The sequence below is a fragment of the Citrobacter sp. SX206 genome, assembly GCF_024181025.1.
GTDB lineage: Bacteria > Pseudomonadota > Gammaproteobacteria > Enterobacterales > Enterobacteriaceae > Citrobacter > Citrobacter youngae.
Genome location: NZ_CP049738.1, coordinates 2875733 through 2933403 on the forward strand (window position 1 = coordinate 2875733; position 57671 = coordinate 2933403).

Here is a 57671-nt window from a genome sequence, read left to right on the forward strand (position 1 = left end):
CACGCTGTCGGTTGCCATCGGCATTTCACTGCTGGTATCGCTGACGTTGACGCCGATGATGTGCGGCTGGATGCTCAAATCCAGCACGCCACGCGAACAATCGCGTAAGCGGGGATTTGGCCGTGTATTGGTGGCATTACAACAAAGCTACGCCACCTCGCTGAAGTGGGTGCTACGCCACACGCGCATGGTGGGCGTGGTGCTACTCGCAACCATTGCCCTGAACGTCTGGCTCTATATTTCAATCCCCAAAACCTTCTTCCCGGAGCAGGATACCGGCGTACTCATGGGCGGGATCCAGGCCGACCAGAGCATCTCTTTCCAGGCGATGCGCGGCAAACTGCAGGACTTTATGAAGATCATCCGCGACGATCCTGCGGTGAATAACGTTACCGGGTTTACCGGCGGATCACGCGTCAACAGCGGAATGATGTTTATCACCCTGAAGCCACGTGGCGAACGTCACGAAACGGCGCAACAGGTGATCGACCGCCTGCGTGTCGCGCTTGCCAAAGAACCCGGCGCAAACCTGTTTCTGATGGCGGTGCAGGATATTCGCGTCGGTGGTCGTCAGGCTAATGCCAGCTACCAATACACTCTGTTATCAGATGACCTCGCAGCACTACGCGAGTGGGAACCGAAAATCCGTAAGGCGCTTGCCGCCCTGCCCCAACTGGCTGACGTCAACTCCGATCAGCAGGACAATGGCGCGGAGATGAATCTTATCTACGATCGCGACACCATGTCTCGTCTGGGGATCGACGTCGCAGCCGCCAACAGCCTGCTGAATAACGCCTTTGGTCAGCGAGAAATTTCAACCATCTATCAGCCGATGAACCAGTACAAAGTGGTGATGGAGGTCGACAGGCGTTACACCCAGGACATTAGCGCGCTGGACAAAATGTTCGTCATCAACAATGACGGTAAGGCGATCCCGTTATCGTACTTTGCCAAATGGCAACCGGCGAATGCGCCGCTATCGGTAAACCATCAGGGATTATCTGCCGCCTCAACCGTGTCGTTTAACCTGCCGACGGGTTCTTCTTTATCTGAGGCGACAGAGGCCATCAACCGAACCATGACCCAGCTCGGCGTTCCCTCCACGGTTCGCGGCAGCTTTGCCGGTACGGCGCAGGTATTTCAGGACACCATGAACTCACAGGTGATCCTGATCATCGCCGCTATTGCCACGGTCTACATCGTGCTGGGCATGCTGTATGAAAGCTATGTTCACCCGCTGACCATTCTCTCCACGCTACCTTCAGCGGGCGTTGGGGCTTTGCTGGCGCTGGAGCTGTTCAATGCCCCGTTCAGCCTAATCGCCCTGATAGGGATCATGCTATTAATTGGCATTGTGAAGAAAAACGCCATCATGATGGTCGATTTTGCGCTGGAAGCGCAGAGAAATGGCAATTTGCAGCCGGAAGAAGCGATTTTCCAGGCCTGCCTGCTGCGTTTTCGCCCAATAATGATGACCACGCTGGCGGCCCTGTTTGGTGCGCTGCCGCTGGTGTTATCCGCAGGGGATGGCTCCGAACTGCGCCAGCCACTGGGGATAACCATTGTTGGCGGCCTGGTCGTGAGCCAACTCCTGACGCTGTACACCACGCCCGTGGTCTATCTCTTTTTCGACCGTCTGCGTCTGCGTTTTTCGCGTAAAAACAGCAAACCGGTAGCAGAGTTATGACAGAACTTCCCGACAGCACCCGCTGGCAACTTTGGATTGTGGCATTTGGCTTTTTTATGCAGTCGCTGGATACCACCATCGTCAACACCGCGCTTCCCTCGATGGCCAAAAGCCTCGGGGAAAGCCCACTGCATATGCACATGGTCATTGTGTCGTATGTGCTTACCGTTGCCGTAATGCTCCCCGCCAGCGGCTGGCTGGCTGATAAAATCGGTGTGCGCAATATATTCTTCACCGCTATCATTCTGTTTACGCTGGGATCGCTTTTTTGCGCCTGGTCCGGAACGCTGAATGAACTGGTGATGGCTCGCGTGTTACAAGGTGTAGGCGGCGCGATGATGGTGCCGGTCGGCAGGTTGACGGTGATGAAAATCGTCCCACGCGAGCAATACATGGCGGCAATGACATTCGTCACCTTGCCCGGTCAGATTGGTCCACTTCTGGGCCCGGCATTAGGCGGTATTCTGGTTGAGTACGCCTCCTGGCACTGGATCTTTTTGATTAACATTCCGGTAGGCATTGTCGGGGCAATAGCGACGTTAATGCTGATGCCCAACTACACCATGCAAACCCGACGCTTCGATCTCTCCGGATTCGCGATGCTGGCGGTCGGTATGGCGGTGCTGACGCTGGCGCTCGATGGCAGCAAAGGAACCGGCCTCTCCAGTCTCACGCTGGCGGCGCTGGTTACCTGCGGGGTGTTGGCTATTGCGCTGTATCTGAAACACGCCCATCGAAATCCCCGCGCGCTGTTCAGTCTGAATTTGTTTCGCACACCGACCTTCTCACTAGGTCTTTTTGGTAGTTTTGCCGGTCGCATCGGCAGCGGTATGCTGCCGTTTATGACGCCGGTGTTTTTACAGATTGGCCTCGGTTTTTCACCGTTTCATGCCGGGCTGATGATGATCCCGATGGTACTGGGCAGTATGGGCATGAAGCGTATTGTGGTGCAGGTCGTTAACCGCTTTGGCTACCGTCGCGTACTGGTCGCGACGACGCTTGGCCTGTCGCTGGTCAGTTTGCTGTTGATGACCACCGCGCTGCTCGGCTGGTATTACGCCCTGCCCTTCGTGCTGTTCTTACAGGGTATGGTCAACTCAACGCGCTTTTCATCCATGAATACCCTGACGTTAAAAGATCTGCCTGACGATCTCGCCAGCAGCGGCAACAGCCTGCTGTCGATGATCATGCAACTGTCGATGAGTATCGGGGTAACCATCGCCGGTCTGTTGTTAGGCATGTTCGGGCAGCAACATATCGCCATCGACAGCGCGTCTACGCATACCGTCTTTATGTATACCTGGCTGTGCATTGCGTTCCTTATCGCACTGCCCGCCATCATTTTTGCCCGCGTGCCGGACGACACGCAGACCAACGCGGTGATTTCACGGCGCAAAAGGAGTACCTGATGAAGTTCTGGCGGCCCGGTATCACCGGCAAACTGTTTCTGGCGATTTTCGCCACCTGCATTGTGTTGCTGATCAGCATGCACTGGGCCGTACGCATAAGCTTCGAACGCGGTTTTATCGACTATATTAAGCACGGTAACGAACAGCGGCTGCAAATGTTGAGTGATGCGCTCGGCGAACAGTATGAACAACATGGCAACTGGCGATTTTTGCGCAATAACGATCGGTTTGTTTTTCAGATCCTACGTTCTTTTGAACACGACAACGACGATGATAAACCGGGTCCAGGTATGCCGCCGCACGGCTGGCGTACACAGTTTTGGGTTGTCGATCAAAATGCCCACGTACTGGTCGGCCCGCGGGCTCCGATCCCCCGCGACGGTATGCGCCATCCCATCCGCGTCAACGGTAGCGAAGTGGGTGCTGTGATTGCCTCTCCGGTGGAGCGCTTAACGCGTAATACCGATATCAATTTCGACATGCAGCAAAGACGTTCCAGCTGGCTTATCGTTGCGCTCTCCACGATCCTGGCGGCGCTGGCAACGTTTACGCTGGCGCGTAGCCTGCTGGCCCCGGTCAAACGGCTGGTGGAAGGCACGCACAAACTTGCGGCTGGTGATTTCACCACTCGCGTTGCGCCGACCAGTACGGATGAGCTGGGTAAACTGGCGCTGGACTTTAACCAGCTCGCCAGTACGCTGGAAAAAAACCAGCAGATGCGCCGTGACTTTATGGCCGATATTTCTCATGAACTGCGCACGCCGCTGGCAGTTTTGCGCGGCGAACTCGAAGCCATCCAGGATGGTGTACGTCAGTTCACGCCGGATTCGGTAGCCTCACTGCAGGCCGAAGTCGGTACGCTCACCAAACTGGTAGACGATCTCCATCAGCTTTCTATGTCTGATGAAGGTGCGCTGGCCTATCAGAAAACCTCGCTGGACCTGATCCCTCTGCTGGAAGTGGCCAGCGGCGCGTTTCGTGAACGTTTTGCCAGCCGTGGACTGACGATCCAACTTTCACTCCCGGACAGCATGACAGTCTTTGGCGACAGGGATCGCCTGCTGCAACTGTTTAACAACCTACTGGAAAACAGCCTGCGCTACACCGACAGCGGTGGCGGTCTGCATATCAGCGCCGAACAGCGCGAGCGGATGGTGTTATTAACCTTCGCCGATTCCGCCCCCGGCGTTAGCGACGAACAGCTACAGAAACTGTTTGAACGTTTTTACCGCACCGAAGGGTCCCGTAACCGGGCCAGCGGAGGGTCCGGGCTGGGGCTGGCAATTTGCGTCAACATCGTCCAGGCGCATAATGGTCTGATCCGCGCCGCCCATTCGCCTTTTGGCGGGGTTAGCATTACAGTAGAATTACCGCTGGAACGCGATTTACAGAGAGATGTATGACTGAGTTACCCATTGATGAAAACACGCCGCGTATTCTGATCGTGGAAGACGAACCCAAGCTGGGGCAACTGCTAATCGACTACCTGCGTGCGGCAAGCTATGCCCCTACGCTCATCAATCACGGTGATCTGGTGTTGCCTTACGTACGCCAGACGCCGCCCGATCTGATCTTGTTAGATCTGATGTTGCCAGGTACCGACGGTCTGACTCTGTGTCGGGAGATTCGTCGTTTCTCGGAAGTCCCCATCATGATGGTGACCGCCAAAATCGAAGAGATTGACCGCCTGCTGGGGCTGGAGATCGGCGCCGATGACTACATTTGTAAACCGTACAGCCCGCGGGAAGTCGTCGCGCGAGTGAAAACGATCCTGCGCCGTTGCAAGCCACAGCGCGAACTGCAACAAATGGATGCAGACAGCCCGCTGATTGTCGATGAAGGTCGTTTTCAGGCGTCCTGGCGTGGGAAAATGCTCGACTTAACACCCGCCGAATTCCGCTTACTCAAAACGCTGTCGCATGAACCGGGAAAAGTATTCTCTCGCGAACAGTTGCTTAATCATCTCTACGACGATTACCGCGTGGTTACTGACCGCACTATCGACAGCCATATCAAGAACCTGCGCCGTAAACTGGAATCGCTGGATACAGAGCAGTCGTTTATCCGCGCGGTCTATGGCGTAGGATATCGCTGGGAAGCCGATGCCTGCCGGATTGCTTAATCTGCCAGAAGTCAAAAAGGCCGGGTAAGGCGAAACGCCCACCCGGCACAATAACTTTACCTACCCGTCACGCAGCGATACAATGCCCGCCCTTAATATGGGGGCACTCCCCCAACCGCTTCATTCAGTGAAGCGAGTCTGACCTGTCATCAGAACGAGAAAACTATGTTTAAACCGGAACTCCTTTCCCCGGCGGGAACGCTGAAAAATATGCGTTACGCTTTCGCCTATGGCGCAGATGCTGTGTATGCGGGCCAACCGCGTTACTCTCTGCGTGTACGCAACAACGAATTCAACCACGAAAACCTGCAGCTCGGCATTAATGAAGCCCATGAACTGGGTAAAAAATTCTATGTGGTGGTGAACATTGCCCCGCACAACACCAAGCTGAAAACCTTCATTCGTGACCTGAAACCCGTTGTGGAAATGGGGCCGGATGCGCTGATCATGTCCGATCCAGGGCTTATCATGCTGGTGCGCGAAAACTTCCCGGAGATGGACATTCACCTTTCAGTACAGGCTAACGCCGTAAACTGGGCAACGGTGAAATTCTGGAAACAAATGGGGCTGACCCGCGTGATCCTGTCTCGCGAACTGTCGCTGGAAGAAATTGAAGAGATCCGCACCCAGGTGCCGGATATGGAGCTTGAGATCTTCGTTCACGGCGCGCTGTGCATGGCCTACTCCGGCCGTTGCCTGCTCTCTGGCTACATCAACAAGCGTGACCCAAACCAGGGAACCTGTACTAATGCCTGCCGCTGGGAATACAACGTGCAGGAAGGGAAAGAAGATGTAGTGGGTAATATCGTACACAAATATGAACCCATACCGGTACAAAACGTGGAACCGACGCTTGGGATCGGCGCGCCTACGGACAAAGTGTTTATGATTGAAGAAGCCCAGCGTCCGGGTGAATACATGACCGCGTTCGAAGACGAACACGGTACTTACATCATGAACTCAAAAGATTTACGCGCAATTGCCCACGTTGAACGCCTGACCCAGATGGGCGTGCATTCGCTGAAAATCGAAGGCCGTACCAAGTCTTACTATTACTGCGCCCGTACCGCACAGGTCTATCGTAAAGCCATTGACGATGCTGCAGCCGGTAAACCGTTCGATCCGCAACTGCTGGAAACACTGGAAGGCCTGGCGCACCGTGGTTATACCGAAGGATTCCTGCGCCGCCATACGCATGACGACTATCAGAACTACGAATACGGTTTTTCTGTTTCCGAACGTCAGCAGTTTGTCGGCGAATTCACCGGCGAACGCAAAGGCGATCTGGCCGCTGTACTGGTGAAAAACAAATTCACCGTCGGTGACAGTCTGGAGCTGATGACGCCTCAGGGTAACGTCAATTTCACCCTTGAGCAGATGGAAAACGCGAAAGGCGAAGCTATGCCAGTTGCGCCTGGTGATGGTTATACCGTATGGATGCCCGTACCGCAGGATATCGATCTGAATTATGCATTGTTGATGCGTAATTTTGCCGGTGAGTCCACGCGCAACCCGCATGCTAAGTAGTTAATTACGGTTATTTTTCAGCGTTCGGAAGATTCTTAGAAATCGATCACATACCGTTTCGTTCATTAAGGGTATTATCCCACCCGCTGAAAAACATAACCCATAAATGCTAGCTGTACCAGGAACCACCTCCTTAGCCTGCGTAATCTCCCTTACGCAGGCTTATTTTTTGCCTGCCGTTTATACTCTCCGAGTCCCCCCAATTCAAATCACTACTTTCAGGCGAAAAAAAACCGGGCATTACACCCGGTTTATCATGTAATTAGAAATTAATGGGCAGCTTCTGGCTTGTGCTTTTGCGCACTCTGGAAACCATAGGTCAGCTCATTTTTTTCTTTGTCCAGTGCGACGGTAACCTGACCGCCATCCACCAGCGAACCAAACAGCAATTCGTTGGCCAATGGTTTTTTCAGGTTGTCCTGAACCACTCGCGTCATCGGACGTGCGCCCATTGCGCGGTCGTAGCCTTTTTCCGCCAGCCAGTTACGTGCTTCCTGACTCACTTCCAGAGAGACACCTTTCTGATCCAGTTGAACCTGCAGCTCGACAATAAATTTATCCACCACCTGATGAATCACCTCAGTAGAGAGATGATCGAACCAGATAATGTTGTCGAGGCGGTTACGGAATTCCGGCGTAAACACTTTTTTGATTTCGCCCATCGCATCAGTACTGTTGTCCTGATGAATAAGCCCAATCGATTTACGCTCAGTTTCACGTACCCCGGCGTTGGTCGTCATCACCAGCACCACGTTGCGGAAATCCGCTTTACGCCCGTTATTGTCGGTCAGCGTACCGTTATCCATCACCTGCAGCAGCAGGTTGAAGACGTCCGGGTGCGCTTTTTCGATTTCATCCAGCAACAGTACCGCATGAGGATGTTTAATCACCGCATCGGTCAGTAAACCACCCTGGTCAAAACCGACATAACCCGGAGGCGCACCAATCAGGCGGCTGACGGTGTGGCGCTCCATATATTCGGACATATCGAAACGCAGCAGCTCAATGCCGAGCGCTTTGGACAGTTGTACCGTGACCTCGGTCTTACCAACGCCAGTCGGCCCGGCAAACAGGAACGACCCGACCGGTTTATGCTCGTGTCCCAGACCAGCACGGCTCATTTTGATCGCTTCGGTCAGTGCTTCAATGGCTTTATCCTGCCCGAATACCAGCATTTTCAGACGGTTGCCCAGATTTTTCAGCGTATCACGATCGCTCTGCGAAACGCTCTTCTCCGGGATCCGCGCAATGCGGGCCACGACGGACTCGATATCTGCCACGTTGACGGTTTTCTTGCGCTTGCTGACCGGCATCAGACGCGCACGTGCGCCCGCTTCATCAATCACGTCAATCGCTTTATCCGGCAGATGACGATCGTTAATGTATTTCACCGCCAGTTCGACCGCTGCACGTACCGCTTTGGCAGTGTAGCGAACATCATGGTGCGCTTCGTACTTCGGTTTCAGACCGTTGATGATCTGCACGGTCTCTTCCACTGACGGCTCAGTGATATCGATTTTCTGGAAGCGACGCGCTAACGCACGGTCTTTCTCAAAGATATTGCTGAACTCCTGATAAGTGGTTGAACCTATCACACGGATTTTCCCGCTGGAGAGCAGCGGCTTGATCAGATTAGCCGCATCCACCTGGCCGCCCGATGCCGCACCCGCACCGATAATGGTGTGGATCTCATCGATAAACAGAATGCTGTTGGTATCCTGTTCCAGTTGTTTCAGCAGCGCCTTAAAGCGTTTTTCAAAATCGCCGCGGTACTTGGTACCAGCCAGCAGCGAACCGATATCCAGAGAGTAAAGGGTGCAATCAGCCATCACTTCCGGCACGTCGCCCTGGACGATACGCCAGGCGAGACCTTCGGCAATGGCGGTTTTACCGACACCAGACTCTCCCACCAGCAGCGGGTTGTTTTTTCTGCGACGGCACAGGACCTGAATGGCGCGCTCCAGCTCTTTGTCCCGGCCAATGAGCGGATCAATTCCGCCCACACGGGCAAGCTGGTTAAGGTTAGTCGTGAAGTTCTCCATACGGTCCTCCCCGCCAGCTTGCTCTTCGTTATTTGGCTGATTCCCGGAGTCAGAAGATTGACTCGGTTCGTCTTTACGCGTGCCATGAGAAATGAAATTCACCACGTCCAGGCGACTGACTTCATGCTTACGCAGCAGATAGGCCGCCTGTGACTCCTGCTCGCTGAAAATAGCGACCAGCACATTCGCGCCGGTCACTTCATTGCGCCCGGAAGACTGAACATGAAAGACAGCGCGTTGCAAAACACGCTGAAAACTCAACGTCGGCTGCGTGTCGCGCTCTTCTTCGCTGGCAGGCAATACGGGTGTGGTTTGTTCAATGAAGGCTTCGAGTTCCTGACGGAGCGCCACCAGATCCACAGAACACGCTTCCAGCGCTTCGCGGGCCGATGGGTTACTGAGCAACGCCAGTAACAAGTGCTCGACGGTCATAAACTCATGTCGGTGCTCGCGCGCTCTGGCGAAAGCCATGTTTAAACTGAGTTCCAGTTCTTGATTGAGCATAGGCACCTCCCCCAATATTTATGCCTGCATTCAGGCTTTTTCCAGCGTACACAGCAACGGATGCTCGTTTTCCCTCGCATATTTGTTCACCATCGCCACTTTGGTTTCAGCAACCTCGGCGGTAAATACGCCGCAGATGGCTTTACCTTGATAGTGAACAGCAAGCATCAGTTGCGTTGCACGTTCTACATCATAAGAAAAGAATTTTTGTAACACGTCAATAACAAACTCCATCGGAGTGTAATCATCATTGACTAATATCACTTTATACATAGATGGCGGTTTTAGCGCGTCGCGCAATTTGTCTTCCGCCAGCTGTTCGAAATCCAGCCAGTCGTTCGTCTTACCCATTGTCAGTCGTCATCTTCAGTTACGGTTACCGGCAGAATAACTTGCCGCTGACAAGAGCCTATGCGCACAATCAATCTACCTCAAGTATTAGATAACTATCATCTATCAGTGCCATCCGCGACATCTGTCACATATCCGACAATAGCGTTAACTGCTTCAAATTTTGATGTATTTTTACCCTATTCCACCTGCCTGGCGCTTGACGCCTCGCCTGATTTCTCTAAATTGTAGTTTCGAGAGTTGGCGAGGTTTTGAACAGCCCCCACTCCGCCACCGGTTCATTCCATCTTACTTATATAAGATTTACGAAGGATGTCGAAGTATGGAAACGGGTACTGTTAAGTGGTTCAACAATGCCAAAGGGTTTGGTTTCATCTGCCCCGAAGGCGGTGGTGAAGATATCTTCGCCCATTACTCCACCATTCAGATGGATGGTTACAGAACGCTAAAAGCCGGACAGTCTGTCCAGTTTGATGTCCACCAGGGGCCAAAAGGCAATCATGCCAGTCTTATCGTGCCCGTCATTGAAGCAGAAGCTGTCGCATAGCTCTTCTGTCTCATTGTGTACATCCCGCAGACAAAATGCCAGCCCCTAAGGCTGGCATTTTTATTTCTTATGCAATACAACGCGTTATTCTCGTGCCAGAGCATCAACGGGATCCAGACGCGCTGCATTACGGGCCGGAAGCCAGCCAAACAAAATTCCGGTGGCGGTTGAACACAGGAAAGCCGTTAGCAGCGCGACAGGAGAGAAACCAATTTCCCACCCGGGCAGGAACAGCTGTAACGTAAAGGCAATTAACATCGACAAACTGATGCCGAGCGCGCCGCCCACCAGACACACCAGCACAGCCTCAATTAAGAACTGTTGTAACACATCGCTGGCCCGCGCACCCACGGCCATCCGAATACCGATTTCACGCGTACGCTCTGTCACCGATACCAGCATAATGTTCATCACACCGATCCCGCCCACCACCAGCGAAATCACCGCCACCAGCGTCAGAAAGAGCTGTAATGTACGTGTGGTTTTTTCGGCGGTTTTCAAGATGCCATCCATGTTCCAGGTGAAGAAATCTTTTTTGCCATGACGCAGCGATAACAGACGGGTGAGTTGCTGCTCGGCCTGGGCGCTATCAAAACCCTCTTTTACCCGCACGGTAATAGAGTTTAACCACGATTGCCCCATGATCCGCCCTGACATGGTGCTGTATGGCAGCCAGACGCGCAGGATCTTGCTGCTGCCAAACATCGATTGTTTTTCTTCCGCGACGCCAATAACGGTGGCTGGCATATTTCCCACCAGAATAACCTCACCCACCACTTTTGCTTTGCTGGGGAACAACTGACGTCGGGTATTGCTGTCAAGCACCACCACCTGCGCCCTCCCCGCCAGCTGTTCTGCATTAAAGGTAGCGCCTTCACTGAACGTCATGCCATAGACGTTGAAGTAATCACCGCTAACGCCGTTTGCGCTGGCGGCGACATCAATATTGCCATAGCGCAGGCGTAGGTTCTTCGATACCGCAGGCGTAACGGAACTGACCCAGGGTTGCTTCTGAATCGCGACTAAATCGTCATACTTCAGCGCCTGCTGATATTGTGGGTCGTCATCACCGAAATCTTTGCCCGGATAGATATCGATAGTATTCGTACCAATCGCCCGGATGTCTGCCAGCACCAGCTGTTTTGCCGCATCGCCCACCACCACAATCGACACCACCGAAGCGATACCGATGATAATACCCAGCATTGTGAGCAGTGTACGCATCTTGTTGGCGGCCATGGCCAGCCATGCCATGGTCAATGCTTCACGAAAACCGCTGACAAACTGGCTCCAGCCAGAAGCCGTCGTCACCGTTGGTTCATCAATATCACGTCCGGCAGTGGGCTTTTGTGGTGGTGGATTACGCACAATCTCGCCATCACGAATTTCAATGACACGTTCTGCCTGGGCGGCAACCTGGCTGTCGTGCGTGACGATAATTACCGTATGCCCGCGATCGCGTAGCTGATGCAGAATAGCCATCACCTCCTCGCCGGAGTGGCTGTCCAACGCGCCAGTGGGTTCATCGGCCAGAATAACCTGACCACCGTTCATCAACGCACGCGCAATACTGACACGTTGCTGCTGACCACCGGAAAGCTGGGAAGGCTGATAATCAACCCGGTCGCCCAATCCCAGGCGCTGAAGTAATTCCTGAGCACGCGCCAGACGCTGCTTACGTTCAGTCCCGGCATACACCGCCGGGACCTCTACGTTTTGTGCCGCCGTTAAATGTGACAGCAAATGATAACGCTGGAAGATAAAGCCGAAATGCTCACGCCGCAGTTGCGCTAACGCATCGCTATCCAGTGTAGAAACATCCCGCCCCGCAACCCGATAGGTTCCACTGGTCGCCTTGTCCAGGCATCCCAGAATGTTCATCAGCGTCGATTTACCCGAGCCTGACGCCCCGACAATCGCCACCATTTCACCGGCCTGGATGCGTAAGGAAACGTCCTTTAATACCTCAACCTGTCCCTCGCCTGACGGGTAACTACGGCGGATATTGCTCAACTCAAGCAATGCCGTCATTGTGCTACTCCCGCTTTACCCTCACCGGTGATAACTTCATCACCCTCTTCCAACCCTTTCACAATCTCTACGTCGGTATCATTACGGGCACCGATGACCACCTCGCGCTCGCGGGTTTCACCATTGCGCAGCAGCCTGACGTTATAGCGGTTGTTGCCAATAGGATCGCCCAACGCCGACAGCGGGATCGTCAGTACATTTTTAACGTCTGTAAGCTGGATGTGCACCTGCGCGGTCATATCAAGGCGCAGGATCCCTTTCGGGTTAGGCACTTCGAAGCGGGCGTAGTAGAAAATGGCGTCATTCACCTTCTCAGGCGTCGGAAGGACATCTTTGAGCACGCCTTCATACCGTGTCTGCGGATCGCCCAGCACAGTGAACCAGGCTTTTTGGCCTGGCTGCAGGTGAATAACATCTGCCTCGGAGACCTGCGCTTTTACCAGCATGGTGCCCATATCTGCCAACGTCAAAATGTTGGGTGCCTGCTGGGCGGCAATCACGGTTTGCCCCTGGAGGGTGGTGATTTGCGTCACTTCACCCGCCATTGGCGCGACGATTCGCGTGTAATCGAGGTTCGTTTTTGCCGTATCAAGGGAAGCCTGATTACGCTTAATTTGTGCATCAATAGTGCCAATCTGTGCCTGCTTGACCGCCATTTCGGTCGCTGCCGTATCGAGATCCTGCTGCGAAACCGCCTGCGTTTTCGCCAGTTGTTGCTGACGAGAAAGCGTTACGCGCGCCAGTTTCCACTCAGCTTCGGCCTGTAAACGCTGAGCCCGCAGCTCCATGAGCGTCGCTTCTACTTCTTTGATTTGGTTTTGCGCCTGCTCAGGATCGATAACGCCGAGCAACTGATCTTTTTTAACTTTATCGCCGATGGCTACTGACAGCGTTTTTAACTGCCCACTCACTTGTGCACCGACATCAACTTTGCGTAACGCATCCAGTTTCCCGGTAGCCAGCACACTTTGCTGGAGATCGCCTGGACGTACAATTAACGTTTGATACTGTGGTAGTGGCGCATTAAGCGTTCGCCAAAGTGAAATCATCGCCACAATAATGATGATGGCGAGCAGAAAATAACGTTTTTTAATTTTTCCCTTGAGCTTCATAAATGTCCCAGTGTCCCCCAATACGCCTACCAGAGTGGAGTGATAACCATCAACGATAAATTAACAGACGTTGAAAAGTGCAAAGAATAACAGAGTTATTGATGAACCGTTAAGGTCCACTGTGCTGAAATTGGTATCAGAGTATCTATTGGATTGTTATTATGAGCCAGCTAACAGAAAGCACTTTTCATTCTTCCAGACCCGCCACAAGTTTTAGTCTTTTTTGTCGTCTGACAACCGGACAATGGCGGCCAGGTAAATTTTGGCATCAACGAAGCTTTCGCCGTAAGTTTGTATGGCGCTCATTGCTGATGCCACGATTAACACGTGAATGGATGGCTGAGCTGGCGCAATGGCCGGATCTCGAAAAAATTCTCGCGATCCAACCCCGTATACCGGTTCGCCTGCATCGCGCGTATCTCGCAGTAAACCTTGACCGTAAAACAAAACTCGATGCTGTGCGTTTTCATTACAATGTTATTCGCAACGCTTTTTCATCGACAGAATTTAATGATTATTTAAGTGCCGATGGGTTACAACTGGCACAAATTGAAGGCAAAGACAGCGCAATATACACCATTATAATGTCATCATTTATTGCCCTGGATAAAGAAGGTGAAAGTACCATTCTTGTCCGTAATAGTGAGGGCGAGACATTAGCAGAAATGACCTTCACCCTGTGCAACTATGAAGGGCGCAGCGCGCTTTTTATTGGTGGCTTGCAGGGGGGTAACCGATTAATGCCGCACGAAGAAATTCAAAAAGCGACAAAATCATGCCATGGTTTGTTTCCTAAACGTATTGTAATGGAAGCTATTTGTCGTTTTGCAGAACAATTGAATATTGAACAAGTACTGGCCGTCAGCAATGACCAGCATATTTTTCGCAGCCAGCGTTACCATGATAAAAACAAGGTTATTCTTTCTGACTACAATTCATTTTGGGAGTCAGTTGGCGGCGAATGTGACAGCAATGGCTACTATCATATTCCGCGTACGCTGGCGCGTAAAAGCGAAACAGATATTGCCAGTAAGAAGCGCGCGGAATATCGCCGCCGCTATCAGTTACTCGACAGTATCCACTCGCAGTTATCAGTCATGTTCCGCCGCTAATCCGCTCGCCCGCGTGCTAACCACAGCACGCGGGAGAACATTTTCCGCAGCAACGTTGGCACCGCTTCAACACCGCGTCGCCCCGCTTCCATCGCCACTTCAATCGCCAGATCCGGTTTTGACGAGCGATGGATCGCCTTCGCTATAATTTTCCGCATATTCATCGGCACATTTTCCGGTATTTGCGCCACCCGATGAAAAACGTCCGAGAACCCCTGGCGGTACATAAAGTGTTCCATATCCAGCGCAGGTAACATGGTCAAATGCTCGCGCTCTTCCTCTTTGTCATCGTTCAGCAGGCTGCGTACCGTGGCCGCATACTTTTTCCCCGCCTCATCGCCATCGACCAACACATGCCACTCAATTCCCATCCGGCGGGCAAACTTCACCAGGGGTTTAAGCCCTGACTGGGCAAATTCAATGACTTTAATCCCTTCGGCATCAAAGTGATGCCCACACTGACGAGCCAGTTCGTTAATGACCCATGTTTCTGTTTCTCCCTCCACCAACAGCCAGCAACGGGCAAACAGTGAAGACGCCCGATTAAAACGGATATGGAAGGCAATGCGCCGCCCATCTTCCGCATTGAGTCCTCCCGGTCCCAGTCGCCAGGCCGCGACGCGGGAAGATTCTCGAACCAAACGGACCACATGTTCAACGGGCGTAAGCGATAACAGTTCACCAGAGTTGGTCGTCGTCACCCGCTGTAGGGGAAGCAGATTCAACAGTTGCCAGGCAACAGACAACATAATGGGGTGTAAGCGCGTTTCAGGATCTTCTACCAGTAGCAACGGACGAGCATCTTTATCCAGTCTTAGCGACCCTTTGGCCTGTAACAGCGTAGAAAACAGTCCCAGCAGAATCACACGGTGCGTGCGCCCTCCGGGTTTATCAATCATACGGTTGATAATATCCAGATAACGCCAGCTGCGTTGCTCGTTGTTGGAGCGTCGGCGCATCAGACGATAGCGGGATTGACCGGAACCTTGTTCTGAAAAGTAGTGCTCCAGCAGTTGAACCATCGCCGAAAGCCCCTGGCGAATCTGCCCATCTGTCAGATTCTGCGGTCGGGTGGCCAACTCACGTGCCATAAAATCCAGTTGGCGTGCAGTCACTTCAACATCCGCGGAATCCGGCACCGTTCCATTACGGATGCGCCGCATAAAACGCGCATCACGTAAACGTAATACTGGCATCAAACGCACCAGATGACGCGCCTGATCGTTAATATTGTCGATGGGTAATGGGTGGCCTTCGCCATCAAGAAAACTGCGTAATGTCAGGACGCTGCCGTCATCAGCGCACTCGCCTTCCAGCCGATAAAATATACGGTGATAGTTATCATGGCACGGCGACCAGCACGCTTCTAACGGGCGATATCGACGCACACGATGGCGACCCGGTTGAGATTCACGAAATGTCAGGACAATATGCAGATGATGTTCCCGGCCCTGGATGTCACCCGGCGGGAACCAGAAATCTTCGCGGTTAAAGTGGTACAAATCCGACTCTGGCGACAACAGCAGGGTTAACGCATCCAGCAGGCTGGACTTACCCCACGCGTTTTCCCCAATCAGCACGTTGTTTTGCTCCAGCATCAACGACAGCCGATTAATACCACGAAACCCAACAATCTCAACGCGTTCGAGAATCATATAGCCTCCGGAAATGCTCACTTTTTCCTTCAAGTTATCAGGAGTATAACGGTAAGCGGGCGCTCAGAACACCCGATATCATCCGCAGATAAATCGAAAGAGTTAAGAATATTCTCTTTAAAAATTACTTTTGAATATAATTTCAGACGTCAATCATCAGACTTCTGATAACTGAACTATGCTTTATTCACCTGAACTCCAAAAAGGATTCGCATCACATTGCCTTAAATCAAATTTTTTTATTAATTTAAGTGGCGAAGGGATGAGATTTTTTTCTAGAATAAGCGCGTTTTAATCATCGTCCCTTTTAGCGATGAAATACCGGGATAGAAAAACTAACCCGGAACTTTTAATTGAGGTGGTTATGTTCAGGAAATTAGCAGCCGAATTCTTCGGCACGTTTTGGCTTGTTTTTGGCGGGTGTGGTAGTGCCGTTCTGGCCGCGGCTTTCCCGGAGTTAGGTATTGGGTTTGCCGGTGTCGCCCTGGCCTTTGGTCTGACAGTATTAACCATGGCATTCGCTGTGGGTCATATTTCAGGTGGCCATTTTAACCCTGCAGTGACATTCGGTTTATGGGCTGGTGGTCGCTTCCCGGCGAAAGACGTTATTGGTTATGTTATTGCTCAGGTTGTGGGCGGCATTGTAGCAGCAGCAGTACTTTATCTTATTGCCAGCGGCAAAGCCGGTTTTGATGCAGCAGCCAGTGGCTTCGCCTCAAACGGTTACGGTGAGCATTCACCTGGCGGGTATTCCATGCTTTCTGCCATCGTAATTGAAATCGTCCTGACCGCAGGTTTCTTATTAGTGATCCACGGTGCGACCGATAAACATGCTCCGGCAGGTTTTGCGCCAATTGCCATCGGTCTTGCATTAACGTTGATTCACCTGATCAGTATCCCGGTCACCAATACATCCGTAAACCCCGCTCGTAGTACTGCGGTTGCTATCTTCCAGGGTGGCTGGGCATTACAACAGCTTTGGTTATTCTGGGTTATGCCGATTATCGGCGGGATCGTCGGCGGTCTTATTTACCGCACCCTGCTGGAAAAACGCGATTAATCGCTAACAACAAGGCCTGATGAATTGTCAGGCCTTTTTTTCCTCGCTATATTTCCTTTTATTTGCAACTTTACTCCCCTCTTTGCTTTCAGTAGTGTGTATATCCGTCATACTTCAAGTTGCAGATGTGTTGACTGCGCTCGCTCCCCCCAGTTACGTACTTATGTACGCTCCCGGGGATTCACTCCCTTGCCGCCTTCCTGCAACTTGAATTATTTAGGTTATAGTTGTGCATTTCGTCTTACTTCTCAGCAAGGATCGGGGTTTCATGTTCTCAGGGCTGTTAATCATTCTGGTACCCCTTATTGTGGGTTATCTCATTCCGCTTCGACACAGAGCCGCATTAAAACTTATCAATCGGCTGTTGAGTTGGATCGTCTACCTTATTCTCTTTTTTATGGGGATCAGTCTGGCGTTTCTGGATAATCTCGCCAGTAATCTGTTATCCATTCTTTATTATTCTGCCGTTAGTGTGACGGTCATTCTGCTGTGTAATATCGCAGCGCTGCTGTGGCTGGAGCGCTCACTCCCCTGGCGACACAGCCACCAGCAAGAGAAGCTCCCCTCCCGAATCGCGATGGCGCTTGAGTCGCTACAGCTTTGCGGCGTCGTGGTGCTGGGTTTTCTGTTGGGTCTTAGCGGATTGTCGATGTTGCAGCACGCGACCGAAGCCAGCGAATATACGCTGATCTTTTTATTATTCCTGGTCGGGATCCAACTGCGAAACAGCGGTATGACATTAAAGCAGATTGTACTGAACCGTCGGGGCATGATTGTTGCCGTGGTCGTGGTGGCCAGTTCTCTGCTGGGCGGCGTCATCAATGCGCTGATCCTCGGCCTGCCGTTGAAAACAGCACTGGCGATGGCATCGGGTTTTGGCTGGTATTCCCTGTCAGGCATTCTGTTGACCGAATCATTCGGTCCAGTCATTGGCAGCGCCGCCTTCTTTAACGACCTGGCGCGTGAGTTGATTGCCATTATGCTGATCCCTGGACTGGCGGTCCGCAGCCGTTCAACCGCATTGGGTCTTTGCGGGGCGACGTCAATGGATTTCACGCTGCCCGTGTTACAACGCAGTGGCGGTCTGGAGATGGTTCCCGCAGCCATTGTGCACGGCTTTATTCTGAGTCTGTTAGTGCCACTGTTAATGGCCTTTTTCTCCGCCTGATACACAGACAAATACCTCTCTGGCGGTAGTCAGCTACCGCCAAAATTGCGCTAAATCAATCTCCCTGCAAGTTGTAGCAGAAATCCCTTTAATCCCTTCGCGCGCAGGCATAACCTTAAACATGTATATCAAATATAACTTTAAAAGGTGTGACCATGTTTTGTGTGCAATGTGAACAAACCATCCGTACTCCGGCAGGAAACGGCTGCTCTTACGCGCAGGGTATGTGCGGTAAAACGGCTGAAACCTCCGATCTGCAGGATCTGCTGATTGCTGCCCTACAAGGTCTGTCTGCATGGGCTGTTAAAGCACGTGAATACGGCATCATCGACCATGAGGTTGATAACTTTGCGCCGCGTGCATTCTTCTCCACGCTGACCAACGTGAACTTCGATTCCCCGCGTATTGTTGGCTATGCTCGTGAAGCTATCGCCATGCGCGATGCACTGAAAGCGCAATGCCTGAACATTGATGCTAACGCAACTGTTGAAAACCCGATGGCCGACCTGCAACTGGTCAGCGACGATCTGGGCGACCTGCAACGTCAGGCCGCTGAATTCACCCCGAACAAAGACAAAGCGACCATCGGCGAGAATATCCTCGGCCTGCGTCTGCTGTGTCTGTACGGTCTGAAAGGTGCGGCAGCTTACATGGAGCACGCACACGTTCTCGGCCAGTACGACAACGATATCTACGCTCAGTACCACAAAATCATGGCGTGGCTGGGTACCTGGCCTTCCGATATGAATGCTCTGCTGGAGTGTTCAATGGAAATCGGCCAGATGAACTTTAAAGTGATGAGCATTCTGGATGCCGGTGAAACCACGAAATACGGTCACCCGACCCCAACCCAGGTCAACGTGAAAGCAACCGAAGGTAAGTGCATTCTGATCTCCGGTCACGACCTGAAAGATTTGTACAACCTGCTTGAGCAGACTGAAGGCACCGGTGTTAACGTTTATACCCACGGTGAAATGCTGCCGGCGCACGGCTACCCGGAGCTGCGTAAGTTCAAACACCTGATCGGTAACTACGGCAGCGGCTGGCAGAACCAGCAGGTTGAATTTGCTCGCTTCCCTGGCCCAATCGTCATGACCTCTAACTGCATCATCGACCCAACCGTTGGCGCATATGATGACCGCATCTGGACCCGTAGCATCGTCGGTTGGCCGGGTGTGAGCCACCTCGAAGGTGATGACTTTGGTCCGGTTATTGCTCAGGCGCAGCAGATGGCTGGCTTCCCGTACAGCGAAATTCCGCATCTGATCACCGTTGGTTTCGGTCGTCAGACGCTGCTGGGTGCAGCTGATACCCTGATTGACCTGGTGAGCCGTGAAAAACTGCGTCACATCTTCCTGGTTGGCGGCTGCGACGGCGCACGTGGTGAACGTAACTACTTCACCGATTTCGCCACCAGCGTACCAGACGACTGCCTGATCCTGACTCTGGCCTGTGGTAAATACCGTTTCAACAAACTGGAATTCGGCGATATCGAAGGTCTGCCGCGTCTGGTCGATGCCGGTCAGTGTAACGATGCCTACTCTGCCATTATCCTGGCGGTCACGCTGGCGGAGAAACTGGGTTGTGGCGTGAACGATCTGCCGCTGTCTCTGGTGCTCTCATGGTTCGAACAGAAAGCGATTGTTATTCTGCTGACCCTGCTGTCGCTGGGCGTGAAAAACATCGTGACAGGCCCGACTGCGCCTGGCTTCTTCACGCCAGATCTGCTGGCAGTTCTCAACGAGAAATTTGGTCTGCGTTCCGTGACCACCGTTGAAGAAGACATGAAGCAACTGCTGAGCGCGTAAGGAGTAAAGAATGACAATGCCAACTCATCAGTGCCCATGGCGGATGCAGGTTCATCACATCCATCAGGAAACGCCGGATGTATGGACAATTTCGTTGCTGTGCCACGACTATTATCCGTACCGCGCCGGGCAGTATGCACTGGTCAGCGTACGTAATTCAGCGGACACGCTGCGTGCTTACACCATTTCTTCAACGCCGGGCGTTAGCGAATACATTACGCTGACCATCCGCCGCATTGACGAGGGTGCAGGTTCGCAGTGGCTGACCCGTGACGTGAAGCGCGGCGACTACATCTGGCTGTCCGATGCCATGGGTGAATTTACCTGTGAAGATAAAGCAGAAGACAAGTTCCTGATGCTGGCTGCCGGCTGTGGCGTAACGCCAATCATGTCGATGCGTCGCTGGTTGGCGAAGTACCGTCCACAAGCCGACGTGCAGGTGATTTTCAACGTTCGCTCGCCAGAAGATGTCATCTTTGCCGATGAATGGCGTGAATATCCGGTGACATTAGTCGCTGAAAACAATGCCACTCAGGGTTTTGTTTCCGGCCGACTGACCACCGAACTGCTGAAGAACGTCCCGGATCTGACCTCGCGTACCGTGATGACCTGTGGCCCGGCACCGTATATGGATCTGGTCGAAAAAGAAGTGAAAGCGCTTGGCGTAACACGCTTCTTTAAAGAGCAGTTCTTCACACCTGTTGCCGAAGCCGCCACCAGTGGTCTGAAATTCACCAAGCTGCAACCCGCACAAGAGTTCTATGCGCCGGTGGGCACGACGCTACTGGAAGCACTGGAAAGCAACAAGGTTCCGGTCGTTGCCGCATGCCGTGCAGGCGTTTGCGGCTGCTGCAAAACCAAAGTGGTTGACGGTAACTACACGGTCAGCAGCACCATGACGCTGACCGATGCGGAAATTGCGGAAGGTTACGTTCTGGCTTGTTCCTGTCATCCGCAGGGTGATCTGGTACTTGCGTAAAGAGTCATTGCCGGATGGCATACTTATCCGGCCTACAAGAACCGTTGTAGGCCGGACGGAGTATTAATACCGTCATCCGGTCATTTATCACCGCCAGGCTGAATTGCCGCCCAGGGCATATTTTCCCGCGCCCAGGAACGCCACCGCCATCGCGCCAACAAAAAAGTACACCAGACTTTCAATCGCCCATGCACCGGTTTTATCCAGTGTCCAGGTTTCGCCCATCCCGACCATCAGCCATGCCACAACCATCGTAAACGCCAGCCCTAATGCCGCCGGGCGTGTCAGGATCCCAAGAATAATCAGACACGGCGCTACAACCTCTCCCAGCAGAACGCCGTACGCAATAAAGCCCGGGAAACCTTTCGCTATCAGCATGCCGCTGATGCCATCAATACCCGCGAACAGTTTATGCAGCCCATGAAACAGCATCAGTCCACCGACAGCAAGGCGTAACAAAAACTTGCCAAAATCTTCGTGAGCCAGTACCCGGTTAACTGTATTTAATAGTTTTATAACCATTTGAATTTATTCCTTGTTTCACCATGTGCAATTAACAAACTACGCTTAATACAGATTAAATGAAACCTGCCGGAAATAAGGGGTAATGAGAAGCATAACGATTATCTTCATCTAAACTTGTAACCGGTATCACATTAGAGGAGAAGGAAAACCATGAAACAAACGGTTGCCGCTTTTATTGCTAAAACACTCGAACAAGCTGGCGTTAAACGTATTTGGGGTGTGACGGGCGACTCGCTCAATGGCCTTAGTGACAGTCTGAATCGTATGGGAACGATTGACTGGATGCCAACCCGCCATGAAGAGGTTGCCGCTTTTGCCGCAGGCGCAGAAGCCCAACTGACCGGTGAGCTGGCCGTCTGTGCCGGCTCATGCGGACCGGGAAACCTGCACCTGATTAACGGCCTGTTTGATTGCCACCGCAACCATGTCCCGGTGCTGGCGATTGCCGCGCATATTCCCTCCAGTGAGATAGGCAGTGGTTATTTTCAGGAGACCCACCCGCAGGAGTTGTTCCGCGAATGTAGCCACTATTGCGAGCTGGTTTCCAGCCCTGAGCAGATCCCCCAGGTGCTGGCTATAGCTATGCGTAAAGCGGTGCTCAACCGTGGCGTCTCCGTGGTGGTTTTACCCGGTGACGTCGCGCTAAAACCTGCCCCTGAAAGCGCCACCACGCACTGGTATCATGCGCCGCTCCCGGTAGTCACCCCGGAAGAGGAAGAACTGAGAAAACTGGCGCAACTGCTGCGCTACTCCAGCAATATCGCCCTGATGTGCGGCAGCGGCTGCGCCGGTGCGCATAAAGAGCTGGTTGAGTTTGCGGCTAAAATCAAAGCCCCGATTGTTCACGCTCTGCGTGGGAAAGAGCATGTTGAGTACGACAACCCGTACGACGTGGGTATGACCGGGTTAATTGGCTTTTCATCCGGCTTCCATACCATGATGAATGCCGACACGCTGGTTTTGCTCGGCACCCAGTTCCCCTATCGCCCGTTCTACCCCTCTGATGCCAAAATTATTCAGATTGATATCAATCCCGCAAGCATTGGCGCACACAGCAAAGTGGATATGGCGCTGGTAGGCGATATTAAATCCACCCTCCGCGCCCTGCTGCCGTTGGTGGAAGAAAAAACCGAGCGACAGTTCCTGGATAAAGCGCTGGAACACTATCGCGAGGCGCGTAAAGGGCTGGATGATTTAGCCAAACCCAGTGATAAAGCCATTCACCCGCAGTATCTGGCACAGCAAATCAGCCACTTTGCCGCTGACGACGCCATCTTCACCTGCGACGTGGGCACGCCAACGGTTTGGGCGGCACGCTATCTGAAAATGAACGGCAAACGCCGCCTGATTGGATCGTTTAACCACGGGTCGATGGCTAATGCCATGCCGCAGGCACTCGGCGCACAAGCGACCGAACCGGGACGCCAGGTTGTGGCAATGTGCGGTGACGGCGGCTTTAGCATGCTGATGGGCGATTTTCTGTCGGTGGTACAAATGAAGTTACCGGTGAAGATTATTGTCTTCAACAACAGCGTACTGGGATTTGTGGCGATGGAGATGAAGGCTGGTGGTTATCTGACTGACGGCACCGAACTGCACGACACGAATTTCGCGCGGATTGCCGAGGCCTGCGGTATTACGGGCATTCGAGTGGAGAAATCCTCAGAGGTTGATGAGGCGCTGCAACGCGCCATGTCAATCGATGGTCCGGTTCTGGTCGATGTCGTTGTGGCGAAAGAAGAGCTGGCAATCCCGCCGCAGATCAAGCTCGAACAAGCCAAAGGTTTTAGCCTGTATATGCTGCGCGCAATCATCAGCGGACGCGGTGATGAAGTGATCGAACTGGCGAAAACTAACTGGCTCAGGTAAAACATCCTTATTAAACCACACACAAAATCATTCATGATGCATCAAGGCGGCAAGCCCGAAAATCCCCAGGAGCATAGGAATACTATGTGACTGGGGTTTGAGGGTGAGGCCAACGCCGAGGCAGCTTGAAGGATGAAGTGTAATAAGGAGATACCATGATTGATTTACGCAGTGATACCGTCACCCGACCCAGTCGCGCCATGCTCGAAGAGATGATGGCCGCCCCGGTCGGGGACGACGTCTACGGTGATGACCCTACCGTTAATGCCCTCCAGCAATACGCAGCCGAGCTTTCTGGCAAAGAAGCCGCCATTTTCTTACCTACCGGTACTCAGGCGAACCTGGTGGCCCTGCTCAGCCATTGTCAGCGCGGCGAAGAGTACATTGCCGGTCAGGGCGCGCATAACTATCTCTACGAAGCGGGTGGCGCAGCGGTGCTTGGTAGCATTCAACCGCAACCCATTGATGCCGCTCCGGATGGCTCCCTGCCGCTGGACAAAGTTGCAGCAAAAATCAAAGCGGACGATATCCATTTTGCCCGCACCCGTCTACTCAGCCTGGAAAACACGCATAACGGCAAAGTGCTGCCGCGCGAGTATCTGAAAGAGGCCTGGGAATTCACCCGGGAGCGCAATCTTGCCCTGCACGTCGACGGCGCGCGTATTTTTAACGCCATCGTCGCCTATGGCTGTGAGCTTAAAGATGTCACGCAATACTGCGACTCGTTCACCATTTGTCTTTCCAAAGGTCTGGGAACGCCGGTAGGCTCGCTGCTGGTCGGCAGCCACGAGTACATCAAGCGTGCCATTCGCTGGCGCAAAATGACCGGCGGCGGAATGCGCCAGGCGGGTATTCTGGCGGCGGCCGGATTGTATGCGCTGAAAAATAACGTGGCGCGTTTGCAGGAAGACCATGACAACGCCGCCTGGATGGCGGAGCAACTGCGCGAAGCAGGGGCGGACGTCATGCGCCACGACACCAACATGCTGTTTGTTCGTGTTGGCGAAGAGCACGCTGCCGCGCTGGGCGAATACATGAAAGCACAAGGCGTGCTGATTAACGCCTCGCCGATTGTGCGCCTGGTGATGCATCTGGACGTATCGCGTGAACAACTTACCGAAGTCGTCGCCCACTGGCGCGCTTTTTTAACCCGCTAAGGAGATGGGCGTGCCGCAACGGATTTTGGTTCTTGGCGCCAGTGGTTACATTGGTCAGCATCTGGTACAGGCGCTCAGCCAGCAAGGGCATCAGGTGCTGGCTGCGGCACGCCGCATTGAACGGCTGGAAAAGCAGCAACTGGCCAACGTCAGTTGCCATAAGGTCGATTTAAACTGGCCAGATAACCTTACGCCGTTGCTGACCGGCGTTGATACGGTTTATTACCTGGTCCATGGCATGGGTGAAGGCGGTGATTTTATCGCCCACGAACGTCAGGTGGCGATGAACGTGCGCGATGCGCTGCGTAATACACCGGTCAATCAGCTTATTTTCCTGAGCTCATTACAGGCTCCCCGGCATGAACAATCCGATCATCTGCGTGCGCGACAGATAACCGCAGATACTCTGCGTGAATCGGGCGTGCCAATGACGGAATTGCGTGCGGGCATTATCGTGGGGGCAGGTTCTGCTGCCTTTGAAGTAATGCGCGATATGGTTTACAACCTGCCGGTTCTCACCCCTCCACGCTGGGTACGCTCGCGTACCACGCCTATCGCGCTGGAGAATTTAATGTACTACCTGGTGGCGCTATTGGACCATCTCACACAACATCACCGCGTACTCGAAGCCGCCGGGCCGCAGGTGTTGAGCTATCAGGAACAGTTCGAGCATTTTATGGCGGTCAGCGGTAAACATCGCCTGCTCATCCCCATCCCCTTTCCTACCCGCTGGATTTCGGTCTGGTTTTTAAACGTCATTACGTCAGTGCCGCCAACCACGGCCAAAGCGCTGATCCAGGGCTTAAAACACGACCTGCTGGCCGATGACACCGAACTACGTGCGCTGATCCCGCAAAAGCTGATTGCCTTTGATGACGCGGTGCGCAGCACGTTGAAGGAAGAAGAGAAGCTGGTCAACTCCAGCGACTGGGGTTACGACGCACAGGCGTTTGCCCGCTGGCGTCCTGAATATGGCTATTTTGCCAAACAGGCTGGCTTTAGCGTCGAAACCTCCGCCAGCAAAAAAGCGTTGTGGCAGGTCGTGAACCGGCTCGGCGGCAAAGAAGGCTACTTCTTTGGCAACATTTTGTGGAAAACGCGTGCGGCGTTAGATCTGCTGGTCGGCCATAAGCTGGCAAAAGGCCGACCACAACACCCGCTATTACAGGTTGGCGATACTGTCGATAGCTGGAAAGTTATCATTGTTGAACCCGAGAAACAGCTGACGCTGCTGTTTGGAATGAAAGCGCCTGGTTTGGGTCGCCTGAGCTTCACACTGGAAGATAAAGGCGATCACCGACGCATTGATGTACGCGCCTGGTGGCATCCGCACGGCATGCCTGGCCTCTTCTACTGGCTGTTGATGATTCCCGCCCACCTGTTCATTTTCAGGGGGATGGCGAAGCGTATAGCCAAACTTGCAGAACAAATCACAGACTAATGCGAAAAAGAGACTGTATTCTTTCATGTTTCCCATTGCATACAGACGTAATTCACGGAAGAATGCGCACGACGTTTTTTAAACACAGTGGATTGATATGAAGGTACTGGTTACCGGAGCCACCAGCGGCTTAGGCCGAAACGCGGTTGAGTTTTTATGCAGCAGAGGCGTCAGCGTCAGAGCGACCGGTCGCAACGAAGCGATGGGCAAACTGCTGGAAAAAATGGGCGCAGAATTTGTGCATGCCGATTTGACCGAGCTGGTTTCTTCGCAGGCAAAAGTGATGCTTGCCGGCATCGACACGCTGTGGCACTGCTCCAGTTTTACCTCACCGTGGGGAACTCAGGAAGCCTTCGATCTGGCTAACGTTCGCGCAACTCGCCGTCTGGGCGAGTGGGCCGTGGCCTGGGGCGTGCGTAACTTCATTCATATCTCCTCGCCGTCGCTCTATTTTGATTATCATCACCATCGCGATATCAAAGAGGACTTTCGTCCGCACCGCTTCGCCAATGAATTTGCCCGCAGCAAAGCGGCTGGCGAAGACGTGATCGCGTTGCTGGCACAGGCCAACCCGCAGACGCGTTTTACGGTATTGCGTCCGCAAAGCCTGTTCGGGCCACACGATAAGGTCTTTATTCCGCGCCTGGCCCATATGATGTACCACTATGGCAGCATCCTGTTGCCGCACGGCGGAAGTGCGCTGGTAGATATGACCTACTACGAAAATGCAGTGCACGCGATGTGGCTGGCAAGTCAGCAAGCCTGCGATAAGCTGCCTTCAGGTCGCGCGTACAACATTACCAACGGCGAGCATCGCACTCTGCGCAGCATTGTGCAGAAGCTCATCGACGAGCTGAATATTGATTGTCGGATCCGCTCCGTTCCCTACCCGATGCTGGACATGATTGCCCGCAGCATGGAGCGTTTGGGCAATAAATCGGCAAAAGAGCCAAAGCTGACGCATTACGGCGTCTCGAAGCTGAATTTTGATTTTACGCTGGATACTACCCGCGCTCAGGAAGAGTTGGGTTATCAGCCCATTGTGACGCTGGATGCAGGGATTGAACGTACCGCGGCCTGGCTGCGCGACCACGGTAAGCTGCCGCGTTAACCATTGCCGGATGGCGGCGCAAGCGCCTTATCCGGCCTACAAAATCCAGCCTAAATTAGCCGTAGGCCTGATAAGCGAAGCGCCATCAGGCATTGGTGTTCTGCGTTAGCCCTGCCCATATTTTTCCAGTAACGCTTCAGCAATCGCCTGAGTTTCTGCGTCCGCCACGCCGTTCCACAACGTCGGGCGGAAGTGCATCTGGAACGCCATAATCACCCGCTGCTGTTCACGCGGCGTCATGTCAGATTTTACCTCATAGCCGTAGCGCGACAGCAGATCGAGTAAAGATTCGGTTGCTACCGGCGTATGAGGCGCTCGCCCGGCAAGATAAAATGCCACGCGCTGAGCATCCGGCCACGCGCCAATTCCCTGTTCGGCCAGCACTTTCCATGGGAAAAGCGGTCCAGGATCGTCCTTACGTTGCGGCGCGATGTCCGCATGGGCTACCACGTTCTGCGGTTTGATGTCGTAGCGGGCGATAATATCTTTCGCCAATGGGATCAGCGCCTGAATCTGCGCGGGCTCAAACGGCGCAAAATATTTTATCCCTGCCGATTTTTGCCAGCCGCGGTTTTCCAGCTCAATGCCAATCGAGGTATCGTTAATACGCGTAGCGCCACGCCAGAAGCTAATCCCCGCATGCCAGGCCAGATCTTTTTCCGGCACCAGTTGCCAGATACGAGGTTTGCCGTGGTAGAGCGGCGGCACAGCCGGGATCAGATAGTGCGAGCTGACGTTTTTATCGGTCAGCGTAGCCAGAGAAGAGTCAAAATCATCGGCCGTGTAATGGATAACCAGTACTTTAATGCGCGGGTAAGCAGCCTGCGCCTGACGGCGGGTATCTAACTGATACCCGCCTTTGTCGACAATCCCTTTTTCGCCAGCACATCCCACCAGCAACAGCGTAAATGCCAGCAGACACAACAGACGCTTCATCGGCGGGTTTTCACCGCCGTGCCGCTGACGCTCACCATCAGCATACTGCCGTCTTTGCCCACGGTTTCGTAATCAATATCAATACCGACCACCGCATCAGCACCCAGCGCTTTGGCCTGTTCACCCAGCTCCTGGAAAGCAATTTCACGCGCTTTACGCAGCTCTTTTTCATACGCGCCGGAGCGACCGCCGACAATATCGCGAATGCCGGCGAAAAAATCGCGGAAAATGTTCGCGCCTAAAATGGCTTCGCCAGTAACAACACCGCAGTATTCCACGATGCTCTGCCCTTCCAGCGTAGGGGTAGTCGAAAACTGCATGGTTAATCTCCTTTTTGCGCTAAGAGCACGATCTCAAAAGCATTATCGAACCGATCCACTATCATTGAAAGGATATATTCTATACACAAAATAATTCGAGTTGCAGGAAGGCGGCAAGAGAGTGAATCCCCAGGAGCATAGATAACTATGTGACTGGGGTGAACGCACGTAGCCAACGCACATGCAACTTGAAGTATGACGTGTATATCAACGTAGAATACTAATAGTAGAAAGCTAATAAGGAAATCATTATGCGCTACTCGAAACTCTCTCTGCTGGTTCCCTGTGCACTCCTTCTCAGCGCCTGTACTACCGTGACGCCGGTCTATAAAGATAACGGCACGCGTAGCGGTTCATGCGTAGAAGGCGGGCCAGACAGCGTGGCTCAACAATTCTATGATTACCGTATTCAGCATCGAAACAACGATCTTACCGCCCTGCGCCCATACCTCAGCGACAACCTGGCTAAACTGCTGAACGATGCCAGCCGTGATAACGCGCATCGCGCTCTGTTTAACAGCGATCCGTTCTCCAGTCGTGCCACATTACCAGATAGCGCCAGCGTCGCCAGCGCATCAACCATTCCGAATAGCGATGCACGCAATATTCCGCTGCGCGTCGAACTCAAACAAGGCGATCAGAGCTGGCGCGATGAAGTGCTAATGATCCGCGAAGGCCAGTGCTGGGTGATCGATGATGTGCGTTATCTGGGCGGCAGCGTACACGCGCCAGCCGGGACGCTGCGCCAGTCTGTCGAAAACCGCTAACCGCCCCATTCACCGTCAAAATCATAAACCCCTTAAATTGTCTGGCATTCTGCATAGAATGCCGACAATTATTCTTGCCCACTGGTAGCCCCGCTATTTTGTGCTATGTTTAGATAAGAATGCGGTTTGCATTTAACTTTTAACGCATAAATATTGCATAACTATTCTGTCAAAGGTAGTATCTGCGGCTTCAATAGCTATCAGACTGCCAGTATCGAGTGTCAATGAGTATTCAATTAAACGGCATTAACTGCTTCTACGGCGCACATCAGGCGCTGTTCGATATCACGCTGGATTGCCCTCAGGGTGAAACACTGGTGTTACTTGGCCCAAGTGGAGCCGGGAAAAGCTCGCTACTGCGCGTACTCAACCTGCTTGAGATGCCGCGCTCGGGCACGCTCTCTATTGCGGGTAACCGTTTCGACTTCACGAAAACCCCGTCAGATAAAGCCATTCGGGATCTGCGTCAAAACGTGGGCATGGTCTTTCAGCAATATAATCTTTGGCCGCATCTCACGGTGGTGCAGAACCTGATTGAAGCGCCCTGCCGCGTACTGGGTCTGACAAAAGAGCAAGCGATGGCGCGCGCCGAGAAACTGCTGGAACGTCTGCGCCTGAAGCCATACAGCGATCGCTATCCGCTGCATCTCTCCGGCGGCCAGCAGCAGCGTGTGGCTATTGCCCGCGCATTGATGATGGAGCCACAGGTGCTGCTGTTTGATGAGCCTACCGCAGCGCTTGATCCGGAAATTACCGCCCAAATCGTCAGCATCATTCGTGAGCTGGCAGAAACCAATATTACTCAGGTGATCGTCACCCACGAAGTGGAAGTTGCTCGTAAAACGGCCAGTCGCGTGGTGTACATGGAAAACGGTCATATCGTCGAGTTTGGGGATGCGAGCTGCTTTGCCAACCCGCAAACCGAAGCGTTTAAAAACTATCTTTCTCACTAAGATTCGGGACAATACAATGAAAAAAGTTCTGATTGCCGCGCTAATCGCAGGTTTTAGCCTTTCCGCTACCGCAGCCCAAACCATTCGTTTCGCCACCGAAGCGTCTTATCCTCCATTTGAATCGATCGATGCTAACAACAAGATCGTAGGGTTTGACGTTGATCTGGCGAATGCGCTGTGTAAAGAGATTGACGCTACCTGTACCTTCACCAATCAGGCCTTCGACAGCCTGATCCCGAGCCTGAAATTCCGTCGTTTTGACGCGGTGATGGCCGGTATGGACATCACGCCTGAACGTGAAAAACAGGTTCTGTTCACCACCCCGTATTACGACAACTCTGCGCTGTTTGTTGGCCAACAGGGTAAATACACCAGCATTGATCAGCTGAAAGGCAAAAAAGTCGGTGTTCAAAACGGTACTACGCACCAGAAATTCATCATGGATAAACATCCGGAAGTGACTACCGTGCCGTATGACAGTTATCAGAATGCCAAACTCGATCTGCAAAACGGTCGTATTGACGGCGTCTTTGGTGATACCGCAGTAGTAACGGAATGGCTGAAAGACAATCCGAAACTGGCCGCGGTTGGTGACAAAGTCACGGATAAAGATTACTTCGGTACCGGTCTGGGCATTGCTGTGCGCCAGGGCAATACCGAGCTGCAGCAGAAATTTAACGCTGCGCTGGAAAAAGTGAAGAAAGATGGGACTTACGAGACCATCTACAACAAATGGTTCCAGAAGTAATATTTGATGAATGAATTTTTTCCTTTAGCAAGCGCCGCCGGGATGACTGTCGGCCTTGCCGTTTGTGCGCTGATCATCGGCCTCGCGCTCGCCATGTTTTTTGCCGTCTGGGAGTCAGTAAAATGGCGTCCAGTGGCATGGGCAGGTTCAGCGCTGGTCACCATTCTGCGCGGGTTACCAGAAATTCTGGTGGTTCTGTTTATCTATTTCGGCTCCTCACAGTTGCTACTGACGCTGGCCGATGGCTTTACGATCAATCTCGGATTTGTACAAATTCCGGTGCAGATGCAGATCGAAAACTTCGACGTCAGCCCGTTCCTGTGCGGTGTGATTGCGCTGTCATTACTGTACGCCGCTTACGCGTCGCAAACGCTGCGTGGCGCGCTGAAGGCCGTACCACTCGGGCAATGGGAGTCAGGTCAGGCATTGGGTTTATCTAAAACCGCGATTTTCTTTCGCCTGGTGATGCCGCAAATGTGGCGTCACGCTCTGCCGGGGCTCGGTAACCAGTGGCTGGTATTGCTGAAAGATACCGCGCTGGTCAGCCTCATCAGCGTGAACGATCTGATGCTGCAAACCAAGAGCATCGCTACCCGTACCCAGGAACCCTTTACCTGGTACATTGTGGCGGCCGCTATTTACCTGGTGATTACGCTGGTGAGTCAGTACATTCTCAAACGCATTGACCTGCGCGCGACACGTTTTGAGCGGAGACCGGGCTGATGCTTGAGTATTTACCTGAATTGTTGAAAGGGCTGCATACCAGCCTGACGCTGACGGTCGCCTCCATCGTAGTTGCTCTGGTGTTGGCGCTGATTTTCACTGTCATCCTGACGCTTAAGACGCCGATTGTGGTCTGGCTGGTTCGCGCCTATATCACGTTGTTTACCGGTACACCGCTGCTGGTACAAATTTTCCTGATCTACTACGGACCAGGGCAGTTCCCTGCGCTGCAGGAATATCCGGTGCTCTGGCATTTGCTGTCCGAACCGTGGCTGTGCGCGTTAATCGCGCTGTCCTTAAACAGTGCGGCCTATACCACGCAACTGTTTTACGGTGCGATTCGAGCAATCCCGGAAGGCCAGTGGCAGTCCTGTGGTGCGCTGGGGATGAGTAAAAAGGATACGCTGGCAATTCTGTTGCCGTACGCCTTTAAACGCGCCCTCTCCTCGTATTCCAACGAAGTGGTGCTGGTATTTAAAAGTACCTCACTGGCTTACACCATCACCCTGATGGAAGTTATGGGTTATAGCCAGCTGCTGTACGGTCGTACTTATGACGTGATGGTATTCGGTGCTGCGGGTGTGATTTACCTGATCGTCAACGGCTTGCTGACGCTGATGATGCGCTTAATCGAACGTAAAGCGCTGGCGTTTGAACAGCGTAATTAAGCCGAATAACTGCATAAACTGAAAAACACAAGACGGGCAAGTGTCACAATTGCCCGTCTTTTTTTATGCCAATAAAAATATTTAATCATTTTTATTGCATATAAATTCATTAAATGGCATTGTTAATCCACGCCGCAGACACGGTAAATAATCATAAGATTGACAGACGGGAGTTCCACCATGAAAAAGTTAGTACTGGCCGCATTACTTGCTACTTTCGCCGCTGGCGCCTCAGCTGCAGATAAAATTAATTTCGGTGTATCAGCGACTTACCCGCCATTTGAGTCGCTGGACGCCAGCAATAAAATTGTCGGTTTTGACATCGATCTGGCGACGGCGCTGTGCAAACAAATGCAGGCTGACTGTACTTTCACCAATCACGCTTTTGACAGCCTGATCCCCGCGCTGAAATTCAAAAAATATGATGCGGTGATTTCCGGCATGGACATCACGCCTGAACGTAGCAAGCAGGTTTCCTTCACCCAGCCGTACTATGCCAACTCAGCGCTGGTAATTGCGAAGAAAGACACCTATAAAAGCTTTGATGATCTGAAAGGCAAACGTATTGGGATGGAAAACGGCACCACGCACCAGAAATACCTGCAGGACAAACATCCTGAAGTAAAAACCGTGGCCTACGACAGCTATCAGAATGCGATTATCGACCTGAAAAATGGCCGTATTGATGGCGTATTTGGCGACACTGCCGTCGTCAATGAGTGGCTGAAAACTAATCCACAGTTAGGTACTGCAACGGCAAAAGTCACCGATCCGCAATACTTTGGTACGGGTCTTGGTATTGCTGTTCGCCCGGATAACAAAGCCCTGCTGGAAAAACTGAACAGTGCGCTGGCGGCCATCAAAGCGGACGGCACGTACCAGAAAATCAGTGACCAGTGGTTCCCACAGTAACCTCAGTTTTATTTAAAAAGCCGCGACCAGCGGCTTTTTTATAGCTATTTTCCCATGCGGGATACAACGTGAACACCTGACCTCACCAACAATGTTGGCCACGCCATCAGTCCGTTGTGCTCATAGGGGTACAAAAAACAAAGCCCGGTTTCCCGGGCCTTGAAGACGCAAAACAGATCAGTTGTAAGCATTGAGCGTCCGCTGACACAGTGCCGAGCGAACGCAATCATCTTTGTTGAATCGAACGATCCCAATCATGTCATCTTCTTCGAAACGGGCCAGCGCATCGCTTAGCCCTGAACGAACATGAGCGGGGAGATCGCACTGGGTAATATCCCCATTCACAATCACCGTCACATTCTCTCCGAGTCGGGTCAAAAACATCTTCATTTGCGCAGCAGTCACATTCTGAGCCTCATCCAGAATAACAACAGCATTTTCAAATGTACGTCCCCGCATATACGCGAACGGCGCGATTTCTACCTTACCAATCTCAGGTCGCAGGCAATATTGCATAAAGGAGGCTCCCAGACGTTTTACCAGCACGTCATAAACCGGACGAAAATAGGGAGCGAACTTCTCGGAGACATCCCCAGGTAAGAAGCCGAGGTCTTCATCAGCTTGCAGAACTGGACGGGTTACAATGATCCTGTCCACATCTTTGTGGATCAGGGCTTCTGCTGCTTTCGCCGCGCTGATCCAGGTTTTACCACACCCGGCTTCACCGGTGGCGAAGATCAGCTGCTTGCTCTCGATAGCATTCAGGTAGTGCGCCTGAGCTTCATTTCGCGCCGTGATCGGTGTGGCGTCGCGGCTATCACGCGCCATACCAATCGCTTCTACGCCGCCCATCTGCACAAGCGAGGTGACCGATTCATCTTCGCGCTGTTTATGGCTACGCGAATCCCGCCTCAGCACACGTTTTGCTTCGCGACGAGCTTTGATCACTGCTTTTTGTCTTCCCATGGATAGCACCTTGAGTTGTAGGTATACATCACACGCGCCGTTGGCGGCACGATTATGCGCACGAACACCTGAGGGTTGGCTTCCTTGTAAGCCATTGCCTGCCTTCGGATAAGACGCCATACACGGCTACGCGCACCGTACAGGGTGTCAGTTACAAGGATAAGAAGTGAAAGGGAGAGAGATTTAACGGTGACGAGATGGCTACCGGAAGAGAAACGTCCGCGTAAGGGACTGCAATAACGTTGAAAAACATGTCCAGTACAGGACTTTTCCATTCGCGATCTCCATAGTGAACGACTATCACCGCCGGGAACTACCGCTATTACTTATAATTACATCATAACCCTTCGTTAATGCAACAATATTTTTACTTATTGTTAACTTAATTTCATCTTATCGCCAGCAACAGTCTCTTGCAGAGAGATGACAGAATTATTTCAGTCGCCGCCGATCATGAAAAATAATTTTTTCATTCATCAGAGTGTCAGGAAATGCCCCGCCGCACTGCGGGGCACAATCATCATGCTTCGAGCAGGGCCTGTCCCAGATAATGGTCTGCAGTTTTGACGCCCGGCAAGGCAAAGAAGTATCCCCCACCAATAGGTTTGACATACTCCTCAAGCGCTTCACCGTTCAGGCGTTTCTGCACCGTCAAAAACCCTTTTTCCAGGTCGTGCTGATAGCAAACAAACAACAGTCCCATATCCAGTTGACCAGAATTGGTCACGCCGAGCGAATAGCTGTAGCCACGGCGCATCATCAAACTGGAGTCAGTCTCTTTGGTGCGCGGATTTGCCAGACGGATATGGCTGTCGAGTGCAATTACCTCGCCTTCGGGATCGTTGGCGTAATCCGGCACATCATGCTCATGCTGCATACCCAGCGGTGCGCCGGTATGTTTATCGCGGCCGAAAATCGTTTGCTGCTCTTTAAGCGGCGTACGGTCCCAGAATTCCACGCGGAACTGGATGAGCCTGACGGCCTGATAGCTACCATCTTGTGCCCATGCCGGTTCCCCCTGCTCCGCAGTGACCCACACCACGTTTTGCATCAGCGTTGCATTGGCTGCGTCGGGATTCGCGGTTCCATCCTTAAATCCCAGCAAATTGACAGGTGTCTCTTTACCTTTACTGCGTGCGGCGTGGTCGGAAATAAACCCTTCCCGCTTCCAGCGCACGCTGAGCAGATCAGGCGTGTGCTTAATGATATCGCGCAGCGCATGGATAACGGTGTCCTGCGTGTTGGCGCAAATCTGCAACAGCAAATCGCCATGACATAACGCTGCATCCAGTGAGTCATTCGGAAAACGCGTCATTTTTTGCAGTTTTTTCGGCATCTGTGCTTTCAGACCATAGCGCTCATCAAACAGTGAAGATCCAACCGACAGCGTCATCGTCAGATTATCCGGCGCTATGTATGCCCCAAGAATACCGGAATCCATTGGCGGTAAACGTGGATTCGGCGTTTCTGGTGCCGGCCCACCGGTGGTTAGAAACGCAAACCGGCTGGTTAGTAAACGAAACAGACGCTCAAGATCAGCTTTATCACTGGCGAGCACATCGAACGCCACCAGCATCATTGAGGCTTGCTGCGGCGTCAGGATCCCGGCCTGGTGCTGGCCATAAAACGGTTGTTGTTCACTGCGTGCATCAGGTGACAGTGTTCCCGGCGCGCTTTGCGTTTTTTGCGCGTGAGCGACCGGGCATCCACCCGCCAGCGCCAGCGCCCCACCCAGGGCGCCCATCCCTTTCAGTAAACGTCGGCGTGACGGTTCGCTCACGCCGTTTTCATTATCTTGCTGCATAGTGCTTAATCCAGACCCAGAACACCGCGTAATTGCGACAAGTCTTCCGCCAGCGTCGTGATTGGCCCTTTCAGCGCATTGCGATCGGCATCGGTCAGTTTGTCATAGGTTTCAAAACCGTCTTTGGTACGGTACTTGCTCAGAATGGTATCGACTTTTTTGAAGTTCGCATCCACCTTCGCCAGCAGTTCAGCATTGGATTTTTGTAATTGAGGACGCAGGAGATCGACAATTTTCTGCGCGCCATCGACGTTAGCCTGGAAATCCCACAGATCGGTATGGCTGTAGCGATCTTCTTCCCCACTGATTTTGCTGGCAGCAACTTCTTCAATCAACCCTGCTGCTCCGCCAACCACTTTAGACGGTGGGAAAGCCAGCTCGCTAATACGCGTTTGCAGGTCAAGAACATCACTGTTTAATTGGTCGGCGTACTTGTCCATACCTTTAGTGGTATTGTCGCCAAACAGCGCTTTCTCCAGGCGGTGGAAGCCGGTGAATTTCGGATCGGCGGCTTTTTGCTCATAATCATCTTCACGCGCATCAATGCTGCCGTCGAGATCGGAGAACAATTCGGCAATTGGCTCAATACGCTCATAATGCTGACGGGTTGGCGCATACAGCGATTTGGCTTTCTCCAGATCGCCTGCTTTAATGGCATCCGTGAAGGCTTTCGTGCCTGTCACCAGTTGCGCGGTTTCTGCCGTTACATAGGCTTTGTATTCAGTAATTGCACCACTCAGGCTCAGCAGAGCGTCGCTGTGCGCGGCATCTGCCGTTGCAGTCCCCTTCACGATCAGCTTGCCTTTCGGGTTGGTCAGCAGACCGCAGGTCATATCATATTCACCCGGCTGCAGATTAGCCGTCATTTTCTGGCTAAAGCCTGGTGCAATGTTTTCGCGCTCTTCAACCACCATAACGCCTTTAAGAATTTCCCACTCCAGCGCTTTCTGGCTGTGGTTCTGGATGATGAACTGCGTTTTCCCGGCGTTAACCGTGATGGTCATCGGCTCACACTGTTTGTCGTTAACCGTGACTTTCACCTGCGGAATATCGGCGGCTTGTGCAGAAAAAGCGGATGCAAACAGCGCGGCAATACCCAACTGCAGCGCACTACGGCGAAAATTAAACGTCATAACCTATCCCTATAAATAAGTATGTTGTAACTAAAAAGTATTCTGCATCGCGTTTTTATCAAGGTGCGGTACGCGATGCCGTAGTGCCTGAACGCGGCGGTAGTGCAAACATAATCAATGCCGGAATCAGATAGATAAACCAGACAGCAACTTCACTGACGCTTGGCGCTTCCTGATAACCGAAGATCCCTTCCATCAATGTGCCAAACAGCGAATGCGTTGACAGAACGCTGCTCATATCAAACGCCACGTCCTGGAAATGATTCCATAACCCGGCTTCGTGGAATGCACGAATGGCCCCCGCAGCAAGACCTGCGGCAACCAACAAAATGAACAGGCTGGTCCATTTAAAGAAAGCCCCGAGATTGAGGCGAATCCCGCCGAGATAAATCAGATAACCCAGTACCACCGCGGTAGCCAGTCCCAGCATCGCACCTAGCGGTGGCCAAATACCCACATCCTGCTGAAATGCCGCCAACAGGAAGAAGACAGACTCCAGCCCTTCACGGGCAACGGCAAAAAAGACCATCATCACCAGCGCCCAGCCGTGATGATTACCGCGTTGCAACGCGTTATCGACAGCCTGTTCAAGCTGGACTTTGACGTTGCGGGAAACTTTACGCATCCAGAAAACCATCCAGGTGAGGATCACCACGGCAATGAGCGCCACGATGCCTTCAAACAGCTCCTGTTCTTTTTGCGGAAATTCACCGGTGGTTTCGTTGATGAAAATCCCTAACGCCAGGCATAACGCCGCCGCCAGCAGAACACCAATCCACATCACACCAATCCAGCGGCCACGCTGAGTCCGTTTCAGGTAGCTGGCAATCAGGCTGACAATCAGCGCGGCCTCTAACCCTTCGCGCAACATAATTAGAAATGGAACAAACATGCGAAGTACCCTTTAACGTTATTCTCAGTCAACTGATGCAAAGAAAAGTAAATTACAGTGATAGTGATTATCATTACAGCAAAGAAAAACTCAAGCAGAATGTTTTGAGAATGATGACTGAATGTAAAAGGTTAGGTAGGTAACGGTTATGACGGTTTTACGACCGGGTCAATAAAAAAGCCCGCACACGGCGGGCTTGAGGACAGAGGCTGATTATTCTTCCTGCAAACGCGACGGCGGTGCTGAATGATAATGCGCATCAGCCTCGGCAAAACGTTTCTGCATTGCTGCTGATGGCGCTTTCCCCCACAGACTGAAGACCACAATCCCGATGCTGCCGAACACGAAGCCCGGGATGATTTCATACAGGCCCAACCAGGCAAACTGCTTCCAGACGATAACCGTCACTGCACCAATGACCATCCCTGCCAGTGCGCCGTTACGGGTCATACGCGACCACATTACGGAGAACAGAACAACCGGACCAAAGGCAGCACCAAAGCCAGCCCAGGCGTAGCTCACCAGGCCGAGCACACGGTTCTCCGGGTTTGCCGCCAGCGCGATGGACACCAGCGCCACGACCAGCACCATGATACGCCCAATCCATACCAGCTCTTTCTGGCTGGCATTTTTACGCAGGAACGCTTTGTACAAATCTTCGGTAATCGCACTGGAGCATACCAGCAGTTGGCAGCTCAGCGTCGACATCACCGCCGCAAGGATCGCAGACAACAGAATACCGGCAATCCATGGATTGAACAGGATCTGCGCCAGTTCAATAAACACACGCTCGGCGTTCTGGTTCACGGCACCCGCCAACGACGGGTTGTTATTGAAGTAAGCAATGCCGAAGAACCCAACGGCAACCGCGCCAGCCAGACACAGAATCATCCAGGTCATACTAATGCGACGTGCGTGGACAATGCTATGGTGAGAATCTGCCGCCATAAAGCGCGCCAGAATATGCGGCTGACCGAAATAGCCCAGTCCCCATCCCATCAGGGAAATGATGGCAACAAAGTTAAGCCCTTTGAACATATCCACGTTCTCAATGCTCTTTTGTTTAATCACTTCCAGCGAATCATCAAACCCACCCACGCCAATAATAACCATCACCGGCGTCAGGATCAGGGCGAAGATCATCAGGCTGGCCTGGACGGTATCGGTCCAGCTTACTGCCAGGAAACCACCGATAAAGGTGTAAATGATCGTCGCGGCCGCGCCCGCCCACAGCGCGGTTTCGTAGCTCATACCAAAGGTGCTTTCAAACAGACGCGCCCCTGCCACAATCCCTGAAGCACAATAGATGGTGAAAAACAGCAGAATAACCAGCGCGGAGATAATACGTAGAATTCGGCTTTTATCTTCAAAGCGACCGGTAAAGTAATCCGGTAACGTCAGCGCGTTGTTATTGTATTCGGTGTGTACACGTAAACGCCCGGCCACCAGTTTCCAGTTAATCCATGCCCCTAATACCAGACCGATAGCGATCCAACTTTCTGAAATCCCCGACAGGAAAATCGCGCCAGGCAGCCCCATCAGCAGCCAGCCGCTCATGTCAGATGCCCCGGCGGACAACGCCGTTACGAACGGACCCAGACTGCGTCCACCCAGAATATAATCGTCAAAGTTTTTGGTCGAACGCCAAGCAATAAACCCTATCAATATCATGCCGAAAATATAGACACAGAATGTCACTAACATCGGTGTGCTAATAGCCATCAAAACTCTCCAAAATTATGTATCAGCAATGCCGTGGCTTGCCGTTTTATTACCCTGCCGGAACGTGGCAAAGATATCTATGTTGACCAGGGCGACCGTATCCTGCCGGAAGCGATGGTTATTCACAATCGATTTAACACACCATTTACATCAAATTTGATCCAGAGTAGATAGCATTTTTCTGTAGGTTGCACTCTCTCACATTTTTTTCGGTTGCACCTTTTAAAAGTGTTAACTACCGCAGAGAAAAAGATTTTGTAATTTTTACAGCCCACATCATAAAACTCACATTTATTAACATTTCATTCATTTCCAAGCTTGCAAACCAAGTCACATTTAACACGGTTGCACAAAGTTGCAACATAGTGGATATTTCTCGGTAACTATCAGACCCGTATTTCAGTACAACAGGAGTAAACGGCATGGGAACCACCACGATGGGGGTTAAACTGGACGACGCTACGCGCGAGCGGATTAAAACAGCAGCATCACGAATCGATCGCACGCCGCATTGGCTGATCAAACAAGCCATCTTTAATTATCTCGAAAGACTGGAAAATGATGATGCGCTTCCGGAGCTGCCTGCTCTGCTGGCGGGTGCGGCAAATGAGAGCGAGGAATCCACTGCGCAACAAAATGAAGCGCACCAGCCTTTCCTTGAATTTGCAGAGCAGATCCTGCCGCAGTCTGTTTCCCGCGCAGCAATCACCGCCGCGTACCGCCGCGCCGAAACCGACGCAGTGCCGATGCTGATGGAGCAGGCTCGTCTGCCGCAACCCATCGCAGAGCAGGCCCATAAACTGGCCTATCAGTTGGCAGACAAACTGCGTAACCAGAAGACCGCCAGCGGCCGCGCCGGGATGGTACAAGGTTTATTGCAGGAGTTCTCCCTTTCTTCACAGGAAGGCGTCGCGCTGATGTGTCTGGCGGAAGCCTTGCTGCGTATTCCTGATAAGGCAACCCGCGATGCGTTAATCCGCGACAAGATCAGCAACGGCAACTGGCAGTCGCACATTGGACGCAGCCCGTCACTTTTCGTCAACGCGGCGACCTGGGGGCTGTTGTTTACCGGTCGTCTGGTTTCTACGCATAATGAAGCCAGCCTTTCACGCTCACTCAACCGTATTATCGGCAAGAGCGGTGAACCACTGGTGCGTAAAGGCGTCGACATGGCAATGCGCTTGATGGGCGAGCAGTTTGTCACCGGAGAAACCATTGCAGAAGCACTGGCTAACGCACGTAAGCTGGAAGAAAAAGGCTTCCGCTACTCCTATGACATGCTGGGTGAAGCCGCACTGACCGCCGCCGATGCCCAGGCTTATATGGTGTCGTACCAACAGGCGATCCACGCCATTGGCAAAGCCTCAAACGGGCGCGGTATCTATGAAGGGCCTGGCATTTCTATCAAGCTGTCGGCGCTGCACCCGCGTTACAGCCGCGCGCAGTATGACCGCGTGATGGATGAGCTTTATCCGCGCCTGAAGTCGCTGACCCTGCTGGCACGCCAGTATGACATCGGTATCAATATTGACGCCGAAGAAGCTGACCGACTGGAGATCTCCCTCGATCTGCTGGAAAAACTGTGCTTTGAACCTGAGCTGGCGGGCTGGAACGGTATCGGTTTTGTTATCCAGGCCTACCAGAAGCGCTGCCCGTATGTTATCGACTACCTGATTGACCTCGCCACGCGCAGCCGCCGTCGCCTGATGATCCGCCTGGTTAAGGGCGCCTACTGGGATAGCGAAATCAAACGTGCGCAAATGGACGGTCTGGAAGGTTATCCGGTCTATACCCGTAAGGTGTACACCGACGTTTCCTATCTGGCCTGTGCGAAAAAACTGCTTGCTGTACCGAATCTGATCTACCCACAGTTCGCCACCCACAACGCGCATACGCTGGCGGCCATTTATCAGTTAGCGGGTCAAAACTACTATCCAGGTCAGTATGAGTTCCAGTGTCTGCATGGTATGGGTGAACCGCTGTATGAACAGGTCACCGGTAAAGTCGCTGATGGCAAGCTGAACCGTCCATGCCGCATTTATGCGCCGGTCGGCACGCACGAAACGCTGCTGGCGTACCTGGTGCGTCGTCTGCTGGAAAACGGCGCCAACACCTCATTCGTCAACCGTATTGCAGACACCACCCTGCCGCTGGACGAACTGGTTGCCGATCCAGTCGAAGCTGTTGAAAAACTGGCACAGCAGGAAGGTCAGGCCGGGCTGCCGCATCCGAAGATTGCCCTGCCGCATGACCTGTACGGTAAAGGCCGGGAAAACTCAGGCGGACTGGATTTAGCTAACGAACATCGTCTGGCCTCGCTGTCCTCTGCCCTGCTCAATAGCGCGCTGCAAAAATGGCACGCTAAGCCAATACTCGAACATCCGGTTGCTGACGGTGAAATGACGCCCGTCGTCAACCCGGCCGAACCGAAAGACATTGTCGGTTACGTGCGTGAAGCGACTCACAGCGAGGTGGAACAGGCATTACAGAACGCGGTAAATAACGCGCCGATCTGGTTCGCCACACCGCCACAAGAGCGCGCCGCTATTTTGCATCGCGCCGCCGTGCTGATGGAAGGTCAGATGCAGCAGTTGATTGGCATCCTGGTGCGAGAAGCGGGTAAAACCTTCAGCAACGCCATTGCGGAAGTACGCGAAGCGGTCGACTTCCTGCACTATTATGCCGGCCAGGTGCGCGATGACTTCGATAATGAAACCCATCGTCCGTTAGGCCCGGTGGTCTGTATCAGCCCCTGGAACTTCCCGCTGGCTATATTCACCGGACAGATTGCCGCCGCGCTGGCGGCGGGCAACAGCGTGCTGGCGAAACCTGCGGAACAAACCCCGCTGATTGCCGCCCAGGGTATTGCCATTTTACTCGAAGCGGGTGTACCGCCGGGCGTGGTGCAACTGTTGCCTGGTCAGGGTGAAACGGTCGGGGCGCAGCTCACTTCCGATGAGCGCGTTCGCGGCGTCATGTTTACCGGCTCCACGGAAGTCGCCACGCTGTTACAACGCAATATCGCGACTCGTCTCGATGCGCAGGGGCGTCCAATCCCGCTTATCGCCGAAACCGGTGGGATGAACGCAATGATTGTCGACTCCTCCGCATTGACGGAACAAGTCGTGGTCGACGTTCTGGCCTCTGCCTTTGACAGTGCCGGACAACGCTGCTCGGCACTGCGCGTCCTGTGTCTGCAGGATGATATTGCCGACCATACGCTGAAAATGCTGCGCGGCGCGATGTCGGAATGCCGCATGGGCAACCCGGGCCGCCTGACTACCGATATCGGGCCGGTTATCGATGAAGAAGCCAAAGCCAATATTGAGCGCCATATTCAGGCCATGCGCGCCAAAGGGCGTCCGGTGTTCCAGGCCGTGCGCGAAAATAGCGACGATGCGCGGGAATGGCAAACCGGTACCTTTATCGCCCCGACGCTTATTGAGCTGGAAAGCTTCGATGAATTACAAAAAGAGGTGTTTGGTCCGGTACTGCACGTCGTGCGTTACACCCGTAACAATCTGGGCAGCCTGATTGAGCAAATTAATGCCTCCGGCTACGGTCTGACGCTGGGCGTACACACCCGTATCGATGAAACCATCGCCCAGGTCACGGGCTCGGCACATGTGGGGAACCTGTATGTTAACCGCAATATGGTCGGCGCCGTCGTCGGAGTGCAGCCATTCGGTGGCGAAGGCTTGTCAGGCACCGGACCAAAAGCGGGTGGACCGCTGTATCTGTACCGCCTGCTGGCTAACCGTCCGGAAAATGCGTTAGGCATTACGCTTACGCGTCAGGATGCAGACTACCCTGTCGATGCACAGCTTAAATCAGCGCTGATTCAACCGCTGGAAGCGCTCACCGCATGGGCAATCGATCGCCCGTCGCTGCATGCGCTCTGTCAGCAGTTTGGCGAACTCGCACAGGCCGGAACGCAACGCCTGCTGCCAGGACCCACCGGCGAGCGCAATACCTGGACGCTGTTGCCGCGCGAACGCGTGCTGTGTATCGCCGATGATGAGCAGGATGCACTGGTACAGGTTGCCGCGGTGGCTTCCGTAGGTAGCTTAATCCTGTGGCCTGATGATGCATTCCATCGCGACCTGGCAAAACGTCTGCCAACTGCGGTTTCCGGGCGTATTCAGTTTGCCAAAGCGGACAACATCAGCTCGCAGCCGTTTGATGCCGTTATTTTCCACGGCGATTCCGATCAGCTTCGCGCATTGTGCGAATCTGTGGCAGCCCGCGAAGGGGCGATTGTCTCGGTCCAGGGCTTTGCCCGTGGCGAAAGCAATATTCTGCTGGAGAGGCTGTACATTGAACGCTCCCTGAGCGTCAATACTGCCGCTGCCGGGGGGAACGCCAGCCTGATGACAATCGGCTAAGGTTGTGGTTAATTAAGGCTCCGGCAACGGAGCCTTTTTTATGAAGCCAGAGGGAAGCATGAAACGAATTGTACTGACCTGTGCCGCACTGCTGCTAAGCAGTCACGCACTGGCGGATGACTGCGCCAACGCAAACAACCAAATTGAAATGAATGCCTGCGCCGCTGAGCAGTATAAGACGGCCGACGCAAAGCTAAATGATACTTATCAGAATGCACTGAAGCGCGCCGCCCCCACCCAACGTGATTTACTGAAAAAAGCACAGGTCGCATGGATTACCCTGCGCGATGCAGACTGCGCATTGATCAGTTCAGGCACGGAAGGCGGCAGCATACAGTCGATGATCACCAGCCAGTGTTTAACGGACAAAACCAACGAGCGCGAAGCGTTTCTCGCCTCGCTCTTACAGTGCGAAGAAGGTGATTTAAGCTGTCCGTTACCGCCGGCAGGTTAACGCACGCGGATCCCTTCAATAATCATCCGCTGTACGCTCTCAACGGTTTGGTTAAAAAAGGCTTCATCACGCAGCGTTGCGCCCGTCACTGCCTCTACCTGTGGGGCAAAATCGGCGTAATGCTGGGTTGAAGCCCAAATCATAAAAATCAGATGATGCGGATCGACCGGCGCCAGCTTCCCGCTTTTAATCCACCCAGCAATCAGCGCAGATTTCTCATCAATCAGCGTTTTGAGATCGCCAGTTAACTCAGCCATCAACAACGGCGCGCCTGCCAGCATTTCCATACAAAATAGTCGCGATGCCTGCGGATAATCGCGGGACACTTCCAGTTTGAGTCGGATGTACTCTTTAATCGCCGCCAGTGGCGCAAAGTCCTCGCGAAAGGCCTTCAGCGGTGCCAGCCAGATATCGAGGATCTGGCGTAATACGGCAATATAGAGCACTTCTTTAGAAGGGTAGTAATAAAGCAGATTCGTTTTAGACACCCCCGCCAGTTCCGCAATCTGCTCCAGACGCGTGCCATGAATGCCATACTGGGAAAAGACATTTAATGCCGCGGTTAAGATAGCCTGGCGTTTTGCACTCACGGCCTGCGAGCGTTTACCTGTTTTTTTCTCTGCGCCTTGAGCCATGCACCCTCTCCTTGTTCTGAGGGCGCCAGCATAACAAATCGCACACTGAAACGTTAAATTAAAGCGACTCGGGCGGAGCCTCCTGCTGGACGGCTTTCTTCTTTTTGAACTTCAGCTCGCTGACCAGCACACCAACAATAATGAATGCCGCACCAAGCAATGCAAGTAGCGGTAAGCGTTCACCCGCCAGACGGCCAAAGATCCCCGCCCATACAGGCTCACCGGTATAAATAACCGTCGCGCGCGTCGGCGAAACGCTACGCTGCGCCCAGTTCATGGTGACCTGGATAATCGCACTGAAAATCCCCAGCCCCAACGCCACAACCAGCAATCCGGTAGACATTGGCGGTACGGTCTCTCCGGCTGGTCCCATCGCAATAAACGCCACTATCGAAGCAGTTGCCAGTTGCACTACCGTTACCCGCCGTACATCCACTTTTCCCGCCCACGCGCTAATCAGGATAATTTCCGCCGCAATCGCCACCGCACCGGCGAGCGTGATCCACTCTCCTTCGCCCAAAGCCAGCAAATTGCCTCCTGGCCCGGCGAGAAAAATCAACCCGATAAAAGCCAGCACAATACCGACACACGGCATCAGTCCGGGCATACGTCCCAGACACAGCCATTGTAAAAGCGGTACCAGTGGCACGTACATCGCAGTAATAAACGCCGATTTACTGCTGGGAATAAACTGTAGTCCCCAGGTTTGCAGACTATAGCCCAGCGCAATGGCGATACCGATTGCCACGCCTGCTTTGAATTCCAGCCACGTTAGCTTATGCAATGTGCGTAACGACAAAAGCGCGACCGCCAGCGCGGCGGTGGCAAAACGCACGCCGACAAAGAAAAAGGGACCGCTCAGCGTGACAGCATATTGCACAGCCAAAAACGTTCCGCCCCAGAACATGGTGATCACAATAAGGATCGCCTCCTGGGGTTTAACAGAGAAGGAATAACGAGAAAGTAATGACATGAGACACCCGATTATCTGAATGTCATTAGTCTGCGTTGCGTTTTGTTACAGTTCAACCTTGCAGACAAAAAAAACCGCCGGAACGACCCGGCGGCGGCGGCGACGTAACGTCTGTCTCTGAACACTCAGCCGTCACGATATCTCTAACAGACAGCCCGACAATTACGATTTGTTATTGCCGTGACTATTCTTGCCCCCTTTTTTTCCTGCTTCTGAAGCGCGTTGCGGGTCATTCTTGAAGTTGCCCCCGCTGTGCTGGCCACCTTTTCGACCTGCTTCTGATGCTCTTTCGCGGTCTTCCGCAAAGTTGCCGGAACCGCCCCGATGGTTTGCCATTACTGACCTCCGTCATTGATTAGCCATCATATTGCATAGGTACTGAGGAGTGATACCTCACGCAGCGCAAGGGCCGTGCCCTGATTTTTACTGCGTGGGATTAAGCATAGTGAAGAGTAACCGGATAACCGGCGAACTGTAATATTCTGCAACAGGAATGGCCGCCAGATGTTAATAATCGCGGCATGAAATCAATAAGTCTTTCTTATGGCTACCAAATTCCGCTCGGTTAAAAATGTATCATTTTGCAACAAAAACAGTTGTTATAAAAATTGTTATAAATCAAAGAAGTGATTGTGAAATTTGCACTCCTGGCCGTACGTCATATCTTTAAAGGGAGGTAGCGAATCGCTACGGACACAGTTAACTCGAGGAGTAGTGTAAAATGGCAAAAGTTCTGGTGCTTTATTATTCCATGTACGGACACATTGAAACTATGGCCCATGCAGTCGCAGAAGGCGCAAATAAGGTAGATGGCGCGGAAGTGATTATTAAGCGCGTACCAGAGACCATGCAGCCTGAGATTTTCCTCAAGGCTGGCGGCAAAACCCAAAACGCACCAGTCGCCACCCCGCAAGAACTGGCTGATTACGACGCCATTATTTTTGGTACCCCGACACGCTTTGGCAATATGTCCGGCCAGATGCGCACCTTCCTCGACCAGACTGGCGGACTGTGGGCTTCTGGCGGCCTTTACGGCAAACTCGCCAGCGTATTCAGCTCAACAGGCACTGGCGGCGGTCAGGAACAAACCATTACATCAACCTGGACAACACTTGCCCACCACGGGATGGTGATTGTACCCATCGGTTATGCGGCGCAAGAACTGTTTGATGTCTCGCAAGTTCGTGGAGGCACACCTTACGGCGCAACGACCATCGCCGGAGGCGACGGCTCTCGTCAGCCAAGTCAGGAAGAGTTATCTATCGCCCGCTATCAGGGTGAATATGTCGCGGGTCTGGCAGTAAAACTCAACGGCTAATCTTCAACAGGAGGATTCGAATGCCAACTCAAGAAGCGAAAGCTCATCACGTTGGTGAATGGGCAAGTCTGCGCAATACATCGCCGGAAATAGCCGAAGCCATTTTTGAAGTCGCGAATTATGACGAAAAACTGGCGGAAAAAATTTGGGAAGAAGGTAGCGACGAGGTACTCATCAAAGCCTTTGAAAAAACAGACAAAGATTCGCTCTTTTGGGGTGAACAGACTATCGAACGTAAAAACGTCTAGCGCTCAGACTCCCCCGCGAACACGGGGGAGTTTTTCTTTTACTTCGCCGCCTCATTCAGCACGCTGTCGAACTTATCTATCGGGCAAAAACCATCCGCATCTATCGGACATCCTTTCAGCTCAAGCGTTACGCGCTGCGCCGGGGATTTCAGCGTCAGAACGTCTGCATTACGCAACTGCTGCGAGCTCTGATACACATACTCGATTTTCATCAGATCACGATTTGCGTTGCTGTCATGCCAGCGCTGGAAGACAATCTTCCCGCCAATCGGCGTACGCTCGTTCTGATCGTGAAGCTGGTAGGGTTTGAAATCCAGCGCGGTAAGCAGCGAAGCAATGTTTGAGTCATGTCCCACCAGCACAGTTATTTTCGGTGCTTTCGCGCGTTCAGTAACCAGCGCATTATCAATATATTTCACCAACGGTTTGGCGACGTTCTGCGCCACTTCCGGGGAGGTGAACAGACTGTCCTGATAGCCGTTTTTCAGCTTCGACAGCACCTTCCACTGCTGATCCGATTTAATCTCGCCCCAGGCAACCTTGTCCATCGGGAAGCCTTCGTAATATTGCAAGGTGAAGGCATCAACCAGCGAATTCCCCACCTTCAGCGGCCCCGACACGCCTGGCTCCTGCTGATACTTAGCACTGAATGTGTCTTTGGCATCGGTCAGAGAACACTGCTGTTTTTCTTTACAGGATGGAGAGTCTTTGTAGTCGGTCATTTGCTCAAGCAGTTGGTAACTGTCGTCGAGCTGCATTTTACTACGCTCTTTCTCCATCGCCTGAACGGCCTGCTGACTAAATGCCGCAGAATCATCGGTGATCACCGGGTTAAAGGTGGGATCCATGGTGCCCATTTTTTCCTGATGATGGACCGGAACATCGCAACCAGGGAAAGCACCGGTGACAAAAAACTGCGCCGTAGCAACAGTGCGCTGCAGGCTGTTAGCATAGGTATAAACCGTATCCGGTGCCGGACATTCGCCCGATTTCACCATCCCCTGCTCTGCCAGCCACTCTCGCATATAGTGACCCATATAGATTTCCAGCACACCGCCTTTGGTGGTGAGTTGTCCGCCGGGGACATCCCATTCTGGCCATTGTTTGGGGGTGGACTGCTCAAGAACGCTGCCGTTATTGGCTAAAGGTGCGCGTAAGTTATGCCGACTCATCATCAATACTTGTTGAAGCTGATAGCCTTCCGGCGCGGTCTGCGCCTGCGCGGCGGTGGACAGTAATACAGCCCCTGCCACAGCGGCGGCGATTAACGATTTATTCATCCCTACGACCTCTTGTTGTTATCAATCACCACAGAGTGTGACAGATATATGACATTTTTCCGGGAACGCTTTCGCAAAAATGGGGCATCTACCGTGTCGTTTGGATGCCAAACTCCGTCTGAAGTTTGCGCACACCAAGTGGGGTAAAGGTAACGTGGCGGCTGCCTGTCTGCGTTTTTATCCATTGCTTTTCAATCAACCAGCGCAGCAGCGATGCGCCAAGCACGCCGCCGGGATGATAACGTCGTTCGCTCCAGTCCAGACAACCACAGGTTAATTTCCGCCGGGATGAGCCAGCAGTGAGGACAATCCCCATCAGCGCCAGCTTTTCCTGTCCAAGTAACGTCAGCGTTTCGCCATCCGGCGTTAACCACTGGCGGGAAACCAGCGTATCGAACAGCCTTACCGCCACCTCTCCAGCCAGATGATCGTAGCAAGTTCGGGCATGCCGCAAGCTTAGCGGCGTAGTAATTTTTCGTGGTACGGATGTGCTCCACGCCACGCCCATCAGGCGCTCCAGCAGTTCGGCGATATCGGGACTCGCAAGGCGAAAATAACGATGCCTGCCCTGCGCAAGCGCCACAACAAAGCGTTGTTCGCACAGACGCGCCAGATGCGCGCTGGCGGTCGACGCAGACACATCCGCCACAGCGCTAAGTTCGGTTGCAGTCCAGGCGCGCCCATCCATCAGGGCGCACAGCATACGCGAGCGCGACTTATCGGCCATTGCCGCCGCAGTAAGCGCCATTCTCGACTCCAGATCGTCCTCTTCTTCATTTAACACCACTGATGCCATAACGCCCCCTTTGACCCTAAATAGCTGAATGAACGATGCCATGAGAGCGCCCTAAAGTCACTGCACAGGTCACGCCGCTCGCAGCATCATCTCTACGCCAAGCCCGATCAGACAAAACAGAAAACAGCGTTTAAACACGAGCGGAGAAATAACTCTTCGCACACGGGTTCCTATCCACTGGCCAATAAGTGCAGGAACAATGGCCAAAGCCGACAAACTTAGGGATTGTACGGGCAGCGCGTTGTGCCACCACAAGCCCAGTGCTAACGCCAGTGTCGAAAACGTAAAAGAGATCCCAAGCGCCTGTACCAGTTCATCCTTTTCAAAGCCCAAAGACTGGATCCATGGCACGGCGGGCATGACAAATACCCCCGTTCCCCCCGTCAATAAACCGGTCACGAATCCAATGACAAGGGAAAAGGGTTTTTCACGCTGCGGATCCACGGTAATTTTCTTTCCCGCCAGCGTCCAGATAGCATAAGCAACCAGTGCCATACCCAGCGCAAACTGGGTCCGGGTTGTGTCGCCCCCGGTGATCCAGACACTTGCAAGCAAAGTGGCAATCACCACCGCCAGCAGCATAGGCCACAATCGTTGCAGCAATCGGCCAGTGTTACCACCACCGCCAAACTGAAACAGATTGCTAATTAGAGAGGGTAACAGCAACATCGCCGCCGCTGCGACCGGAGAAATAAGCGATCCGAGGATCCCCATCGCCACCGTGGGCAAACCCATACCGGTGACACCTTTCACCATCCCGGCGAGGACAAACGTGACGGTAATCATCATCACCAGGGAGGGTTCAAATGCGTATACATTGGCCATTCTTTATTTTCCCACAAAAAAAGATAAGCCAGGTTAAACGCAACTATGAATACTTGCTTCGTCGGGTGACGAAATATGCCATCCAATTATTCGCAGATAATCACTTCGCTGCGGATATTACGTGCACAATATAAGGTTCCGTCTGTCAGATACAATTGATGAAAGCACGTGTTATCTGGGATGTTGTGTAAAAGGGAACGCTCAGTATCAATGAACTCTCGTTGTATCCGATAATGAACCGCATCATCAGTTTCAAAGGAAACATATTCCCGTTTGGTATATGGTTTACTTTTTAATTTCACATATACAATGTATTGCACCGTACTGAATGTCAGTCCAGTTTTTGCAGCAATCTCTTTCAGATTTAGTGGTTCAGAAGACGTATAGAGAGTTTGTACCTGCTCAATACGTTTTTGATTGTAGGCGGATACCCGCAGGCTGAGTTTCAGTCGATACGCCATATTGCGCACAACCGTAATATTAGTGCGAAGCATCCCCGCAATCTGCTCCGTCGTGAGAACGCCTGCGTTTTCACGCAGGACGGCCAGACTCTCTTTATTCCACCTGAATGCCATATAGTGTTTCTCTTTGTATCGCGTTCATCGGGCGGCCAGTCGCGCAAACGTTGCATCTAACTCAGGCGGTTTCCGCATCCCCTGGTGTAATTCCAGTACACGACCGTCCCTGTCAATTAACACAGAGGTTGGCGTGCCGATGACCTGATAGCGCTCCTGGGAAATCTTAAGCTGATCGCGGAGTACCGGGTAAGAAACCTGATGTTTCGCCAGTAAGTTATCTATGTTAACCGTCGCCGGATCGGTATTCACGGCCACGACCACAACGTTATCGCCCCACTTTTTACTTAGCGCTTCCAGCGCGTCCATTTCGGCAAGACAGCCACCGCATCCCGCCGACCAAAAGTTTAGATAAACAGCCTTTCCACGCCAGCGTTCAAGCCCTGCTTCTCCCCCCTGCAGGTCGAATGTTGCCAGCGCCGGGGCTTGCCGCCCAACCACCAACTTCTCTTCTTTACATCCACTAATCAGAACCAAAATGGAGAAAGTTAATATGTTAATCCAGCGCATGTTGATTCGCCTCCTCACCCTGATATTTGCCATGCTGCAAACGGATAATGCGATCGGCAAATAACCCCAGCGCCGGATTATGCGTCACCATCACAATCGTGCGCCCCTGCCGATGCAGGTCAGTGAGTAGATCCAACACCCGCTGTTCATTCTCTTCGTCAAGGTTACCCGTAGGTTCATCGGCAAAAATCACCGGCGGCTCATTGACCAGCGCCCGGGCAATGCACACCCGTTGCTGCTCTCCCCCAGAAAGTTGACTCGGCAGGTGCGTCACTCGATGCCCAAGACCGACTTGTTCCAGAACCTTCCTGGCCGCCGCTTCATCTACCACGCTATGGTAGTGTTGCGCCAGCATGATATTCTCCAGCGCGGTTAAAAACGGGATCAGATGAAACTGCTGGAATACCAACCCTATTTTCTCAGCGCGAAAACGGCGACGCCCCTCTTCATCCAGTGCGGCAGCATCAATCCCATCTAAAAACACCTGACCTTCTGTCGCGGTGTCCAGGCAGGTCAGAATATTCATCAGTGTCGTTTTACCCGAACCAGAAGCGCCCATAATCGCGACAAACTCCCCCTGCACTATTTGCAGGTTAATGTCATCTAAGGCGGTAACATCGCCGAACCGTTTATATAAATGGCGGGTTTCAATCGCCATTGACGGGGTCTGCACAACGGACATTGCGTTACTCTCCTTTCAACACTTTTGCGGGTTCGACGCTAACCGCGCGACGGACCGGAACAATCGCCGCCAGAATGGCGACCAGTAAAGATAATGTCAGGGTGATGGGCAGCACTGGCCAGCGTAGCGCTATTGCGGCATTGAATACGGTCAGTCCCAGTAGTTGGGCCAACATGTACCCTAAGATCCACCCACAAACCACTGCAGCCAGCGCGATAATGCAGGTTTCAAGGAGAATTTGCCGGACAATATCACCGTTGCTGGCCCCCAACGCTTTTTGCAGCGCAAATTCCCTGGCCCGCTCACCCACAATGGCCATCAACGTGGTATTCACGCACAAAGATGACAGCGCAAGGATCACAACCGATACCAGCCCCATTAACCCTTTTATTTTATCCAGTACCTGTCCTTCTGATGCGGAGACTTTCCGTATAGGACGGATCTCCAGATCCGGGTATTGAGCCTGCAATCGGCTGGCATAGTTTTCCACCTGACCGACATCGTTACTGACACTCAGCAGCCCATGGCTGATTTTATCGGGCTGATGCAACCACGCCTGCGCCACATCAAGACTCACAATTAGCATGTTATCTGTCGCATCACCGGCTTCAACAATGCCTTTTATCTGTAAGTTTTTGCGCTGATTGTGATCCACCAGGATGATGTTATCGCCCGGTTGGACGTTAAGACGCTCAGCCAATTTGACGCCAATCATCGCATTGCGATCGTCAAAGCTAACACCAATCCAACTCCCCTGAACCTGCCAGTACGGCACCAGCTTTTGCAAGGATTCAAACCACACGCCGACAATCACCACCTTCTCCAGCTCGGTACGCGCCATACCGTAAAGCCAAGGACTGGCTCCGTGAACCAGGCCTTGCGGTGCCTGATCTAAAATAGTCTGCAACGCTTGCTGCGGCATGCTGGAGCCATGGCCTGGCCCGATGTAGAAATTTGCGCCAAAGGTCCGCAATTCTTCACTCATTTTGGTATTGATGTCGAACCACACCGCAGATAGCGCGGTCACAATGGTCGCCCCGACCATCAATGCGGCAAATACTACGCTAACTCGCTGAAAACGCAGACGCAGCGCCCGCCATACCAGCAACCAGAGCATGGTACGTTTAGCGGCCATACAGCACCTCCACAGGATACAGGCGGGCAATACGGCGGGCCGGGAACCAGGTGCCAATCAGGGCAATCAGGACCGCAATAACCAATACACATGGCACCACAATCCAGGCAAAATTCAATGGCGCATCAAATAGCATCAGGCCAATCGCTTTCGCCATTCCCCATCCAGCAACACATCCCAATGCCCCACCGGCCAGTCCACTGGACGCGGCTTCAAGATAGAACAACAGCATGATTTGCCACTGATGCGCGCCAAGCGCCTTCATCAGGCCGATCTCTTTAGCGCGCTCCATAATGGTGCTGGTCATCAGTGACGCGATTCCCATAGCCGAAGCTGCCAGTGCTGCGACGGTCACGACGGCCATCAGCAACTGAATTTTATCGATTACAACCCCCTCAGATGCAGCAACCTGCCACACAGGGCGAACTTCTGCACCGGAAATAGCCTCCTCCAGTTGATGAGCAATGGACGAGACATAGGCCGTGCAGTACCAAAGGTCGTACTCTTCAGCATTCAGTGCATCGAGATTTTCACGCGCCCGACGCGACAACTCATTTTCCGGCACCGTCAGCGCCGAGACACGAATGGCCTGCACTTTGCCGGGTAAACCCAGCAACGTTTGCGCCGAGCTCAACGGCATAACCAGTTGGTTATCCTCATCCCCGCCGCTGGAGAGGATGCCGCTGACGGTCACATTCAACGTTGTATTGCTGGTACGGATCACCAGTTGATCGCCTGGCTTCCAGCCCGTTTGTCGCGCCAACGCATGCCCTACCAGTGTTTGAGGAGCATCACCAGCAGGCTCTTGCGGCCAATGGCCTGTCACTTGCCAGAACGGGCTTACCGTTTTTTGCCCCGTCTCAAACCCTTCTTCATCTGGAATATCTACCGGTTGGCTGAAGAAGGTGCCGAGAATACGTACTTCTTTGCCGTTAACGTCGACATCACCGCCAAGTATAGGGGCAAAGCCGACAATGTTGTTGCGCCAGAAGATATCCTTAATGTTGGGGAGTTCCGCTTCATCAAGGAAATCCTGTCCTGATAGTGGATTACTGTTTTCACTGAAAAGTGCAGGCAGCGCCGCCTGTCCGGCAGGTTCAATCAAAATATTGGCACCATAGGACTTCAATTCTCTGGACATTTTATCGCCAATATCAATCGACACCGCCAGCAGGGCGGAGATAAGGCTGGACGCAAGAAAGACAGTCATAATAGCCAGCCCCTTGCGTCGGAGATTACGCCCCCAGGATTGTCGTAACATTCGCCACAGCATTTTGTTACTCCTCCCTCAATTCAGCAGGGACGAACTGTTCCGGAGTTTTACGGAAGCGATCGTAATTGGCCTCGGACGAGAAAAACCAGGTTTTGCCACCATAGCTGTATTTGTAGTCAGCAGAAGTATTGGTCAATGTGGAACCATCAACCGGGTCGGTCACCTTGATGGTCATGACCGTCGAGAAGTAATTCACGCCAGCAGCCAGCTCTTTACCTGGGATCACCAGCTCTTTCTCATCATTACGCCAGTTTTCAATCGGTACCGGATTGCAACCACCAGGTTTACCAATCGAAGGAATGAAAATGTGTACCCCGCATGCCACGCAGATAACCTGATTACCTTCCATCACGTAACCCTGATCGCCACACAGTAGACAGGCATCAAAAACCACCCCCAAACGCAACTTGTCGGGATAGCGGTTAATCACGAAAAAACGTACCGCTTTACCATCATCGGCCACCCAAACAAAGCGGTGCAGCTTGCCATCACGGAGTCGTTCTATTGGCAGATGAACCATGCCATCACTGGCAAGTTGTACCGGAATGGCTTCTGACAACTGCGGCGGTTGAGAGGCGACTTTTTCCCACCACAGTTGCCCGGCGATCACCACCACCGCACAACCTAACGTGACCAGCCAAAGACGAAATGCATTTCGACGATGCGCCAGCGCCAGTCGATAAGCAATCGGCTCATCGGCTTTACGCGTCTGGCGGATCGCGCGTAACAACGCCGGTACCCAGCACAGTGCCAGAGCAAGTAATAAGGCGGCCCCCAACCAGTTATACATCGCCGCGTTGTTTGTCACTTTGGCCACGAAACTCAATAGCGATTTCGCCAGCGGTAGCACCTGCAGTTTCATTAACAGCAGCAACAAATTACCGCTTAATGGCAGCCAAATCATGACCATCAGAATCAGCGTCAACGGCCAGTAGAGTCCACGAATACGACGCAACAGCATAGCGCTCAGTACCCCCGCCAGGCAGAGGATCGCAAATGCCAATAGCATTGCCGTCAGATTCAACAGCAGATCGGTATTTAGCACATGGGTGCTGGTTAATCCGCCGAGATTGGGATCCAAAGCCCAATGTCGGGCTGCGCCAAACACCAAAATCCCTTGCCACAGGTAGCGAATGCGCTTTGATACCCACCAGAAGCTCAATACAAACAGCAGCGTAATCATCACTTCTGTGCCAACCAGCAACAATTGCACTGGCTGCGAGCCGCGGAGGGTAAGTCCCACCAGCACGCCAAGGATTAAGCCTGTGAATAAGGTCCAGACGAGTGGGCGCAATGAAGGGGGATCGATGCGACTCCAGAGAACCCCGGAGAGCAGCGCAATGCAGAAAAAAACCTGTAGCGTCGTGACAAAAAAATAACTCATAACATCGACTCTGTACGGCGGATTGAATGATGTAACTATCCAGGTACATCGATAATTTAGAGCCTGCCCATCAGGGGGATAAGTTCGCGGTCAGTTAAGACATGAGCAGCGCAAAACAAATCGTGGGTACACTTCGTACGTAAGATTGTGAGCACTGCCCGGTCCAAAATGGCAAATCAAGCAGCCTGATGGAAAAGCGCTTAGTTCAGGCCGACGTATTTAAATTCATAACTCACATCAAATGGTTTCCACCAGCGACCAACGCCGGTCTCACTGTCTGTATGACGGTGCATACCTGCTTTTGACGGCGGTTCGATGTGATAGGTCACTTTATAGTTACCCACCCCCATCATTTTGATGTTCGCACCGTAATGAGGGCCATCGCTGGCAACCATCGGCATGAACGTACCTTCTTGTTTTTCACCCGTATCACTGTTAATCAAGGTGTAACTGATAGTCAGATAAGGGATCCATTCGCCTGCGCCAAAACCATTTTTACTGCCTTCCACGGCATGAATATCCGCCTCAAGGTGAATATCGGCTTTTGCTGCCGGTAATCCCATGCCACGCGGTTCCATATCGATTGGCTGCAGGTACACAGCGGCCAGTTCCATCTCATTCATGGTGACAGGCTCGCCTGCCGGATACTCCTTAAAGGCAAACGCTGCCGGAGCAGTGAAAATACCGGCCATCACTGCACTGGCAATCAGGGTTTTCTTCATGGTCATCAGACATATCCTCTCGTCTCAAATAACAGCTATAGATTAGTTTTTATCGTTTCCCCAGGAACAGTGCTTTTCCGCCGCATCACCCACAGCGCCACCAGCGCCGCAAGTAGCAATATGGCCTGCGGTAATAACGTTTCCACGTAGGGATAAATTCCCAACCAACTGATTTCAGGGAAGCCGTTAATCAACGTTGGCTGGAACAGCTTACCTTCCACCAGTTCCAGAACCCCTTTGCCCGCAAATACAAAGGCCATCAGGTACATAAAACTGCCGGTAAACATAAAGAACGGCTTCAAAGGCAGGCGTACAACCGAGTAGCGCATGATGAGCCAGGCGACCAGCAGAACAACACAGCCGATAACAAAACCTGCCGCAATCGCCATATGCCCAGAAATATCATTCGCATCCCCGATCAGGGCGTAGTAAAACAGCACGGTCTCCGCCCCTTCGCGGTAAACCGCCAGGAAGCTGGTAAGCCACAGTCCAACCAGTGAACCACGGGAAAGTGAGTGGGACAGTTTCCCTTCCAGCCATGCTTTCCAGTGGCGAGCCTCGACTTTAGACAGTAACCAGTAGCTCATGAAGAACAGCATGACGACGGCAATCAGCATCGTTACGCCTTCCAGCAGTTCTCGGCTGGCGCCGGAATTCGTGAACAGGAGTTGGAATATCACAGCGGTAATAACGCTTGCGATTAACGCGACAATCA

Annotated in this window: 52 protein-coding genes (2 of these 52 running past the window's edge); 25 read left to right on the forward strand and 27 right to left on the reverse strand. The window is 52.7% G+C overall.

Translation table 11 applies throughout. The features are described from left to right. The 5 genes from mdtC to yegQ form a co-directional block, all read left to right on the forward strand. Nucleotides 1–1687, forward strand: partial view of a multidrug efflux RND transporter permease subunit MdtC gene (mdtC, locus tag G8S19_RS14165; protein ID WP_199969250.1) — the 3' portion only. It extends 1394 nt beyond the left edge of the window; 1687 of the gene's 3081 nt are visible here — the last part of the coding sequence; its start codon lies beyond the left edge, outside the window; its stop codon occupies nt 1685–1687. Next, nucleotides 1684–3096 (forward strand): MFS transporter, encoded by a 1413-nt coding sequence (locus tag G8S19_RS14170; protein WP_124021606.1) that lies wholly within the window; start codon nt 1684–1686, stop codon nt 3094–3096. The genes mdtC and G8S19_RS14170 overlap by 4 nt, the downstream gene beginning before the upstream one ends. Continuing rightward, complete coding sequence (baeS, locus tag G8S19_RS14175; protein WP_124021605.1) at nt 3096–4499, forward strand: two-component system sensor histidine kinase BaeS; 1404 nt, start codon at nt 3096–3098, stop codon at nt 4497–4499. The genes G8S19_RS14170 and baeS overlap by 1 nt, the downstream gene beginning before the upstream one ends. Next, nucleotides 4496–5218: a two-component system response regulator BaeR gene (gene baeR, locus G8S19_RS14180; protein ID WP_008785214.1), complete on the forward strand. Its 723-nt coding sequence runs from the start codon at nt 4496–4498 to the stop codon at nt 5216–5218. The genes baeS and baeR overlap by 4 nt, the downstream gene beginning before the upstream one ends. A gap of 165 nt (nt 5219–5383) precedes the next feature. Continuing rightward, the gene (gene yegQ, locus G8S19_RS14185) at nt 5384–6745 is read left to right on the forward strand and encodes a tRNA 5-hydroxyuridine modification protein YegQ (RefSeq protein ID WP_253685422.1); all 1362 of its coding nucleotides are present in this window, start codon (nt 5384–5386) and stop codon (nt 6743–6745) included. A gap of 269 nt (nt 6746–7014) precedes the next feature. Here yegQ and clpA read toward each other — a convergent pair whose 3' ends face one another. Further along, nucleotides 7015–9291, reverse strand: a complete 2277-nt coding sequence (gene clpA, locus G8S19_RS14190; protein ID WP_048212056.1) for an ATP-dependent Clp protease ATP-binding subunit ClpA — start codon at nt 9289–9291, stop codon at nt 7015–7017. A 30-nt stretch (nt 9292–9321) separates the two neighbouring features. Then, a complete protein-coding gene (gene clpS, locus G8S19_RS14195) occupies nt 9322–9642 on the reverse strand; it encodes an ATP-dependent Clp protease adapter ClpS (RefSeq protein WP_005128368.1) in 321 nt (106 codons plus the stop codon). 322 nt (nt 9643–9964) lie between these two features. Between clpS and cspD the strand changes: the two genes are divergently transcribed. Beyond that, a complete protein-coding gene (gene cspD / locus G8S19_RS14200) occupies nt 9965–10189 on the forward strand; it encodes a cold shock-like protein CspD (protein ID WP_005128369.1) in 225 nt (74 codons plus the stop codon). An 84-nt stretch (nt 10190–10273) separates the two neighbouring features. Here the strand turns inward: cspD and macB are convergent, their stop codons facing one another. Then, nucleotides 10274–12220, reverse strand: a complete 1947-nt coding sequence (gene macB, locus G8S19_RS14205) for a macrolide ABC transporter ATP-binding protein/permease MacB (RefSeq protein ID WP_115602263.1) — start codon at nt 12218–12220, stop codon at nt 10274–10276. Beyond that, nucleotides 12217–13332 carry a macrolide transporter subunit MacA gene (gene macA, locus G8S19_RS14210; RefSeq protein WP_048212058.1) on the reverse strand — a complete coding sequence of 372 codons (1116 nt, stop codon included), beginning with the start codon at nt 13330–13332 and terminating at the stop codon, nt 12217–12219. Before macA ends, macB begins: the two co-directional genes overlap by 4 nt. A gap of 161 nt (nt 13333–13493) precedes the next feature. Here macA and G8S19_RS14215 point away from each other — a divergent pair, with 161 nt between their 5' ends. After that, nucleotides 13494–14444 (forward strand): VirK/YbjX family protein, encoded by a 951-nt coding sequence (locus G8S19_RS14215; protein ID WP_048212059.1) that lies wholly within the window; start codon nt 13494–13496, stop codon nt 14442–14444. Here G8S19_RS14215 and G8S19_RS14220 read toward each other — a convergent pair. Beyond that, a complete protein-coding gene (locus G8S19_RS14220) occupies nt 14441–16099 on the reverse strand; it encodes an ATP-dependent endonuclease (protein WP_048212060.1) in 1659 nt (552 codons plus the stop codon). The two genes, G8S19_RS14215 and G8S19_RS14220, sit on opposite strands and share 4 nt — an antisense overlap. Before the next feature lie 364 nt (nt 16100–16463). Here G8S19_RS14220 and aqpZ point away from each other — a divergent pair, with 364 nt between their 5' ends. The 4 genes from aqpZ to hcr all read left to right on the forward strand — a co-directional run bounded on the left by aqpZ (nt 16464) and on the right by hcr (nt 21114). After that, on the forward strand, nt 16464–17159 hold the full coding sequence (gene aqpZ / locus G8S19_RS14225) for an aquaporin Z (protein WP_048212061.1): 696 nt from the start codon (nt 16464–16466) through the stop codon (nt 17157–17159). 268 nt (nt 17160–17427) lie between these two features. Further along, entirely contained in the window at nt 17428–18327 is a 900-nt protein-coding gene (locus G8S19_RS14230; protein ID WP_048212062.1) for a lysine exporter LysO family protein, read from the forward strand. A 155-nt stretch (nt 18328–18482) separates the two neighbouring features. Further along, nucleotides 18483–20135, forward strand: coding sequence for a hydroxylamine reductase (gene hcp / locus G8S19_RS14235; protein WP_048212063.1), 1653 nt, complete (start codon nt 18483–18485; stop codon nt 20133–20135). 10 nt (nt 20136–20145) lie between these two features. Next, nucleotides 20146–21114, forward strand: a complete 969-nt coding sequence (hcr, locus tag G8S19_RS14240; RefSeq protein WP_048212064.1) for an NADH oxidoreductase — start codon at nt 20146–20148, stop codon at nt 21112–21114. An 87-nt stretch (nt 21115–21201) separates the two neighbouring features. Here the strand turns inward: hcr and G8S19_RS14245 are convergent, their stop codons facing one another. Further along, nucleotides 21202–21636, reverse strand: coding sequence for a DoxX family protein (locus tag G8S19_RS14245; RefSeq protein ID WP_048212065.1), 435 nt, complete (start codon nt 21634–21636; stop codon nt 21202–21204). A gap of 153 nt (nt 21637–21789) precedes the next feature. Here G8S19_RS14245 and poxB point away from each other — a divergent pair, with 153 nt between their 5' ends. From poxB to G8S19_RS14265, 4 genes are all read left to right on the forward strand, one after another. Further along, nucleotides 21790–23508, forward strand: coding sequence for a ubiquinone-dependent pyruvate dehydrogenase (gene poxB, locus G8S19_RS14250; RefSeq protein ID WP_048212066.1), 1719 nt, complete (start codon nt 21790–21792; stop codon nt 23506–23508). Nucleotides 23509–23663: 155 nt separating this feature from the next. Beyond that, nucleotides 23664–24665, forward strand: coding sequence for a low-specificity L-threonine aldolase (gene ltaE / locus G8S19_RS14255; protein WP_048212067.1), 1002 nt, complete (start codon nt 23664–23666; stop codon nt 24663–24665). 10 nt (nt 24666–24675) lie between these two features. Continuing rightward, complete coding sequence (locus G8S19_RS14260; RefSeq protein WP_253685424.1) at nt 24676–26106, forward strand: SDR family oxidoreductase; 1431 nt, start codon at nt 24676–24678, stop codon at nt 26104–26106. 97 nt (nt 26107–26203) lie between these two features. Then, the gene (locus G8S19_RS14265) at nt 26204–27217 is read left to right on the forward strand and encodes an NAD(P)-dependent oxidoreductase (RefSeq protein ID WP_115643591.1); all 1014 of its coding nucleotides are present in this window, start codon (nt 26204–26206) and stop codon (nt 27215–27217) included. Nucleotides 27218–27322: 105 nt separating this feature from the next. Here the strand turns inward: G8S19_RS14265 and G8S19_RS14270 are convergent, their stop codons facing one another. Both G8S19_RS14270 and G8S19_RS14275 read right to left on the reverse strand, forming a co-directional pair. After that, nucleotides 27323–28153, reverse strand: coding sequence for an N-acetylmuramoyl-L-alanine amidase (locus tag G8S19_RS14270; RefSeq protein ID WP_124021575.1), 831 nt, complete (start codon nt 28151–28153; stop codon nt 27323–27325). After that, nucleotides 28150–28473, reverse strand: coding sequence for a heavy metal-binding domain-containing protein (locus G8S19_RS14275; protein WP_001160725.1), 324 nt, complete (start codon nt 28471–28473; stop codon nt 28150–28152). Before G8S19_RS14275 ends, G8S19_RS14270 begins: the two co-directional genes overlap by 4 nt. A 251-nt stretch (nt 28474–28724) precedes the next feature. On the opposite strand from G8S19_RS14275, the gene G8S19_RS14280 reads away from it, so the two are divergent. The 6 genes from G8S19_RS14280 to artJ all read left to right on the forward strand — a co-directional run bounded on the left by G8S19_RS14280 (nt 28725) and on the right by artJ (nt 33244). After that, nucleotides 28725–29240, forward strand: a complete 516-nt coding sequence (locus G8S19_RS14280) for a lipoprotein (protein ID WP_115643593.1) — start codon at nt 28725–28727, stop codon at nt 29238–29240. 224 nt (nt 29241–29464) lie between these two features. Then, nucleotides 29465–30193: an arginine ABC transporter ATP-binding protein ArtP gene (gene artP, locus G8S19_RS14285; RefSeq protein ID WP_003027295.1), complete on the forward strand. Its 729-nt coding sequence runs from the start codon at nt 29465–29467 to the stop codon at nt 30191–30193. A gap of 16 nt (nt 30194–30209) precedes the next feature. After that, a complete protein-coding gene (gene artI, locus G8S19_RS14290) occupies nt 30210–30941 on the forward strand; it encodes an arginine ABC transporter substrate-binding protein ArtI (protein ID WP_003027298.1) in 732 nt (243 codons plus the stop codon). A 6-nt stretch (nt 30942–30947) separates the two neighbouring features. Beyond that, the gene (gene artQ, locus G8S19_RS14295; protein WP_040231854.1) at nt 30948–31664 is read left to right on the forward strand and encodes an arginine ABC transporter permease ArtQ; all 717 of its coding nucleotides are present in this window, start codon (nt 30948–30950) and stop codon (nt 31662–31664) included. Beyond that, complete coding sequence (gene artM / locus G8S19_RS14300; protein ID WP_048212073.1) at nt 31664–32332, forward strand: arginine ABC transporter permease ArtM; 669 nt, start codon at nt 31664–31666, stop codon at nt 32330–32332. Before artQ ends, artM begins: the two co-directional genes overlap by 1 nt. Nucleotides 32333–32512: 180 nt before the next feature. Beyond that, entirely contained in the window at nt 32513–33244 is a 732-nt protein-coding gene (artJ, locus tag G8S19_RS14305; protein WP_048212074.1) for an arginine ABC transporter substrate-binding protein ArtJ, read from the forward strand. A 177-nt stretch (nt 33245–33421) separates the two neighbouring features. On the opposite strand, the gene phoH is transcribed toward artJ, so the two are convergent. The 5 genes from phoH to putP form a co-directional block, all read right to left on the reverse strand. Further along, nucleotides 33422–34210 (reverse strand): phosphate starvation-inducible protein PhoH, encoded by a 789-nt coding sequence (phoH, locus tag G8S19_RS14310; RefSeq protein WP_005122110.1) that lies wholly within the window; start codon nt 34208–34210, stop codon nt 33422–33424. 520 nt (nt 34211–34730) lie between these two features. After that, nucleotides 34731–36014 carry an iron uptake transporter deferrochelatase/peroxidase subunit gene (gene efeB, locus G8S19_RS14315; RefSeq protein ID WP_172741418.1) on the reverse strand — a complete coding sequence of 428 codons (1284 nt, stop codon included), beginning with the start codon at nt 36012–36014 and terminating at the stop codon, nt 34731–34733. 5 nt (nt 36015–36019) lie between these two features. Next, nucleotides 36020–37147 (reverse strand): iron uptake system protein EfeO, encoded by a 1128-nt coding sequence (efeO, locus tag G8S19_RS14320; RefSeq protein ID WP_048212076.1) that lies wholly within the window; start codon nt 37145–37147, stop codon nt 36020–36022. 58 nt (nt 37148–37205) lie between these two features. Beyond that, entirely contained in the window at nt 37206–38039 is an 834-nt protein-coding gene (efeU, locus tag G8S19_RS14325) for an iron uptake transporter permease EfeU (protein ID WP_124021572.1), read from the reverse strand. A 213-nt stretch (nt 38040–38252) separates the two neighbouring features. Beyond that, nucleotides 38253–39761 (reverse strand): sodium/proline symporter PutP, encoded by a 1509-nt coding sequence (gene putP / locus G8S19_RS14330; protein WP_048212078.1) that lies wholly within the window; start codon nt 39759–39761, stop codon nt 38253–38255. Between the two features lie 422 nt (nt 39762–40183). Here putP and putA point away from each other — a divergent pair, with 422 nt between their 5' ends. Continuing rightward, nucleotides 40184–44146 carry a trifunctional transcriptional regulator/proline dehydrogenase/L-glutamate gamma-semialdehyde dehydrogenase gene (putA, locus tag G8S19_RS14335; protein WP_253685426.1) on the forward strand — a complete coding sequence of 1321 codons (3963 nt, stop codon included), beginning with the start codon at nt 40184–40186 and terminating at the stop codon, nt 44144–44146. A gap of 58 nt (nt 44147–44204) precedes the next feature. Next, a complete protein-coding gene (locus tag G8S19_RS14340) occupies nt 44205–44600 on the forward strand; it encodes a lysozyme inhibitor LprI family protein (protein ID WP_124021570.1) in 396 nt (131 codons plus the stop codon). Here the strand turns inward: G8S19_RS14340 and rutR are convergent. The 3 genes from rutR to G8S19_RS14355 all read right to left on the reverse strand — a co-directional run bounded on the left by rutR (nt 44597) and on the right by G8S19_RS14355 (nt 46544). Continuing rightward, on the reverse strand, nt 44597–45235 hold the full coding sequence (rutR, locus tag G8S19_RS14345; protein ID WP_048212080.1) for an HTH-type transcriptional regulator RutR: 639 nt from the start codon (nt 45233–45235) through the stop codon (nt 44597–44599). The two genes, G8S19_RS14340 and rutR, sit on opposite strands and share 4 nt — an antisense overlap. Before the next feature lie 58 nt (nt 45236–45293). After that, complete coding sequence (locus tag G8S19_RS14350; RefSeq protein ID WP_124021569.1) at nt 45294–46208, reverse strand: DMT family transporter; 915 nt, start codon at nt 46206–46208, stop codon at nt 45294–45296. Nucleotides 46209–46370: 162 nt separating this feature from the next. Further along, complete coding sequence (locus G8S19_RS14355; RefSeq protein ID WP_003036022.1) at nt 46371–46544, reverse strand: general stress protein; 174 nt, start codon at nt 46542–46544, stop codon at nt 46371–46373. 385 nt (nt 46545–46929) lie between these two features. Between G8S19_RS14355 and wrbA the strand changes: the two genes are divergently transcribed. Together wrbA and G8S19_RS14365 are read left to right on the forward strand one after the other, a co-directional pair. Next, complete coding sequence (gene wrbA, locus G8S19_RS14360) at nt 46930–47526, forward strand: NAD(P)H:quinone oxidoreductase (RefSeq protein ID WP_003832057.1); 597 nt, start codon at nt 46930–46932, stop codon at nt 47524–47526. Nucleotides 47527–47546: 20 nt separating this feature from the next. Then, the gene (locus G8S19_RS14365) at nt 47547–47774 is read left to right on the forward strand and encodes a YccJ family protein (protein WP_061067654.1); all 228 of its coding nucleotides are present in this window, start codon (nt 47547–47549) and stop codon (nt 47772–47774) included. A gap of 38 nt (nt 47775–47812) precedes the next feature. Here the strand turns inward: G8S19_RS14365 and agp are convergent, their stop codons facing one another. From agp to G8S19_RS14420, 11 genes are all read right to left on the reverse strand, one after another. Beyond that, complete coding sequence (gene agp / locus G8S19_RS14370; protein ID WP_101741505.1) at nt 47813–49054, reverse strand: bifunctional glucose-1-phosphatase/inositol phosphatase; 1242 nt, start codon at nt 49052–49054, stop codon at nt 47813–47815. Between the two features lie 88 nt (nt 49055–49142). Then, entirely contained in the window at nt 49143–49850 is a 708-nt protein-coding gene (locus G8S19_RS14375; protein WP_048212084.1) for a helix-turn-helix transcriptional regulator, read from the reverse strand. Nucleotides 49851–49919: 69 nt separating this feature from the next. Further along, a complete protein-coding gene (locus G8S19_RS14380; RefSeq protein ID WP_101741507.1) occupies nt 49920–50675 on the reverse strand; it encodes a sulfite exporter TauE/SafE family protein in 756 nt (251 codons plus the stop codon). An 86-nt stretch (nt 50676–50761) separates the two neighbouring features. Then, complete coding sequence (locus G8S19_RS14385) at nt 50762–51250, reverse strand: hypothetical protein (protein ID WP_061067652.1); 489 nt, start codon at nt 51248–51250, stop codon at nt 50762–50764. Between the two features lie 24 nt (nt 51251–51274). Continuing rightward, entirely contained in the window at nt 51275–51760 is a 486-nt protein-coding gene (locus G8S19_RS14390) for a TlpA disulfide reductase family protein (RefSeq protein ID WP_253685428.1), read from the reverse strand. Further along, a complete protein-coding gene (locus G8S19_RS14395) occupies nt 51747–52442 on the reverse strand; it encodes an ABC transporter ATP-binding protein (protein ID WP_048212087.1) in 696 nt (231 codons plus the stop codon). The genes G8S19_RS14390 and G8S19_RS14395 overlap by 14 nt, the downstream gene beginning before the upstream one ends. A gap of 4 nt (nt 52443–52446) precedes the next feature. Beyond that, nucleotides 52447–53577 carry an ABC transporter permease gene (locus tag G8S19_RS14400; RefSeq protein WP_061067650.1) on the reverse strand — a complete coding sequence of 377 codons (1131 nt, stop codon included), beginning with the start codon at nt 53575–53577 and terminating at the stop codon, nt 52447–52449. After that, nucleotides 53567–54850 carry an ABC transporter permease gene (locus G8S19_RS14405; protein WP_124021564.1) on the reverse strand — a complete coding sequence of 428 codons (1284 nt, stop codon included), beginning with the start codon at nt 54848–54850 and terminating at the stop codon, nt 53567–53569. The genes G8S19_RS14400 and G8S19_RS14405 overlap by 11 nt, the downstream gene beginning before the upstream one ends. Nucleotides 54851–54854: 4 nt before the next feature. Next, nucleotides 54855–56234, reverse strand: a complete 1380-nt coding sequence (locus G8S19_RS14410) for a Fe-S-containing protein (RefSeq protein WP_061067648.1) — start codon at nt 56232–56234, stop codon at nt 54855–54857. Nucleotides 56235–56434: 200 nt separating this feature from the next. Beyond that, entirely contained in the window at nt 56435–56962 is a 528-nt protein-coding gene (locus G8S19_RS14415; protein WP_003035987.1) for an iron transporter, read from the reverse strand. Between the two features lie 29 nt (nt 56963–56991). After that, nucleotides 56992–57671, reverse strand: the final stretch of a protein-coding gene (locus G8S19_RS14420) for an FTR1 family protein (RefSeq protein WP_253685430.1). The gene runs 1270 nt beyond the window's last position; the window shows 680 of its 1950 coding nt (coding positions 1271–1950); its start codon lies beyond the right edge, outside the window — the gene reads right to left on this strand; its stop codon occupies nt 56992–56994.

Bases quoted from the DNA above. Each gene is read 5' to 3' on its own strand.
- G8S19_RS14170 (WP_124021606.1), top strand. From the start codon at position 1,684: ATGACAGAACTTCCCGACAGCACCCGCTGGCAACTTTGGATTGTGGCA.
- baeS (WP_124021605.1), top strand. From the start codon at position 3,096: ATGAAGTTCTGGCGGCCCGGTATCACCGGCAAACTGTTTCTGGCGATT.
- baeR (WP_008785214.1), top strand. From the start codon at position 4,496: ATGACTGAGTTACCCATTGATGAAAACACGCCGCGTATTCTGATCGTG.
- yegQ (WP_253685422.1), top strand. From the start codon at position 5,384: ATGTTTAAACCGGAACTCCTTTCCCCGGCGGGAACGCTGAAAAATATG.
- clpA (WP_048212056.1), bottom strand. From the start codon at position 9,291: ATGCTCAATCAAGAACTGGAACTCAGTTTAAACATGGCTTTCGCCAGA.
- clpS (WP_005128368.1), bottom strand. From the start codon at position 9,642: ATGGGTAAGACGAACGACTGGCTGGATTTCGAACAGCTGGCGGAAGAC.
- cspD (WP_005128369.1), top strand. From the start codon at position 9,965: ATGGAAACGGGTACTGTTAAGTGGTTCAACAATGCCAAAGGGTTTGGT.
- macB (WP_115602263.1), bottom strand. From the start codon at position 12,220: ATGACGGCATTGCTTGAGTTGAGCAATATCCGCCGTAGTTACCCGTCA.
- macA (WP_048212058.1), bottom strand. From the start codon at position 13,332: ATGAAGCTCAAGGGAAAAATTAAAAAACGTTATTTTCTGCTCGCCATC.
- G8S19_RS14215 (WP_048212059.1), top strand. From the start codon at position 13,494: ATGAGCCAGCTAACAGAAAGCACTTTTCATTCTTCCAGACCCGCCACA.
- G8S19_RS14220 (WP_048212060.1), bottom strand. From the start codon at position 16,099: ATGATTCTCGAACGCGTTGAGATTGTTGGGTTTCGTGGTATTAATCGG.
- aqpZ (WP_048212061.1), top strand. From the start codon at position 16,464: ATGTTCAGGAAATTAGCAGCCGAATTCTTCGGCACGTTTTGGCTTGTT.
- G8S19_RS14230 (WP_048212062.1), top strand. From the start codon at position 17,428: ATGTTCTCAGGGCTGTTAATCATTCTGGTACCCCTTATTGTGGGTTAT.
- hcp (WP_048212063.1), top strand. From the start codon at position 18,483: ATGTTTTGTGTGCAATGTGAACAAACCATCCGTACTCCGGCAGGAAAC.
- hcr (WP_048212064.1), top strand. From the start codon at position 20,146: ATGACAATGCCAACTCATCAGTGCCCATGGCGGATGCAGGTTCATCAC.
- G8S19_RS14245 (WP_048212065.1), bottom strand. From the start codon at position 21,636: ATGGTTATAAAACTATTAAATACAGTTAACCGGGTACTGGCTCACGAA.
- poxB (WP_048212066.1), top strand. From the start codon at position 21,790: ATGAAACAAACGGTTGCCGCTTTTATTGCTAAAACACTCGAACAAGCT.
- ltaE (WP_048212067.1), top strand. From the start codon at position 23,664: ATGATTGATTTACGCAGTGATACCGTCACCCGACCCAGTCGCGCCATG.
- G8S19_RS14265 (WP_115643591.1), top strand. From the start codon at position 26,204: ATGAAGGTACTGGTTACCGGAGCCACCAGCGGCTTAGGCCGAAACGCG.
- G8S19_RS14270 (WP_124021575.1), bottom strand. From the start codon at position 28,153: ATGAAGCGTCTGTTGTGTCTGCTGGCATTTACGCTGTTGCTGGTGGGA.
- G8S19_RS14275 (WP_001160725.1), bottom strand. From the start codon at position 28,473: ATGCAGTTTTCGACTACCCCTACGCTGGAAGGGCAGAGCATCGTGGAA.
- G8S19_RS14280 (WP_115643593.1), top strand. From the start codon at position 28,725: ATGCGCTACTCGAAACTCTCTCTGCTGGTTCCCTGTGCACTCCTTCTC.
- artP (WP_003027295.1), top strand. From the start codon at position 29,465: ATGAGTATTCAATTAAACGGCATTAACTGCTTCTACGGCGCACATCAG.
- artI (WP_003027298.1), top strand. From the start codon at position 30,210: ATGAAAAAAGTTCTGATTGCCGCGCTAATCGCAGGTTTTAGCCTTTCC.
- artQ (WP_040231854.1), top strand. From the start codon at position 30,948: ATGAATGAATTTTTTCCTTTAGCAAGCGCCGCCGGGATGACTGTCGGC.
- artM (WP_048212073.1), top strand. From the start codon at position 31,664: ATGCTTGAGTATTTACCTGAATTGTTGAAAGGGCTGCATACCAGCCTG.
- artJ (WP_048212074.1), top strand. From the start codon at position 32,513: ATGAAAAAGTTAGTACTGGCCGCATTACTTGCTACTTTCGCCGCTGGC.
- phoH (WP_005122110.1), bottom strand. From the start codon at position 34,210: ATGGGAAGACAAAAAGCAGTGATCAAAGCTCGTCGCGAAGCAAAACGT.
- efeB (WP_172741418.1), bottom strand. From the start codon at position 36,014: ATGCAGCAAGATAATGAAAACGGCGTGAGCGAACCGTCACGCCGACGT.
- efeO (WP_048212076.1), bottom strand. From the start codon at position 37,147: ATGACGTTTAATTTTCGCCGTAGTGCGCTGCAGTTGGGTATTGCCGCG.
- efeU (WP_124021572.1), bottom strand. From the start codon at position 38,039: ATGTTTGTTCCATTTCTAATTATGTTGCGCGAAGGGTTAGAGGCCGCG.
- putP (WP_048212078.1), bottom strand. From the start codon at position 39,761: ATGGCTATTAGCACACCGATGTTAGTGACATTCTGTGTCTATATTTTC.
- putA (WP_253685426.1), top strand. From the start codon at position 40,184: ATGGGAACCACCACGATGGGGGTTAAACTGGACGACGCTACGCGCGAG.
- G8S19_RS14340 (WP_124021570.1), top strand. From the start codon at position 44,205: ATGAAACGAATTGTACTGACCTGTGCCGCACTGCTGCTAAGCAGTCAC.
- rutR (WP_048212080.1), bottom strand. From the start codon at position 45,235: ATGGCTCAAGGCGCAGAGAAAAAAACAGGTAAACGCTCGCAGGCCGTG.
- G8S19_RS14350 (WP_124021569.1), bottom strand. From the start codon at position 46,208: ATGTCATTACTTTCTCGTTATTCCTTCTCTGTTAAACCCCAGGAGGCG.
- G8S19_RS14355 (WP_003036022.1), bottom strand. From the start codon at position 46,544: ATGGCAAACCATCGGGGCGGTTCCGGCAACTTTGCGGAAGACCGCGAA.
- wrbA (WP_003832057.1), top strand. From the start codon at position 46,930: ATGGCAAAAGTTCTGGTGCTTTATTATTCCATGTACGGACACATTGAA.
- G8S19_RS14365 (WP_061067654.1), top strand. From the start codon at position 47,547: ATGCCAACTCAAGAAGCGAAAGCTCATCACGTTGGTGAATGGGCAAGT.
- agp (WP_101741505.1), bottom strand. From the start codon at position 49,054: ATGAATAAATCGTTAATCGCCGCCGCTGTGGCAGGGGCTGTATTACTG.
- G8S19_RS14375 (WP_048212084.1), bottom strand. From the start codon at position 49,850: ATGGCATCAGTGGTGTTAAATGAAGAAGAGGACGATCTGGAGTCGAGA.
- G8S19_RS14380 (WP_101741507.1), bottom strand. From the start codon at position 50,675: ATGGCCAATGTATACGCATTTGAACCCTCCCTGGTGATGATGATTACC.
- G8S19_RS14385 (WP_061067652.1), bottom strand. From the start codon at position 51,250: ATGGCATTCAGGTGGAATAAAGAGAGTCTGGCCGTCCTGCGTGAAAAC.
- G8S19_RS14390 (WP_253685428.1), bottom strand. From the start codon at position 51,760: ATGCGCTGGATTAACATATTAACTTTCTCCATTTTGGTTCTGATTAGT.
- G8S19_RS14395 (WP_048212087.1), bottom strand. From the start codon at position 52,442: ATGTCCGTTGTGCAGACCCCGTCAATGGCGATTGAAACCCGCCATTTA.
- G8S19_RS14400 (WP_061067650.1), bottom strand. From the start codon at position 53,577: ATGGCCGCTAAACGTACCATGCTCTGGTTGCTGGTATGGCGGGCGCTG.
- G8S19_RS14405 (WP_124021564.1), bottom strand. From the start codon at position 54,850: ATGCTGTGGCGAATGTTACGACAATCCTGGGGGCGTAATCTCCGACGC.
- G8S19_RS14410 (WP_061067648.1), bottom strand. From the start codon at position 56,234: ATGAGTTATTTTTTTGTCACGACGCTACAGGTTTTTTTCTGCATTGCG.
- G8S19_RS14415 (WP_003035987.1), bottom strand. From the start codon at position 56,962: ATGACCATGAAGAAAACCCTGATTGCCAGTGCAGTGATGGCCGGTATT.